This is a genomic window from Nisaea sp. (assembly GCF_039990255.1).
Lineage (GTDB): Bacteria > Pseudomonadota > Alphaproteobacteria > Thalassobaculales > Thalassobaculaceae > Nisaea.
In genome coordinates this window covers 1,703,502-1,751,768 of sequence record NZ_JBDXGG010000018.1, presented here as the reverse complement: position 1 = coordinate 1,751,768, position 48,267 = coordinate 1,703,502, and the positions used below count along the sequence as shown (strand labels likewise).

The following is a 48,267-nucleotide window of genomic DNA, read 5'->3' as shown; positions in this document are numbered from 1 at the left end:
CGGTATCTCCAACTTGCTTTCCGATATTCGCGGAAAGCTTACCGAGCTTTCCAACGAAGGTATTACGACTGCACAGCGGAATATTCTCCAGTCTGACTTTAACGAGTTGCTCTCGCAGGCTGGAAACTTCATCGCCAATGCTTCCTTCAATGGCACGAACCTGATCGAGTCCGGTGCGGGCAGCATTAATACGCTCTCGAATTTGGCCGGTGGCGTGTTGGGGCTGACGGCACAGAGTGCGGTTAACACGCAGGTGGGTAGTCTTGCGGGAGCTACTGTTGCTACTGCTACCAACGCACAGAGTGTGATCGCGAACCAGTATTCCAACCTCGAGTCCGTCGTGAACACTGCACTTGGCTCTCTCGGTGCCGAAGTGCGAGCCCTTAATCTGCAGACGCAGTTCCTTGAGGAAATTCGGGACGCAACCGATGAAGGTCTCGGCAACTTGGTCGATGCCGATCTGGCACGCGAGTCCGCCCGACTTACTTCTTTGCAGGTGCAGCAGCAGCTGTCCACACAGACTCTCGGGATTGCTAACCAGCGCCCGCAGTCTTTGCTTGGCCTGTTCCGTTAATAGGGTACCAAACTTACTTGGAAATCGGGGGAAGAAATTCCCCCGATTTTTTTTGTCCAAAATTCGTCGGTACCTAAATTATTTTACTGAGAGCGCTCGCAGGCCTTGTGCGACCTCGTCAGTGATGTGACGAAGCGCATTTTCCGAATTGCTGATTTAGTGTTATGTATGTGCAATCAAGTCGGTTGCGCAGGTTCTGAAGAATGCCTTTAAAAATCAATGTGAAGCCGGGTGAGAAATTTGTCGTTAACGGCGCTGTCATGGTTGCTGGGAAAAAAGGCGCGTCTCTGGTGCTCCAGAACGAGGCGACTATCCTTTTAGGCAAAGACATCATGCAGGAAGAGGATGCGACCTCGCCGGCTAAGCGTATCTACTTTACCATTTTGTTAATGTATCTGGATCACGATGATCCCGATCAATATCGTGGCATGTTCCTTGAGTTCGTTGAGAGCTTTCTTGAGGCGACGACGTTCAAAGAAGTGCGGATGACGCTTTTAAACCTGGTCCAGGATGTGAACGAAAAGCGGTTCTACAGAGCTTTGAAAACCTGTAAGGCGTTGATTAGTTATGAGGCTGAAATTTTCAAGATTGGCGCGCCAGAAGTGGTTGGGAGCAATTAATGTCCGGCATTGACGCCTACAAAAAAACCATCACTCAGACTGCGACGTCACGCGATACAGAGTACCGCCTACTGGCGCAGGTTACCTCTGAGCTAATCAAAGCCGTTGAGAACAAAAAGGGCGCGATGAATGACCCAGCCAAAATGGCCCAGGTTGCGTCGGCGCTGAATTGGAATAAACAAGTTTGGGATATCTTCGTAGAAGACTGCGGCACTGCGGGCAATCAGTTGCCCCGAGACCTGCGTGCAGCGATTGTGAGTCTGGGTATCTGGGTAACGAAGGAGACTGCAATTGCTCTTGAGGGCGAGGGAGATATCGATTCTCTGGTCGCTGTGAATAGGGACATTATGAAGGGCCTCAAGCCGTCTCAGTCGTCAGAAAACCAGACATCGCTGAAACCATCAGGTGCTGTAGGCTCAATTCTGGATCAAGCCTGAACACGCCAGATTTTTGTAGTGTTGCATCTGATACGCGGCCGGCTTGGAGCACGCAATGACTCCTGAGCAGCGCGCCGAATATCTTTCAAAGCTTCTTGAGCGTTCCATTGTTGCGCATCAAGCCGGTGATTTTTCCGAAGCGGAACCGGGATACCGCGAAGTACTCCGGCAATTCCCTAAACATCCTGTAACGCTTGATCTTTTTGGTACTTTGCTCTTTCAGACTGGGAGAGTTGAAGAGGCGCTAGATCCGCTTGAAGAAGCCGTATCACTCGACCCTTCGCGCGGTCCGGCATGGAACCATTTGGGCTCGGTCCGCGCCGCTTTGTATGATCAGACAGGGGCTCTTCAGGCATTCCAGTCGGCGGTAGAATCTGATCCAGACAACATAGACGCGTGGCTAAATCTCTCCCGCGTTGCGGAGGAAATTGGAGATCATTCTCTTTCAAAAAGTGCGGCCATGAATGCGACTGATCTTTTTCCTGATAGCGCCCCGGCGCAAGCGCGACTGGGCGCATTACTTATGAGTTCCGGTGCAAGAGATGAAGCACTGAAGCCACTTTCCCTTGCGGTTCTCTTGTCGCCTCTTGATGCCGAACCTTACCTACATGCTGCGATTGCGCTCTCATCAACCGGCGATGAGCAGGCAGCGGAATTTTCGGTTCGCAAATGCCTTCTCATTGCGCCGGAAAAGGTGGCTCCATACCCTCATCTCGTTGAGTTACAGAAAAGCAGAGAGCTTGGCAGCGGTATGATTGACGGGCGTGTATGGGCGTGCCGTGCGACTAGGGTCACCCCGGCTGATGCTCTGTTGTGGGCGCATTTGGGCGAGGAGTTACTACGTTACTTGGAAGTCGATGACTCAATCACTGCGAGCCAGCGTGCCCTTGTTCTTGACCCGGCCAACAATATGGCGGCTTTCAATTTACCCAAAGCACTGCTTAGCGCAGCCAAACATAAAGCATCCCGAGCGGCGGCTTATCGCGGGCTTGTTGTCTCGCCAAGTGAAGACGCATTTCACATCTTGATTGCGGAAGTTGAATTCGCGCTAGGGAATATCGAAACTGGCTGGAAGCACTTTGATATCAGGCGAACAGCGCGCTTTGGATCGGAAAGAATTGGTTTGCCACCATTCTGGGACGGTGACGGAAATCCAGGCCGTTTGCTTGTCGCTGCCGAGCAGGGGGTTGGTGACGAGTACATGTACCTTTCCGTGCTGCCTCAGCTGAGGGAGCGATGCTCGAAGGTAACCGTCGAATGTGACAAAAGGAATTTGCCGTTATTTAGGCGGACTTTCCCGGATATCGATTTTGTCGAGCGGCAAGTTATAGGTCGCGAAAATGCTGACCCGTATTTCGACTACAGACATCTTACCAGAGAACGTGTTTTTGATTGCGCAATCCTCGCTGGCTCTCTTCCCAGCCACTTTCTTAAAGACCTGTCAAAACCGGGACCTGATCGGATCTTTGATGTTGATCCAGTGGAGCGGCGGTACTGGAGGGATCGGTTCTTGGGAAAGGGAGAGGGGCCATGGGTTGGTCTCTGTTGGCGTAGCGGAGTCGCTGGCGGATTGCGTAACCAATTCTATTGCAGCGCGACGGACATGGTTCAGGCGCTTGGCACTGGAACGGCAAATTATGTAAGCCTGATCTACAATCTTCAGCCTGGAGAATTGGATGAAGCTCAGCAACTCTCTGACTCTGTCGTTTATGACCCAGAAGGTATAGACCAGAAGAATGAGCTGGACCGAGTGGCGGCGATGTTGTCTGCCCTGGATGCCGTTGTTTCAGTGGATACAGCCATCTCACCATTGTCGGCTTCTATAGGAACGCGAACCATCCGGCTAGGATGGAGCCATCTCCTATTAAGCGATGGTTATGATGCTCTTCTCGGCTCCTGCCATCCAATGACCAGCAGACTAGAACGCTTCGACATTGATGTGTCCTTGCCACGGGCGGCGAAGGTTTTGCCGAAAATTCTTAAACCGTCTACGGACGGCAATTAGTGTCCGTGTGCAGCTGCAAAAAATGCCGGTTTTCCACTGTTCTCTGCCGCTTGACATTTAGTCGATCTCTTTTTCTTGTGAAAAAATTATAAATATCAATTAGTTAGTCTTCCTTCTCTGTTTGGCCCGACAATTGCGATGTATGGGCCAAGACAGTGGTTCGTCGCTGTTCCTGCCCGGCAAAAAAGACCATGTCCAAGAAATGGACTGGATGCTGAAGGGCGGAGGCGACGCGAAGAGAGAAGGAACACTGGAAATGGTTAGCAACTCGATTCTGACAAACCCGGAGGCTCTGGTCGCGCTACGCAATCTCGAGCGCACCAATAACCTCTTGGCTCAGACACAGGACCGAGTCTCGACCGGTCTGAAGGTAACCGGGGCAGAGGATGACGCTTCGAACTTTGCTATTGCGCAGGGAATTCGGGGAGACTTGCGAGCCTTAAGCGCGATTCAGCAGGGATTGAACAACACCAAGGGTATTGCTCAGGTTGCGCTCGCTGGTACAACCTCGATTTCGGATCTTCTCGCGGATGTCCGGCAGAAGCTCACCGAGCTTTCGAACGAAGGTATTACGACGCAGCAGCGCAGTATTCTACAAGACGATTTTAACGAATTGCTTTCACAGGCACGTAACTTCGTCTCTAACGCCGTGTTCAACGGGATAAATGTCCTTAATACGGCGACTGCGGTGAATACGCTGTCAAACTTGAACAACGACACGATTACTCTGCGTGCTCGAGACCTGTTGACTGACATCAACTCGCTCGGCGGCGCTACGCTGGTGACAGCAACTAATGCGCAGAGCGTTTTGACGTTTCAGTATTCCAATCTGGAATCGACCATCAACATCGCGCTCGGGCAGCTCGGCGCAGATACGAGAGCGTTGAATTTCCAGACAGAATTCCTGACCGAAGTCAGCGATGCGACGGAAGAGGGGCTCGGAAACATCGTTGATGCCGATCTCGCCCGCGAGTCTGCTCAACTTACCGCTTTGCAGGTGCGTCAGCAGCTTGGCGTCCAGGTTCTCAGTGTGGCCAACAACGCGCCGCAGGTTCTCCTGGGTCTGTTCCAGTAAACAGTGGATCTTTAGTTTTTGGAGGATCGTAAAGTGCGTCAAGGTTATGCCGCATATTCGAACGTTCAAACCAAGACCGAGAGTCCTCAGCAGATCGAGTATCGCTTGCTTGGTCAGGTAACGAGTGCTTTGCGCAAGGCGCAGGAAGATACGGCCACGTTGCAGGACAAATTGAATGCCGCTTTGTGGAACGGGAAAGTCTGGGACGCATTCCTCTGTGACTTGTCCGAGCCGGGTAACACGCTGCCAGAGCAACTCAAGAAGAGCCTAATTCAGCTAGCCCGTTGGGTGGCACAGGAAATTGAACTTGTGATCCAGGGCAAGGCTGAATTGAAGGCGATGATCAACGTGAATCGTCAGATCATGGAAGGCCTTCAGGATCAGTTCCGGCTTGCTGAGGCCAGCTAACGGGCTGATCCCCGAAACGTTACTTCAAACGGCCGCCTTTTGACAGCATCCGGGTAAGATAAGGGATCGCTTCATTTATCAATGCAGACCAAGAGCCGTCGCCGGATTTTATGAGACTGCATTCTTCTGGAAACCATGGATCAGTCTTCGCACCCAAGAAAGTGGCACCCCGCTCGGAATGAAGTCCAATTGACGGCGTAGCCACCGCGCCGGCGATCATCAGCACTGATGTGTTCGGCGATATAACCAGATCAAGGGCGGCAATCATTGCAGCCACCCTGTCTAGTTCATTTCTCTGGTCGATCCCCGCAGGAATATATAGTTGCTTCGTGGAAGCTTTCTGAATGGCCGTTCTTTCAGAGGATGACATGTCATATTGAAGGCATACGGGCAGGAAATCAGCGCCTTTTAGAAACGGGACGATGTCTTGTAGCTCCGGGTAGTTGTGCCGGGCTCCGGCCCGGCGCATACCGCTGCGCCAGCTCAAGCCGACTGCGGGTTGTTTTCCGGTTGCGCGAAAATGATCTTTCCAGTGTCTGGTTTCAGTGACGTCTGGTGTTAGATACCCCGCTGTCCGTGGAAAGGCTTCGAGAGACGGGCGTACAAATGATTGCAAGTCGGCGAGCATAATGTACCGACCAATGCCATGTTCTTCGACAAGCGGCCGGTATTGGGCCGTTGGCGGATTGCTGTCTGAGCGCTGGACTTTCTCGACAACCGTCAGGCCCGGAAAGGAGCGCGCGAAGAGCGTTGCCAGGCGTTTGTCAGATTCCAGAATGACAGGGCCGCCGAAGCGTTTTTGTATGTCCGGGATGCAGGAGGCAAAGCGGATCTCGTCTCCGATACCCTGTTCGTGGCAGATCAATAAGCTTTGTCCGTCCCTGCATGGCCCACCGTTCCATTCTTCGGGTAACCCCTGGCGTATTATCAGAATTTCCGGCTTCAGATGGCGCCAGAAATTGCGGGCCTGCCCATGTTCGATTTCGCCGGCACTCAGTAAGGCGTCTGTCAGACCGTGCTGTAAGGCCGTATTCCCTGGCTCCAGCACGCACGCGCGCGTCGCGCTTTTGACACCGTCCGGCATTCGGCCGATGCTTTGCTCAAGCAGCCGCAGGTTGTTCAGCGCTTGCGGTGCCGCTGGAGTCATTAGCAAGGACTTGCGATAGGATATAATGGCCTGGCTTGCCTTGAAGGCATCGAAGAAAGCCCGGGCTTCCTGAAAATAATATTCTGGAGTTGGTGCTGAAGTCTTGGCGACAGCCTGCAAGGCTGACAAGGCTTCCTCTGGCAGCTCCAGATCATTGAGCACTGCCGCGTAAGACAGTTGCCAGCCTGCTTCTTCCGGAAGCAGGACCATTGCTTTCTCGAGCGATATACGTGCGTTGAAAGGATCGCCGCGTAGCCGTTCCGCCTCGGCTATATTCCGCCAGGCCTCTGGATGATTGGGTGCTATTACCAAAGCGTGCCGTAGCTGGGGCCATGCATCATCTGGTTCACCATCGGACAGGAAGATGCAAGAGAACCTGTTGATGCAGTTTGCATCTCCGGGAGCCAGCAAGAGTGAGCGGTGAAAGCTATCAATGGCTTCTGCGGACTTGCCTGCTTGAAAAAGAGCCAGCCCATAGAAATGCCAGAAGTGGCTCAAATCCTGCAATTGATGTGTGACGGCTTCATAAAGGGGTAATGCCTCTCCGATCCGGCCCGCAGTATGGACCGCGAGAGCGTTTCGAAAGGCCTGGACCGCAACAGCTCGAGAATATGTCGACATTCGCCGATGCTGCACTAACCGCAGTATATCGGAAAGTCTTTCTGTAAGCGTCCTAAAGCTCAAGCTGGCCCGGTTCTTGCTTCCATGCTTTCGAGGCACTTTGCCTATGAGACTTCGGAGGTGATAGCCACCATGTCAATTAACAGCGCTCTTATTGCGGCAACATCTGGCCTGTCCGCAGCTCAGGCCCGAATCGATGTAGTGTCCCAAAACGTGGCGAATGCCGCGAACGAGACGTATACGCGGAAATCGCAACAGCTCCAGACCCGGATCATCGGCGGTCAGGCGCAGGGTGTTGATCTTGGCGTAGTGGTGCGAACGGTAAATGAAGGCTTGCAGAAAGATATTCGCTCCCAGCAAGCAACCGTTTCCGAGCTGACGGTACTGGACAGTTATCTTGAGCGTTTGGTTGAATCTTTTGGGCGGCCCGGCGACGACGATTCAATATCCGCCAAGATTACTGATCTGAAGGAAAAGCTTCAGGCCCTGTCGATCGCTCCCGAGCTTGGAGCGAACCAGGCAGAAGTCTTGCGCGCTGCGGAAAGCGTGGCGGCAGAATTCCAGGAACTCACGCAGACGATCAGTAATCTGCGAAAAGAAGCAGACCGACAGATCGCGGACACCGTCGAGCTTGCAAATACGGCGCTGGACAATATCGAGACGCTAAATGACTCCATAGCGACACGAAGGACCCAGGGGCTTACGACCGCCGATCTTGAGGATAACCGTGATAAGTTCGTTGAAGAGCTGTCGCAATATATGAACATCAATGTAATTGAGCGCTCGAATGGCGAGCTGACCATTCTGACCGGCGATAGCCGATTGTTGCTCGATGACACAAAGTTCCCACTCACTTTCGTCGAAACGTCTCTTTTTACGTCGACTACGGCCGGTCAACCTTTGCGAATTGAAGATGGGCTTCCCGGCATTGCGACGAACCCGGATATTTCTTCTGAGGTGTCCGGTAAGGACGGAGAGTTAGCGGGTCTCCTCCGGATTCGCGATACGATCCTGGTCGAAGCCCAGGATCAGCTGGACACTCTGGCACACGAATTGGCGAACGATCTGGATACCTTTACAATCAACGGCACGGTTGCGGTGGTCAACTTGTTCGTAGATGGCGGTGGTGCGGTTCCGGCCGACGCACTCGGTAACGAGCAGGGCTTTGCGGAAGTCATACAAGTTAATCCTCTGGTGACTGCTACGCCGTCAATTCTCGTAACCGGCGGTGCCGGGAGCACATATGTTGCCATTGGTTCCGGTGATCACCGCGTCGCAAATGCCATGCTTGATGTGTTTCAGAATACCCAGACTTTCGTTGCCGGCTTCGGGCTGACTGCCGATAACAGTCTTGAAGGCTTTGCCGCCGAGCTGGTTGGCTTTCAGGCGAACCAACATGCGACTTTTGAAAGCCAGCTGACGTTCGAAACGAACTTCCGTGACACGCTGGTACAGACCTATCGGGACGAGAGCGGTGTCAACACGGATGAAGAGCTGGCCAAACTGATCGAGCTTGAGGCCGCTTTCGCTGCCTCCGCGCGCGTCTTGCAGACTGTCCAGCAGTCGCTTGACGAACTCGTTAACATTATACGTTAAAGAAGGAGTGAGACGATGCGTGTCGCCACCCTGACAATGTCACTACGGGCACAGAATACGGTTTTGAACCTTCAAAACCAATTTTCGCGTGCGCAGGAGCAGGTTTCAACCGGCAAGATATCGCAGATCTACAGCGGTCTGACAGGCGATGATGCACGTGTCTCGATCCAGCTTCGTGAGGAAATTCAGACCAAGGAATCCTACGTTACCACTATCGAACAGGTGCGAACGCGGACAAAGATCATGGAATCTGCGCTGACCGGGATTCAAGATCTTGCCGAGCAAATGAGGGTTGAGCTTATCAATCAGCAGGAAGGCAAGTTTGACGATACGGCTCCGGTGTTGAAGCAGTTTGCGGATTCCGCCATTGACCAGCTCGTAAGCCTTTTAAACACCCAATCCGAAGGGCGTTATTTGTTTAACGGAACAGATGTTTCGACTGCGCCTGTGGATGATGCCGCAACTCTGAAAACGGCGGCTTTTGGCGCAATTCCTGCGCTTGCTGTCGGCAACTCAGCGGTTGTAATAGGGGCGTCAGCAACTCATTTCGGGACAGATGCGACCTGGAACAATGTTGCCGGGCTTGTGCCAGGGCAGACAAAGCCGTTTGCATTCGACGCAGCAGAAGGTGTTCGCCTGGAGTTTGGCGAACTTGCCAACGATGACTCAACCTTCGAGGAACTTTTTGAGGTTCTCTCCATATTCGCTGACGTTGATTTCGCCGCTGGTCTTGATAACGATTATCGTGCTTTGGTTAATGATGGTTTGGCAAGGGTTGAGACGGCGGCCGATGAGATTGGCTTGATGATTGCGTCTCTTGGCACAACGCAGGCTCGAATGACTGATATAGAATCACAGCATAAGGATGATAACACATTGCTGTCGAATCAGCTTGATGGCGTTGAGAACGTTGACCCTTATGAAGCGGCGGCAGAATTCCAACTGCTTCAGGGGCAGCTCCAGGCCGCCTATCAGACGACGGCATCCCTCCGGCAGCTGTCACTCGCCAACTATATTTAGAGTAACGGGAAAATTTCGCTGAACTATCTATAATACATGGAGTTATCCTTGATGGCTGCATTTTCTTAAAATTGCATAATGATGCCTGGATGACTCGACATTCTTGTTGCAGGGTGATATATATATTTCAGGTTGCCGATAAAAGGCAGGTTACTTTACTCCAGAATGGAGATGGTCATGGTCGAAATCCTTTCCGGGGCGACCGCCGCACAAACAGTTGCGAAAACCGTCCCTTTGCCGTCGCTGCAGGCATCGATTCCTGATTCTGCCAGCCCCTCCACAAGCGCGTCTTCTGACTTTTACCTGAGTCCGGTCATAAGATTTGACCCAGAAGCTTTGGCTGTGATTTTCGAACTTCGTGATAGTAGTTCAGGCGAAGTGACGAAACAGTTTCCTCCAGAGCGCGTCGTTCGCGAACTTCAAAAAAGCGCTGGTCTTGTGCAGGAACCAGTCGAGACGTCGGAGCAAGCTCCAGGCGCCGTCGTGGAGGCGAATGCGAATGCTGCTGGAAGTAGCGAGTCTTCTCCGAATGCCGGAGCGGAACAGGAAGTTGACGTTCTGATCTGAGTTGGGTCGGCGGCTTCGTGTCGACGCTGCTATAAACTTGGGGTGAATATGATAAAGGGCGAGGGCCACCGGTCCGGCGCCCTTGTTTGTTTTCCGAGCCGCGATTTTATGGATAGATGCAGAGCATTTTAGGCAAGGGGTGTTTCCGAAAATTCCCCTACTGACCCAACTATGTTACGAATTACAAAATGGATTTGAGTATGTCGATGGAGGATTCCAGCGTGAGTGACGAAGACGCGATCAATGAACTGCTGAAGCGCGGTATCAGCCATCATGAAGCCGACGAAGTCGTTGAGGCGCGCAACATCTATGTTGAGATCCTGGAACGAGATCCGCAGAATCACAAGGCGCTGGATCTTGCAGGTTTGCTCTGCATGCAGTGCGACGAGCTTGATGCTGCGGCGGATTTTTTCACATCTGCCATAGAGCTTGATCCGGAATCCGGTCGTTACCTCTGCCATGCAGGTACTCTTGAACTGCATCGAGGAAATTTCGCGCGGGCGATTGAGCTGCTTAAGAAGGCGATTTCCAACGATCCCGAGATCAGTGAGTCATTCCTCTCTCTTGCTCTGGTCTATCGGTCTGAGAAAAAAATTGGCGATGCGATTTCTGTGATCGAAAATGGCCTTTCTCATGATCCGGACAACAGCCGGCTTTTGACTTGGCGCGGTATTCTTGAGGTTGATAGGGAAGATCTTCCAAGCGCTGCCGAATTTCTGCATCAGGCAATAAATGCCGACAATGAGAACATTGAGGCAATGGTGACGCTCGGTAATGTAATGATGGAGCTTGATGAACTGGATATAGCAGAGCGCTGCTACGTCTCAGTTAAAGAGCGTACTCCAGGCGATCTCGGGACGCGTTGCCGTTTGTCTGTCCTGCTTAAACGAATGGGTAAGCGTAACGAATCTGTGACCGAACTAGAGGCGGTGTTCTCCGAGGCACCTGCGGAAAGCGACAGCTTTAACGAGATGGCACTGTTGCTTGAGACCCTCGGGAACAACGACGATGCCATCGTTGCTGCTGAACGAGCGGTTGCGCTAGACGCGAGAAACGCGGCAAGTTTTGAATTGCTCGCGCGCCTTCATGGCAAGGCTGGAAACGAGGAAGCGGCAAAAGATGCTGAAGAAAGGGCTTCCGCCCTTTCCTGATTGATCGTGCGGTTTAGAGCCTTTTCATCGAGTGCGGTGCGTGCGCCTAACCATCAAAGACTTTTGCTGACGGCTGCTACCGGCTGTGCCAAGGGGGCATAGGCGGCATAACCCGTGCGTGTCTTCCCGAATGTCGGTGCATCGGAATCGATTCCGCGCTGTTTGCGCACTGATTCCATGATCAGCGACACCACCCGCTCTGCCGCATCGTGACTGGAGCGCAGCGCCAGCATGTTGTCCGCCAAAGTACAGCGGAAGCGCTGATAGAGTTCGCGCAACTCTGTCCGGTCGTCATCAGGGACACCATCCAGCACTTCCGGATGGGCACGCACTTCCGTCTGATGTTTGTCGAAGGAAAGGGACAGTTGACGCTTGCGTGCCTGAAGCTTGTCCAGCGTCTTGAATTCGCGCTTTTTCAGCAATGCGGTTTCTTCATTCAAGAGCTTCATCAACCCGATCATGCTCTCGCGGAATGCCTCTACGATGGAATAGTCAGGCATTTCAACGTACCTCCTGCAAAGAGATCAACTGGCGTTCAATGTTGTCGGCAAGTCCGATACCGCCTGTGCCCGCCATTTGTTTGCCGTACTCATCGACCAGCAGGTCGCGGTAGATATCTTCTGCCTGGCCGCCGCCAAACATCGGATTGCTTTCCATTCCCTTGAACATGTGGCCGAGCATCTGGCTGATGAAGATGCCCTCGAACTCTTCGGCCGCTGTTCGAATTTCCGTCTTGTCGCCCGAGGCGGTCTGCAGTTTTTGGACTGCGGCGTTTGTGCGAGCAGTTTGGGCATGAGCACTGGCGGCGGCGGAGTCAGCGAGGGATGTGGTCTGCATCTTTCTGCTCCCTTTAAAGGACTTGAATTTCGGCTTGCAGAGCGCCTGCGGCCTTGATCGCCTGCAGGATAGAGATCAGATCGCGCGGGCCGATGCCAAGAGCATTCAGCCCATCGACTAACTCCTGGAGGGTCACGCTCTGGGCGAGAATGGAAAGCTGCTTGTCTTCGTCCTGGTCGATCTCGATCTGGGTTCTCGGGACAGTAACGGTTTCGCCAGTCTGCGCGAATGGCTGAGGCTGAGACACCTGCGGTGTTTCCGTGATTCGGATCGTCAGGTTGCCTTGGGCGATCGCCACCGTGCTGATCCGCACGTTCTCGCCCATCACGATGATTCCCGTGGTCTCGTTGATCACGACCTTAGCGGCAATGTCCGGAGTCACGCGAAGCTGTTCCACGTCAGTGATGAGCGCAACGGCGTTGCCCCGATAGTTTTCAGGAACGATCATCCGGACGGAGGCGAGATCGTTCGCCTGGGAGATTGGTAAGCCGATAAAGGCGTTGATCGCCTGGGAGATCCGTCGTGCGGTTGTGAAGTCAGGGTTTTTAAGAGCGATGGTGACGGTTTCCATGGATGACATGGAAAACGCGATTTCCCGTTCGATAACTGCACCGTTGGCAATGCGTCCATTGGTCGGGACGCCCTGGATAACACTCTGTCCGTCTCCGGCGGCAGAAATTGCCCCGGTCGCGATTGGCCCCTGGGCCACGGCATAGACTTCTCCGTCCGCGCCAACCAGCGGTGTCACCAGCAAGGTCCCGCCCAACAGGTCCTCGGCATCTCCGATAGCGGAGATGGAAACGTCAATCCGGCTACCTTGTTTGGAGAAGGGGGGGAGTGTCGCTGTAACCATAACAGCGGCGACATTGTCGGTGTCGAGATCATCGTTGCGGGCATTGACCCCGAGACGTTCGAGCATGCCGACCAGGCTTTCGCGGGTGAAGATTGCGCTTCCGAGATCGTCGCCGGTGCCGTTCAGGCCTACCACGAGCCCGTAGCCGACCAGTATGTTCTCGCGGACGCCTTCGAAATCGACAATGTCCTTGATGCGTGTCTGGCCGTGCGCGGGCTGTGCCGGCGCGGCAATTGTCAGAGCCGCCGCGACCATAAAGCCAAGGATGGAGCTTGTGAAAAGCGATAAGCGGGTCTTCGTGTTGTCTTGCGGCCGCATCTCTATCGGTTCCTCGTGTTCTCTTGGAGCCGTCTCTCGGACTCAGTTGGTCGAGGTTATGCGAATACCGTGCCAGTTGTTCAGCAGATATAGCCCGAAACGCCTGTCACATGCTTTTTTGAGATTGGCTGAGATCGAATAGGCAGGAATTCACAAGGCTTTATTCGCTATGACGGCGTCTTGCCGATAGTGTATGACTCCGGAATAGATAGGATTTGCACTATGAAAATAGATCCATCACGCCGTGTCAGTACTCCCGCTGCCCGTAAAACCTCAAAGTCGGGCAGTGCCGGCGGGACACAATTTTCCGGTCTTCTGGACGGGGCTCAGGAAAGCGCGTCCGCGCAAGGTTCCGGCCCGGCAATGTCGGTTGACGGGTTGCTCGCCGTTCAGGAAACAAACCCGGATGGTCGTGGTCGGGGAAAGCAGGGCGCGGAGCGCGGGGAAGATCTGCTGGGTCGACTCGAACGGATTCGCGACGGACTTCTTATGGGAGCCATCCCTGAATCTGAATTACGTGCTCTTGCGACCAGTATCACGACAACGCGAGAACGGAGTTTTACCGACCCCCGGCTAGGCGAAATACTGGATGAAATTGAGCTCCGGGCTCGGGTGGAACTCGCAAAACTCGGCACTTTTTTGTGAGTTTCTGAGTTGGTTGAAAAATTCTTATTTAATTTCAACTGCTTGAGCGCGTGAAAAGTGATGCGCGTCATCTGCAAACAGAGGGTTGAAAACGAGTGGGCCCCGGACATATACTCCGGCCGCTCGAAAAGGGCAGAAAGCTTGCCTTTCATTGGCCTTTGTCTTGGAGGACCGGGATGAGCGTCACTTTGCCGCCGGACTACACGCCGTCGGAAGACGAAGAGTTTATGAGTTCAAAGCAGCAGGCGTATTTTCGCCAGAAGCTGCTTAAGTGGCGGGCAGAGCTTCTGCACGAAGCGAACGAGACGCTGAGCCACTTGACCCAGGAAAACCTGCAGAAACCGGATATGGCTGATCGTGCCTCGCTTGAGACAGATCACCAGATCGAACTGCGGACCCGTGATCGCGAACGCAAGTTGATCAGCAAGATCGACTCGGCGCTGCAGCGGATCGAGGACGGCAGCTACGGGTATTGTGAAGAGACGGACGAGCCGATCGGCTTGCGGCGTCTGGAAGCACGACCGATTGCGACTTTGAGCCTTGAGGCTCAGGAGCGGCATGAACGCCTTGAGCGAACACACCGCGACGACTAAGTACGAATTATCTATGAGACCAAAGAAAAGGCCACTCCTCCGGGAGTGGCCTTTCTTTCGTTCATTTGAAATTGTTGCCGCGAGCGCCGTATCTGTTCAAGGCTAAGCCGGGCGGTAAATCTTACCGCCCGGAGCCGCTGGATCAGAAGGGCATCAGGATTTCGAGAGCCTGGGCACCATAGCGCTGTTGCTGCAGGTCGGAGATCTGGCCGCGGCCTCCATAGGCAATGCGGGCTTCCGCCATCTCGTCATAGCTGACGGTATTTTCGGAAGTGATATCCGCTGCGCGGATCACGCCGCCGACCACGATCTCGCGGACTTCCATGTTGACCCGGACCTCCTGACGGCCGAACAGCACCATATTTCCGTTCGGGAGCTGCTGTGTCACCACGGCGGCAACACGCAGGTTAATAGTTTCGTTGCGGTCGATCCGGCCGCGACCGTCATTGGCGAGTGATGAATTTAGGTCCACGAGGCCTGCTCCGGTCGTCCCTTCGGCGAAGACATCGCCCAGAAGGCTCTGAGCCCCAAACAGCCCATTCACATTGAGGCCATCCGTATGTGTGCGATCGTGCCGGGTGCGGTTATCGATCGCGGCATCGTCTGCAATCTCAACAACGACGGTGATGATGTCGCCGACCTGACTTGCGCGCTGGTCTTCGAAGAAAGCGCGGGACCCTTCGACCCAAAGTGAGTTTGCCTGCCGGGTTGCTGTGACCGGTGCCGGCATCGGCATGGAGACTGGCCGGTAGTTGCTCGCCTGCGTCGGGTTCTGGATCGCCGAGAGTTCCGGTGTTTTGCCGATGTCGGCAAGGCGCTGGAAGAGGTTGCAGGCGCTGACGGACATCCCAATCAGGACAACAGCTGAGATGCGGGAGATCACAGCGGGGAATGATTTGTTTTTCATCGTTTCGGTTCCCTCAAAGGAGTGTCTAGTTCATCGCAAGACGCGGGCCCGCGACGGAGACGATCCCGGACTGGGTGATCGAGCCGACAACGGTTTTGCCGCTTGAGAGGTTCTTCACACGGATCGTGTCGTTGCGTGCGCCGCTCTCGAGGGCCTGACCGCGCAATGTCAAAGTCATGAAGGAGGTTCTAAAGATCATTGTCACCAGATCACCCTTGTGGATGAGCTCGATTGGCTTCACATCCGTTCGTCGGATCACGCGGCCGGCACTGATTGGGCGGCGGGCGCTCATGCCGACGAGCTGGTCGGCAGAAGTTACCGTGTTGTAGTTGCTGCGACGGGCTCGCATTTCCGTCCAGACGATGTCGCTGGCATGGATCGTCTCACCGGGAGCGGCATGACGGCTCAGCACCGGAACCTCGATAACCGGATAGACTTCGCCCTGGACCTGGGCCCGGATGACCTTACTGTTACTGATCGGCACAGAGATAGAAGCCGCGAAGCGCTGGTTCTGGCTGTTGTAGTCGATGTTATCGACTGAGATTTCCGGAGGCATGTCAGCCGGGATCATCAATGTCAGCCGACGGTTGGTCAGCTCAACATCGATGTTATCGGCAACATAGTCCTGCTGCAGCCGTTCTGCGATGGCTTCCCGAACCAGCTGCAGCGGAACCGCACGCCCTTCGCGCTGAACTGCGACACGGATGCGGTTGTGCGGAGGTGTCCAGTCCAGGCCGTGGATTGTTGACAATTTTCGAAGCGTGCTCAGGCGGACAACCATGTTTTCCCCAGGGGCCGGGGCGTCGCCGACGCGGGCGTCTTTTCCGGCCGGTAGGCCAATGAAAAGATCGCTCAGCATCAGCGATTCCCGGTCGAGCATGACGCGCTCGTTCGCAAAGAGCGGCACGCCCTTGGTCTCGTTCGCTGTCGCCGTCTTCGGGATGCCGAGGGCAATCCCGAAGAGCGCGGCGGCAGTGATGAGCTGCAGTGACTTCAGCATTTTGCGTGTCATGTCGTTTCTCCCTGGTTTCCGGGGGCAGGCCGCTTTAGCGAACCTGATTGACCGTGGCCATCATCTGATCCGAGGTCTCGATGACCTTCGAATTCAGCTCGTAGGCGCGCTGGGCTGTGATCAGGTCGGTGATCTCCTGTACCGGATCCACGTTCGAGGATTCGATGTAACCCTGGAAAAGACCACCGAAGCCGTCGGTTTCCGGAGTGGCCGTGCTCGGCGCGCCGGAAGCCTCCGTTTCCAGCAGCAGGTTGTTACCGGCATGTTCAAGGCCGGCATCGTTCTGGAAGGTTGCCAGCTGGATCTGGCCGACATTCGACTCCGCCGTCTGGCCGTCCAGCTTAACAAGAACCTGGCCGGACTGGTTGATGGTCACGCCGACCACGCCGGCTGGAACGGTGATGCCCGGCTGTACGGTGTAGCCGTCCGCAGTCACCAGAGAGCCGTCCTGGCTCACCTGGAAGGAGCCGTCGCGGGTATAGGCGGTTTCGCCATCCGGAAGCTGAACCTGGAAATATCCGTTTCCGCGGATCGCCAGGTCGAACTGGTTGTCCGTGAGGATCAGAGAACCCTGCTCGTTGACCCGGTAGGTAGCAGCCGTGCGAACACCGACGCCGAGTTGGATACCGGAGGGTACAATCGTACCCGCGTCCGAGGAGTTGGAGCCAACCCGCCGCAGATCTTGGTACAGCAGATCCTGGAACTGAGCCCGATGCCGTTTGAACGCTGTGGTGTTCATATTGGCGATGTTATTGGAGATAACCTCAACGTTGGTCTGCTGAGCCAGCATGCCGGTGGAGGCGATGTTGAGAGATTGCATGGTTTTCTTCCTTCTTCCGGCAAATTAGGAGGCTGTGGCGGTGCCGAGTTTACGGACCGAGTTGCGAAGCCTTTCGGCTTCCTTATCCAGCATGTTCTTCACGCCTTCGTAACTGCGTTGAATGTCGATCATTCTTGTCAGCTCGGAGATGGCGGAAACGTTTGATGTCTCAAGGTGGCCTTGGAGCATCTTGGAGCGCTCGGCCGGCCGAGGTGCTTCGGTCGTTTCGAAAGTGCTGCCGCCGCGCTTCTGCATGCGCGGTAGGTCGTCGAATTCGACAACCTTGAGAACTCCGAGCACTTCTGGGCCAGCGCTGATTGTGCCGTCCGGCGAGATCTCGATCTTGCGACCGTCCTGCGGGATGAAAATCGGGTTGTCGCCCGTATCCATGACCAGCTCACCATTGCCGGTGACCAGTTGGTTGTCCGGATCGAGCTTGAAGTTGCCGTTTCTTGTGTACATCTGCTCGCGGCCGTTATCGACCGTGAAGAAGCCCGGGCCTTCGATGGCGACATCGAAGGTGTTCTGCGTCGGTTGAAGCGTTCCGGGCTGATGGATGACTATGGTTCCGTGATCGATCACGAAGTCCAGCTTCTCGTCCATCTTGGTGTCGGTTTCATAAGGCGAATAGAGAGCGATTTCCCGCTTGAAGGCGGTTGTGCTTGAGTTCGCGATGTTGTTGGCGACCAAAGACAGCTCGCGCCGAAGGGCGGATTGCCGGGAGAGCCCTATATAGATCGCATTTTCCATGACGATAATTCCCAACCAGTGTCCAAATCGCCGCGTTCTACGGCCGTTGCTGAGAAGTAAGCAGGTTTCATGCCAGTTATAAAAGTTAGTAATATCAATGCTATGGATGTTTGCGGGACGACTCTGGAGGGCTCTGCTCGGCAAGTCACGCCGGGATGGAAGCTTTTGCCGGGCGGCTTTTCCGGGCTTTGCTTGAACGAGGCTCTCGTCTCGCACGCGTGCGTCTTTAGAGACTGGGTTCGTTCATTTAGCGAAGTTTATGATAAATATGGAGAATTGGCGCATTATGTGCTTTACTCTTTAGCTATGTCTGAGGTTCCCGATGTTCGGGGCTGCGCGTGTCGTCTAATGAGCGTGTCGGTTGGCTTAGGCTGGTTACGTTTTGCTATGTTCAGCCATCTGTTGGCTGTTTTAACAGGCTTGGAACAGGACGGAACGCATGGCCGATGAAGGCGAAGTCGTTGAGGGCAGCGGTGAAGCGGGTGAGGACGAAAGCAGTCGAAAGCTAAGCCCGAAAAAAATCATCCTGTTCGTTCTGCTTCCTTTGTTGCTCCTTGTCGGCGCGGGCGCGGGCGCTGCGATCATGCTTGGTATGCTCGGCGGTGAGGAGCCTCCTCCCGAAGTTGAGGCCGGAGCGGAACCTGAGGCGGTGGTGGAAGAAAAAACCTCTGCCCAGGCGATTTTCTTCGAAGTGCCGGATCTCATCGTTAATCTGAATACGAGCAGCCGGAAAACGGCGTTCCTTAAGATCAAAATCGCGCTGGAAGTCAGCGATCCAGCCGATGTGGACGTTGTTAATCAGAACTTGCCGCGTATCGTGGACAATTTTCAGGTATATTTACGTGAACTCCGCGTGGACGACCTGCAAGGGTCAGCTGGGATGTATCGTCTGCGCGAGGAATTGCTCCGGCGTGTGAACCTGGCGGTTCGCCCGGCGCGGGTGAAGGATGTGCTGTTTAAGGAAATGCTGGTTCAGTGAGGAATTCGCATGGCCGATGATGATCTCGCCGCCGAATGGGAGGCGATGGGTGAAGACGACGAGGACGATGATGTTGGTGGCGGCAGTGGAACTGGCGCCCGCGTCCTAAACCAGGACGAAATCGATTCTCTGCTTGGATTTGACGAAGGTGCCGGTGGTGATGGCGATACCTCGGGTATTCAGGCCATCGTCAATTCGGCTCTCGTCTCATACGAACGTCTTCCGATGCTTGAGGTCGTGTTCGACCGCCTCGTCCGGATGATGTCGACAAGCCTTCGTAACTTTACGTCCGACAACGTCGAGGTCTCACTCGACAACATCACCTCCATCCGCTTTGGCGATTATCTGAACTCGATCCCGCTACCGGCGATGTTGAGCGTGTTCAAGGCGGAGGAATGGGACAATTACGGGCTGCTCGTCGTCGATTCGGCGTTGATCTATTCCATCGTCGATGTTCTTCTCGGCGGTCGCCGGGGGACGGCGGCCATGCGTATTGAAGGCCGTCCTTACACCACGATCGAACGAAACCTGGTTGAGCGCATGGTCACGGTCGTATTGAGCGATCTATCCGCTGCGTTCGATCCGTTGAGCCCGGTAACATTCCGGTTTGATCGTCTTGAAACGAATCCTCGATTCGCTACCATTGCCCGTCCAGCGAACGCAGCCGTGCTGGCGCGGCTTCGTATCGATATGGAGGATCGCGGCGGGCGTCTTGAGCTGATGCTTCCCTACGCCACCCTGGAGCCGGTCCGTGAGCTTTTGCTGCAGATGTTCATGGGTGAGAAATTCGGTCGTGATTCGATTTGGGAAACCCACTTGGCGAACGAGCTGTGGGCAACGGATATCGAGCTTGAAGCGGTGCTAGACCAAGTCGTTCTGTCTTTGAACGATGTCTTGAACTGGAAGCCAGGCACTAAGCTTTTGCTTAATGCCAGCCCGAAATCCACGATCGACATGCGATGCGGTGAAGTCCCTCTGTTCGTTGGGAGCATGGGACAGCGCAACAACAACATCGCGGTGAAGATCAAGCAGAAGCTGCGAAAGATGTAGGCGGCCGCATGTCAGAAACGATCCTGCCCCTGATCCTGGATGGCCTTCTGGTCGTGCTGTTACTGGCCACCATCGTCTACGCGATGATCCTGAACCGTAAACTCAATCGTCTGCGCGGCAATCACGATGAGATGGAAGTCTTTGTCGACAAGCTGAACGTAGCCTGCGCGAGGGCGGAATCTGCAACGGCAGGTCTGCGCAATGCCGGAGAGAACGGCAAGACTGTGTTCAAGGAATCCGCTTCCAAGGCTGAAGCGTTACGCGATGAGCTTGCTTTTCTGGTCGAGCGTGCCGATATCGTAGCCGGACGCCTCGCTACTGCAAGCGAAGGCACCAAAGTTGTTCCATCGGAAGCTCAGGCGCAGGGTTCTGCGGCAAAACCCGAGGCGGCAAGAAAACCGGCATCGAAGCGCCCAGCACCGGCAGCCCGACGCGGTCAGGATGCCGGACGAGCGAAGGAGTCGGCAAGGACTGGGCGGGCTGCGCCAGCCGATGATTCGGCATCTCCCCGTTCGGAAGCTGAGGAAGAGCTACTGAAAGCACTGAGGAACGCACGCTGATGGCATATGACAGGCAGGGACGGAAAGCTGCGGTAAAGCCGGAAGAGGGCGCGCAGACGGCGACGCCGAATGCCGCGCGGATCCAGGGTGGTAAGGCCGTTAAGGGTAAGGCGCCGGCGCGGCGTCCGGCTGGGACGAAGTCGCATGCTGAGGGTGACCGCGCGGCGGACCATCGTCAAGCTGGTATCCTGCGCAAACAGGCCCGGCGCTCAGGCGCGTTTATCCGTGTTCTCCCTGTTGTGGTTGTCGTTTCCCTTTTCCTTATGGGGGTCAAGGTCGTCGGCATCTGGGACGTTTTAGAGAACGGTAAGTCGCCGGTCAGCGTTGCAGCATTCGCCGAGGCAGACAGCCCGGCTCCAACGTCAGGAAATGCGCTTGGTGCCGCTGAGCCCCAACAAATTGCGCAGGCTACGGAACCTGCGAAAAGCGATGACGGAGACAAACCGCTCGACCCTGTTCTCTTCACGCGTTCCGAAATTGAACTGTTGCAGGATCTATCGAAACGGCGAAAAGAACTGGATGCTCGGGAGCAAACCGTCATCCAGAAAGAAGGCTTGTTGACTGCAGCTGAAGACCGAATCGATAAGAAAATTGTTGAGCTGCAGAAGGTCCGGACGGAAATCGAAGGGCTGATCAAGACGTATGACGAGCAAGAAGAAAAAGAGATCAAAAGCCTCGTTCAGATTTACGAGAAAATGAAGCCAAAGGATGCGGCGCGAATCTTCGACGAGCTGGACATGAGCATCCTCCTTCGGGTTTTTGATCGGATGAAGGCATCCAAATCTGCGTCCGTGCTCGCTAACATGCGGCCGCAGAAAGCGAAGGAAGTGACTTCGCGAATCGCTGAGCGCAGGACCATCCCAAAGACCAACTGATTCTATCCAGCGTATTGTGCTCTCACAAACGCATAACTAGACTTTGCTTGCCGGGAGCCTGCTATTCGCAGTATTCCATCGGTATATCAGGCATTAACGACCTTTTAATAGGATCGCTGTTAGTATCTGAGCGTTGGTTAATCGAAAGCCGGAGAGGATCCGGCTCTGTATGAAAATGGAGAGGTGCCGATGGCTGTCGACAAGGGCATGAGGGTTCTCATTGTCGATGATTACAAGACAATGTTGCGTATTATTCGGAACCTTCTTAAGCAGCTTGGTTTCAACAATGTGGACGAAGCGAGTGATGGCAGTGCTGCCTTGCAGATGCTGCGTCGCGGCGACGAATACGGTCTTGTGATTTCCGACTGGAATATGGAGCCGATGACGGGTCTCCAGCTGCTCAAGGAAGTACGGGCAGATTCTAAATTGAAAAGCACTCCGTTCATCATGGTTACTGCCGAGAGCAAGACCGAGAACGTTGTGGCTGCAAAGCAGGCTGGCGTGAATAACTATATCGTAAAGCCGTTCAATGCAGAGACGTTGAAGACGAAAATGACCGCGGTTATCGGAGCTTTCTGATAGCCGTCACTCTCTGGAGCCGGTTACAGCGCGGGGTAGGTGTCTATGACTGAAAACGGAATCCGCGAGGATCTGTTGCCGGAAGCAGCGCGGGAACTTGATGCAATGGCCTCGGTTGCCGAGGAGGCAGCCGAGCGAATTCTGACAGCCGTCGAAAAGATCGACGAGCTGCGGGACGGTATGTCCGAATCGGTTTCTGAGGCCGTTGGAGACGCAATAATCGAGATTTTCGAGGCTTGCGGTTTCCAGGATTTGACCGGCCAGAGAGTTGGCCGGATCCATAAGACTCTCGATGGTGTTGCGGATCGGGTAGAGGCTGTAATGTCCCATACGGGGCACGGTGACGGCGATGCTTCATCCGAAGCGAAAAGAAATCGTGACAAACACCCGAAAAATGTAGGAAAATCAGGCAGTGAACCGTTCTCAGAAGAGGGTTTGTTGAACGGTCCGCAGCTGCCTTCCGATGCAAAGAGCCAGGAAGAAATTGATGCGCTGATGGACCAACTCAACAAGTAGTCTATGGCCCAAGGCGAAGACAAGGCGCGTGGTGCAAGCCAGTTCGGCAGCTTGCCGCTGTTTTTGAGCCTGTTTTTGCTCCTCCTCGCGTTCTTTATTTTTCTCAACTCAATTTCAACCCGTCAAACGGGCAAGAGCGAAGATGTGCTCGATAGTGTGCGTTCGAGCTTTGCATCCGTACTGCGAGGAGGCACCGGAGAGGGTGTCTTCGATGGGGAGCCCGGCAAAGCAGACGACAAGGGGCTGCGGGACGAGTTACTTGAAGCGTTCGATCCGCTTCTGAGCGAGGCTGATATCCTTCGGGATCGGCCGGGGAATCCTTTTTACATCGATTTCCAAATCGAGCGCCTGTTCGAGGGGGACCGGATCGACCCCATCCTTGATTTTCGAGATTTTTCAAAGCGTGTCTCCGCCATTTTGGCGTCGAGGACGGCGCGTGACGGTGCTGAACTCCGCTTCTGGTTCAATGTTCCAGCGCCTGGAAGCGAAATGCTTTTAGCTCGGCAGAGAGCGGCCAGACTAGCCGAAATCATGATCGCATCGGGAACACCGCGCGCGAACGTTTCCATCGGATTTCGAGAGTTGCCACGCCCGGATATGGTCCGTTTTGCCGTCCATATCGGTGCTGAAGGGCGCGAGGCCCGATGAAATATAGAACGTCACGGCGCGGCGGCAGCGAAACCAGACAGGGCGGTACCTGGATGGTGACCTTTGTCGATTTGGTATCGCTTTTGCTCGCGTTTTTCGTGTTGCTATTTTCCATGACCTCGCCGGATGCGCCACAATGGGAGGCCTTCACAGCGTCGCTTCGGTCCACGTTCTCGGCTGACTCTGAAAAACGATCGCGCGAGGCGCTGATGCCGGAAAGCGTTGAGACCGAGGACCCGGGGACGGGGGTCAATCTCGGCTATCTGCGACGGCTGCTTGAAGTGGCTATGTCTCGCGATGCGGTCCTTCAAAACGCGACTATCATTGAGAAGAACGGTCGGCTGATCCTGTCTATGGCAAGCGACGTGTTTTTCCAGCCAGGGGCGGCAGCCATGCAGCCCTCGGGCGAGGAAGCGCTTTTCGATCTTGCTGTCGCCTTGTCCCGGATCGACAACCGGATTGATATTGTGGGGCATACGGATCCCCGACCGTTCACATCTCCGTCGGGATCATTCCGTTCGAATTGGGACCTGTCGCTTGCACGGGCCCTCTCTGTTGCCGACACACTTCAGCGCTTCGGTTATCGTAAGCCGATCGAAGTCAGGGGTGCTGCTGACGGTAAATTTGGAGAAATAGACTCATCATTGCCGCTCGAGGACCGATATCGCAGGGCGCGGCGGGTAGATCTCGTGATTTATCACGAGAGGGACCGGCGATGACCATGCAGCAACGTATATGTGAGAAACGCACATGCGATGAGAAACGGCCCATCACTGGGGCCGGATCAGAGGGGCGTTTTGGCGCGATTCGGTTCGCCATGATCCGAACTGTCGCCGCACTATGCCTGGTGCTGATGACATTGGCTTCGGCTGGCGGGCAGACCGTTGGCCTTTCAAGTGGTAGCGCGAATGGTGTCGATAGCCTGCGATTCGACTGGCCGGCGCGGGTGGGCTATCAGGCGCAAAAATTCGGGGACACTCTTGCCATAGTTTTCAATCGCCCAGTCGCAGCCGATTTCGGACCGGTCGCCAGCGGTGTCGGCAATTTTGTTTCAGGAGTCAGCCTCGATAGCGACAATCGCACAGTGCTGATTGATCTTACTGGAAACCCGCGGTTCCGTTCAAGTCGGGTCGGCACATCGGTTGTCCTGGAGTTTTTCGATCGCAATGCACCAGCACCGGCTGCCGCCGTGGCGCCTGCTCCGGCCGCGAGAGCCGCAGCGGCTCCTGTTCCGCCGGTTCAGGCGCCCTCTCAAGCAACAGCAGTGCAGAGTGCTCCGCCAGCGGCTAGTCCGAGGCCACCGAATGTTCCAGAATTGTCTGTACGGACAGGCACGCACGAGAATTTTTATCGTTTTGTTTTCGACTGGACGAAGCAAACGCCCTACAGCGTTTCGGAGCAACCGGACCGCGCGATCATTCGGTTCGAAAACCCGGCCTGGATCAATGATGAAGAGGTTCGGCGCTTCATTCCGGAGCGCCTAAAGAATTTCAGTTCGGCTCCCGGCGGCAATTCGATCGCCGTAACGATCCCATTGCAGGCACGTGAGGGCGTCCGGCATTTCACCAGTGGAACACGGGTTGTTCTGGATGTGGTGGAGGGTGGCGAGCCCAGCAGAACGGGACTGTCCACAGCTGCAACCGCAGAACCTTCGGTGCCAGCGCCTCGAGCGGCACCGGTAGCGCCGGTAACGGCAGCAGTGCCGGAAAACCGGGCGACAGATTCAGCCAAACAAGTCGCTGCCCAGTTCGGATTGCAACCGCAAGCGGGTGGAGTGCCTGGCGTTGCGGTGCCTTCGGCGTCCGTCCCCCCAGCATCTGAAAATGCGACACAGGACGAAGCGGCGGGAAACCCGGTGCCCGCTCTTGTCTCCGGCGCCCAAACTGGGAAAGTGCAGGGTGCCGCTGATGATCCGGCTTCCGGCGAGCCACCAGCATTGGCAGCACAACCGCAAGCGACGGCGGAGGGCGATGGACCTGCAATCGAGCCAGAAGCTTTCGGAACCGCGACGCGGCTTCAGGATATCGATTTGAAGACACTGATGCAGAATGGCGAATCTCTCGTCTCCAGCCTCAGCGCCGGGAATCAGGGGGGGATCGAAGGTCCGGTCATTCCGGTTACGGCCTCTCAGGATAACAACATTGTCTCGGTTCGTTTTGAATGGACTCAGCCCGTCTCCGCAGCCGTTTTCGCCCGCGCGGGTTATGTGTGGGTCGTTTTCGGAGCGCCCGCACAGTTTGATCTCAAGGGCGTTAACAACGTCGATTATCAGTTGTTCGGTGAGAAAATACAGGTTCCCGTTAGTGGAGGATCCGCCGTTCGGTTTCCCACCGTCGAAGGTGTTAACCCAAGAGTTTGGCGTGACAATGCCGTATGGATTGTTGATTTCCGGCCTCAGAACAGCAGGCCGGATGTCCCGGTCCGGGTTGAGACACAGTTGGTCAGTGCGCAGGGCCCCCGTGTTTTTATTCCGCTCGAAGATCACGGTTCGACTGTTACTATCAGAGACCCGGAGATCGGCGATCAGCTCTTTGTCGTTCCAGTTGCCTCCCTCAGCCGCGGCGTCGATGGCCTTCGGCAATTCACTGAGTTCAATCTTCTGAATTCGGCCCAAGGCGTGGTTGTTCAGCCTTTGGCTGACGATGTAACCATCCGGTCTCTGCCGGACGGTGTTGCAATAACGAAGCTTGGTGGGATGACGATTTCGCGCAACGTGCAGCAATCGACGGACGATCAGGTTGCGCAGCGTATAGATGGATTGCCACCGGGGCTCGCACCGGGCCGGATTTTCGATTTCAGCAATTGGCGAAAGGGTGGCACGGATCAGTTCCTGCAGGAAAAGCAGGCGATCCAGAGGCGAATTTCGGAAGCGACGAGTATCGCGCGTAGCGGCCCCCGCCTGGAACTGGCTCATTTTTACTTTGCGCACGGGCTTTCCGCGGAAGCCATGGGGCTGCTTCGGACGATTGAGGCAGAGGATGAAGATCTCTCCCGGAGGCCAGATGTGAAAGCGCTGCGCGGCGCAGCTCATTTCATGCTTGGGCGCTACAAGGAGGCCGAGGAAGATCTGATGGACCGCAATCTTAGCGGTCTATCGGAGGCTGAACTATGGCGCGGTGCGACTAAAGCGTCACAGGGACGATGGCCGGAAGCGGTTGAGCATTTTGCGCGTGCCGGTGAAATACCCGGTGGGTATCCGAGAAACGTTGCGACACAGATGGCGCTGCTTGCGGCTGAGGCGGCGATCCGCGCCGGTGACTACCGCGGCGCTGGCGCTTTCATCGATGTTGTCGCGGAGGGTAAACCGACACCCGGCGAACAATCTCGTTTGAATTACCTGCGAGGGCGGATCCTTTATGCATCGGGTGACATCGACACGGCATTGGATTACTGGCGTCGCCTGTCTCAAGGGCTGGATCGCTGGTCGCGGGTACGTTCTGAGCGCGCGCTGATCGAGCATGGTTTGAGGGCAGGAGAGATCAGCCGTGTGGATGCTATCGCCGGGCTCGAGAGCTTGCGTTACACGTGGCGTGGGGACCAGGTTGAATTCGATCTGCTGCGCGAATTGGGCAAGCTTTATCTGGAGGAAAACGAATATGTCGACGGGCTGAATGCGCTGCGTGAAGCGGTGACTTTTTTCCCGGAGAATCTCTACGCAGAGCAGGTCGCCGAAGATATGACTGATTCCTTCAGTCAGATTTTCACGGGGGGTGATTCTGACAAGATGACGCCGATCCAGGCGCTGTCGCTTTACGATCAGTTCCGCGAGCTCACTCCTGTCGGTGCTCGCGGGGACGAGATCATCCAGAGGCTCGCTGATCGCTTGGTTCAGGTCGATCTGCTTGATCGCGCATCCATCCTGCTGGAACGGCAGGTGAAGTTTCGTCTGCAGGGTGGGGATAAGGCACGTGTGGGCGCCAGACTCGCTCTGATCCGGCTGTTGGATCGCAGGCCGGAGGAAGCACTTTCCGCGCTTGATGAGAGTGTCGCTCCAGGTATGGGGGCGGACTTGGCGCTCGAGCGCAAGCGTCTCCGTGCTCGTGCTGAGTTCGACTTAGGGGATGCGGACGGAGCACTTAGGCTGCTTGCCCGCGATCAGAGCCGGGATGCCGATCTGCTGCGGGCCGATATTTTCTGGCGTACTCAGCGCTGGGCTCAGGCCGCCGAGGTCTTCCAGCGTTTGGTCGGACGGTCGGGTCAGGACGGGCGGCGGATCGATGACCGCGCAGCAACGTTGATCCTGAACTGGGCCGTATCACTGTCGCTTAGCAACAATCTTGAGCAACTGAGCCGGGTCCGGCAGATTTTTACCCAGCAAATGGATAACACGCCGTTCCGCGAGGCTTTCCGGTTAATCACCAACAAGACCGAGGGAGACCTCGATGATTTCCGGACTCTAGCTGACCGGTTCGGAGAGATTGGCCGGTTCCAGGCTTTCCTTACGTCCTATAGGGACCGCCTCAAGGACAAGCCACTGAGTGCGACAAACTAGATACTGTTCGAATTCGATGTTCTCTATGTGTCCTGTGTCGGACTAAGAGGTGCCGAAGCTTCGCACCAGGCTTCCGGCGATCAGGTACCAACCATCGACCAGAACAAAGAAGATCAACTTGAAGGGCAGAGAGACGATAACCGGCGGCACCATCATCATGCCCATGGACATTAGGATCGACGCCACGACCATATCGATGATCACGAACGGCAGGTAGATCAGGAAGCCGATCTCGAAAGCACGCCGGAGTTCACTGATCATGAATGCTGGTACCAGCACTTTCAGGGGCGCGTTGGCACCGACTTCGGCCGGACCGACCTGGCCAATATCCTCAAAGAGCTGCAGGTCCTTGTCCCGGACCTGCCCAAGCATGAAAATACGGAATGGCTCGGCGGCACGCTCGAAGGCTTCGAACTCGTCTATGCGCTCCTCGATTAGCGGAGAGATACCGTCTTCCCACGCCTTTTCTAATGTCGGGGCCATGATGAAGCCGGTCAGGAACAGCGCGAGGCTGATCATCACGATATTGGGTGGCGATTGCTGAGTGCCGAGGGCGGTACGCAGCAAGGAGAAGACAATCACCAAGCGGGTGAAGGATGTGACGGTCACCAGAAGGCCCGGCGCGAGGGAGAGAACCGTGACCGCTCCGACGAGTTGAATCAGGCGTGCCGTTGTTGAACCGCCGGGCTCGCCGATATCCAAGGTCAGAGTCTGGGCTAAGACATCCGGAGCTGCAACGAGGCCGGTCACGGCGATACAGACGGCAGCCGTTGCGAGATAGCACCAGTGCGGCAATCGGCGGGTGAAATGGGCCTGTCTCATGCCGAATCTCCCGTTTCAGCCGTCTTATCGACCGTTCCAGCAGCTTTCAAGGCCGACTGAAAGCTGTTTGTGCCCACAGCGGATTCGATAACCAGATCGTTATTAGGGCCGAGCAGTAGAAGATGTTCGCGTTCATCGCACCGGACAAGCATCACTCGGCGTCGCGGATCGAGAGATATTTGACCGCTGACGGAGAGACGTCCGGCGGTATTGGCGCGCACAATACCAAGCCGCCCCGCATAGCGACGGGCAACCCAATAGACGACGCCGATCAAGCCGATCGTAAAGGCGAAGCCGAGGAAAAACCGAACGTAAACATCGAAACCCATGGTGAAAGCATTTCACAAGGTGTCGCGGATGGGAACCGGCAAGCCGATGTCCATGATGCTAAATCAAGGAGATCTGCAAAGAGAAGCCGGGCAGGGCCGGAAATCAAGGCGACTCTCTGGTGTGTGGTCAGCTCTTGCGGCGCCCGCTGCTGCCATAGGCAGCAGCAGCCTTCCTGTGCAAGGTCGCGGAATCGGAGGCAGGCGGCTGCTCAGCCGCCTTTTTCGCTACTGCCTCAGAAAGCAATTCAAGCAGCCCAATGACGTGTTTCATTTCCGGAGCGAGAGCGTGTGCTTCTTTAGGCGGCAGATCCGGGATGGCTGTACAAACCAATGCGACGTCCGCCTCAATGCCGGTTAGCGCGCCCGAGACGGTCGATGACGGCTCCTGAAGTGCGGCTTCCAGGCGTGTACGGATCGAGGCCAGACGTTTCTCCGGATTTTCAGAATTTGTGGTTGTCATTTCTGCTCCTCGACGCGGACCCGTTCGTTGGCGCGGTATACATAGGTAAGGATCTCTGCCACTGCGGCGAAAGCTTCAACCGGAATTTCGCAATCCACTTCGACGGCAGCGAGGATCTGGGCCAAGTCCGGATCTTTCCGCACTTTCACGTCGTTTTCAAAAGCAAGGCGCAGAATTTTTTCCGCAACTTCACCATAGCCTTTGGCGATCACCCGCGGTGCATCTTCCGTTCCGGAATGGTGGTCGAGGGCGATTGCAATCTGGCGGTCTTTTGCCGCGTTTGCCTCGCGCCGCGCCTTGGCGGCGCGCCTTTCCATTGCACTGGGCTGCCCCTCCCCGCCTGGGAGGGATTCTGCGTCGGATACCGAAATTCCTGTTAGGTCTCTTGGGCGCTCTGTCATCGTGACAAGTATATGCGCGCGCGCATGGAACCTAAACAAGCCAATCTTGGCACGATGTTTGCTTTTAACGTTGCGAGAGCCAAGAGGGTTCTCTGAGATGAATGAAAAGTGCGCGAGCGAGAGTCGATATGTCGATCACCAATCTGACACTGATGAACATGGCACAGCACAAGCTGAACTGGCTTTCCGAACGCCAGTCGGTGCTGGCGCAGAATATTGCGAATGCCGACTCTCCCAGTTACCGGTCGCAGGACCTTAAGCCGATCAACTTCAAGCAGGAGGTTGAGCAGGGGATCAAGCTTCCCGTCGCAATGACGGAAGGCAATCACATAACCGGAACCACGCCGCGCAACGATTTCCGCATCGATAAAGCGAGCTACAAGGAAGTTTACGAAGCGAGCCCGAACGGAAACAGCGTTGTCCTCGAAGAGCAGATGATCGCCGTACAGGACACCAAGCTGCAGTACGACCTAGCGCTGAACCTCTACAGCAAGCAGGTCGGCATGTTCCGCACCGCACTCGGTGCCGGCGCCCGGTAAGCAGGCTTAGAAAGGAGAGGGTCAAGTCATGGATCTTAATTCCGCAATCAAGATTTCCGCATCCGGCATGCGGACCCAGGGCACGCGGCTCAGGGTCATTTCTGAAAATGTTGCCAACGCGGACTCGCTCGGTTCGGTGAAGGGATTAGACCCTTATCGCCGTAAGACCATTGTCTTTGAGAGCTATGTCAACCGGGACGAGGACGCTGAAATGGTCCGCGTTGCGAAAGTCGGGCGGGACGATTCGGAGTTCCAGCTGGCCTACGAACCATTCCATCCGCTGGCTGATGAGGATGGATATGTACGCCGTCCGAATGTGAACAGCCTGATCGAAATGATGGACATGCGGGAAGCGCAGCGCAGTTACGAGGCCAATCTCTCGTCAATCGAGATGGCGCGCAGCATGCTGCAGCGGACGGTCGATCTGTTGCGCGGCTAAATGTCTGGCTGGGCTGGAAAGAACGCCTGATTCCGAGTAATATCGGGCTGAATAGAAATGGAGATATCCATGGTAGGCAATATCGGAAATGCGCTTGGAGCGGCCGGAATCGGTAAGGTTCCCGGAGCTGACGGAGCAAAATCCGCCGAAATGGTCGGGACCGATTTCTCCAGCTTCGTGAAACAAGCGGCGCAGGATGCGGTCGGTGTCATGGAAACGGGTGAGCAGATGTCCATGAAGGGTATCGCCGGCGAGGCGGATCTGACCGATGTGGTGCAGGCGGTGAACAGCGCGGATATCACGCTGCGGACAATCGTGACTTTGCGTGATCGTATGGTTCAGGCCTATCAGGAAGTCATTCGCATGCCAGTTTGATGGCGCTTGCGGCTCCTTTTAGAGTCATAATCGGTTGGTCATGAATTGCCCGGCAGAAATTGCCGGGCTACACATGTTTGCCGGGATGAGATCATGAATGAAGCTGATGCCATCGAGATCGGTCGCGAGGCTGTGATCACAATGCTGACAATGTCGACGCCGATCATGCTGCTCGGCCTTGCCATTGGTTTGATTATCTCGCTTTTCCAAGCCTTGACCCAGTTGCAGGAAATGACATTGGTTTTCGTGCCGAAAATCATCATCGTGTTCGGCGGACTGATTTTCTTCCTGCCATTCATGTTGAACACGATCAGCGCTTTCATGGAGTCCATCGCCGACAAAATCATATCGCTCGGCTAGGGCTGGCACAGATTTATGCCTCTTGAGGATTTCCTCCCTACTCAAGTCTATATCATCCTGCTGGTTTTAGGCCGGTTGGGCGCGACAATGATGCTCATACCGGGGATCGGTGAGACCTTTGTTCCCGTCCGCTATAGGCTGACCCTGGCGATTGGGCTCAGCCTTGTCGTCGCGCCCGTGGTCGGAGACAAGATCCCGTTCGCGCCGAGCGCACCGGAGTTGGTGCGCCTTCTTTTTCTTGAAATGGTCGTTGGGCTCTATTTTGGGATTGTCGCGCGGATCCTGCTGTTGACGTTGGATACTGCGGGACAGATCATTGCCATGAATACGGGCCTTTCGAACGCGCAAATCTTCAATCCAGCCATCGCCACTCAGGGTTCTCTGCCTGGCTTCTTTCTGCTCAACATTGCGACGCTGCTTCTGCTGATCACGGACCTGCATCATTTGCTGATTCGCGCGATGATCGACAGCTATTCTCTGTTTCCTCCCGGAGAACCGCTTCCCATCGCGGATTTTGCCGACGCGATTTCAACGATTATCTCAAATAGCTTCCAGCTTGCTGTCCAGCTTTCCTCCCCATTCATTGTTCTCGGGCTGCTTTTTTATCTGGTGATGGGTGTCATGGCGCGGCTTATGCCGCAATTGCAGATCTTTTTTGTCGCGCTGCCGATCCAGGTAGTGATGGGGCTGGTGGTTCTTTCTTTGGTTCTCAGTGGGGCTATGCTGGTCTTTTTGGAGTATTATAGCGCGAATATCGGGAGTTATGTGATCCCGACCTAAAGTGTGTGGCGCTGCGGCAACGGAGTTGCGGCAGCCAGGGCGATCGGAGCCGGTGGCATGGCCGACCAGGACGATGCAGATAAGTCAGAAGAACCCTCTGCGCGAAAACTCTCCCAGGCACGGGAGAAGGGCAATACCCTCAGCTCCAAAGAGGTGAATAATTTCGCCGTCCTTTTGGGGGCGACATTGATCGTGGGGCTGATCGGGCCCTATTTGCTGACGGATATGAGCCACGCGCTCTTGTTCTTTATCGAGCGTCCCGATCGGGTCGATATGAGTGCTGTCGGCCCGGTCCTTTACGATACACTGTTGAATGTGGGGATAGCTGTTGCACCTGCATTGGGGCTTCTAGTTGTTCTGGCCGCGGGAGGAATTCTCGCACAGATCGGCTGGCTGATTGCTCCGGCAGCGATCGAACCGAAGCTTGAGAAAATATCACCTATAGCCGGCGCAAAGCGTTTGTTCAGTCTGAAGTCGGTAATGGAGTTGCTCAAAGGCATCGTCAAGATGATCCTGGTCGGCTTCGTTGCCTATCTTATCGTCGCTCCGGAATTCTCGCGCGTTGAGCTGATGGTTCAGATGGACATCACGGAGCTGCTCAATGAAACCCATTGGGTGGCGATCAAGCTGTTCGTCGGTGTGCTAGCGATAATGGGTGTGCTGGCGACCGCAGATTACCTCTATCAGCGTTATGAGTTCATGAAGCAGCAGCGCATGTCCAAGCAGGAAGTGAAGGACGAGCACAAGCAGACCGAAGGCGATCCGCATGTGAAGGCCCGGCTGCGCCAGCTCCGGGCCGAACGGGCTCGTACGCGCATGATTGCCGAGGTACCCAACGCCACGGTGGTGGTCACGAACCCTACCCACTTTGCGGTAGCGCTGAAATATGAAATGGACGAAATGGCGGCGCCTAAGGTCGTTGCCAAGGGGGTAGATGCAGTTGCCTTGAAAATCAGGGAGGTCGCGACGGAGAGCGACGTTCCAATCGTCGAAAACCGGCCGTTGGCGCGTGCACTGTTTGATAATGCGGAGATAGACGAGGAAATCCCTGAAGAATATTTCAAGGCCGTGGCCGAGGTCATCAGCTATGTCTTCAAGATGAACAAATCGAACGTGCCAGCGAATATCTCTCTATAAATTGGAAAAAGACGGGACGGTGGTCGCTTACAGGCGTCCCGCCCAAATGTCCCGCAACCTGGGGAGACCGTATGGACCCGATGATTGTGCCCGCTGCGAGTGGCTTTTTGTTGGCCGCCGCTATTGGTGTCGCTGCGGCAGTCAAGCTCAGGCGTACACGTGACGTCGTGAGGGGGCTCGAGGCGGAGCGTGAACACTTGCAGGGGGACGTTGCAGCCCTGACATCGGAGCTCTCCGAGCGTAGCAAAGCGGAAAAAGCGGAAGCTATGCCAATGCTCCCGGTTTGCAGGTTTTCCGAAGAAGGTCGTTTTCTGTCGGCAAATCAGACGTTCCTCAAGCTGTTTGCAGCGGGTGACGAGGACAATATTGCTTCAAACAAGTTTGTCCTTCGCCTGCGCCTGATGGTTAGCAAGCATATGGAGCAGGCTTTGTCGGCAAGCCCGGGAGCGCTTATCACGGCAGGAACGGTTCCGGCGGCCGAGGGGATGTCAGCCTGGGAGGTGCAGCTTGCCTTCGACAGGGATGCCGAAGATGGCAGAAGCATTCTAGCGTTGTTGTTGCCGGAGACGGATAGTTGGACCGCTCCGGCGCTCGATTACGCTCCGGCGGGGATTATCTTTTTAGGACCCGACCTTAAAACCATTCACGCAAACGCGGCCTACAGCGCGTTGGTCGAAGGTACCGGGCCTGGAGCGGCGGATCGCGGCACACTCTTCGTCGATCTTATCGATGAGGAAGACCGTGAGTCTGCGATCCGTTTCCTGGAGGGGGCATCCGCCGACGGCGAGAACATCGAGGTTCAGCTCGTCGATCGTGAAGGTGGCGACGGCATCGAGGTCGCTGTTTTTTGCCGTTCACTAAAGAGCGGCGAAGGCCCGGATGGTGCGAATCTTGTCGTATACCTGATCGATATCGGTCGCCGCCGTCAGTTGGAAGCGCAGGTCGCCCAGTCGCAGAAGATGCAGGCCGTGGGCCAGCTTGCGGGCGGTGTCGCGCATGATTTCAACAATTTGCTCACGGCAATGAATGGGTATTGCGATCTCTTGCTTGCCCGTCACCGGCCGGGAGATCAATCCTTCTCGGACGTCATGCAGGTAAAACAGAACGCCAACCGGGCGGCTAACCTGGTACGGCAGTTGCTCGCGTTCTCCAGGCAGCAGACGATGATCGCGCGGGTGCTCGATGTCACCGAGACCGTCGCTGACCTGTCGCACTTGTTGCGTCGTCTAATCGGCGAGAACATCGTTTTGAAGATTACCCACGGCCGTGAGCTCGCGCCGATCCGCGTCGATCAGGGGCAACTCGAGCAGGTGGTGATCAATCTGGTTGTGAATGCGCGTGATGCCTGTCCCGGTGGCGGCATGATCACAATGAAGACCCATGATTTTATTACTCAGACGCCGGTCAGGCGCGGCGACGACATGATGCCTGCCGGGCGCTATGTGCAACTCGATGTCGTCGATACCGGAACCGGCATTGAAGAGAAGATCATTAGCCGGATTTTCGAGCCGTTCTTCTCGACCAAGGAAGTCGGGCAGGGAACCGGTCTGGGTCTCTCGACCGTGTACGGCATTGTGAAGCAGATCAACGGCTTCATTTCTGTCGAAAGCATCGTTGGAGAGGGAACGACGTTCTCCGTTTTCCTGCCAGCCTATGAGGGTAAGGAGGAGCTAAGTCGCCATAGCGACGGCCAGATGGAAAGCACCGAATCCCGCAAGGATCTAACCGGGGTGGAAACCATCATGCTGGTCGAGGACGAGGACCCGGTCCGTCTGTTCGGTGCCCGCGCGTTGCGCAATAAAGGTTACAAGGTGATCGAGGCGCGAAACGGCGAGGCAGCCCTGCAATTGCTGTCGGACAAGAGCGAGGAAATCGATCTGCTGATCACAGATGTGGTGATGCCGGGAATGGATGGCCCGACTTTGGTGCGCAAGGTGCGCGAGGATCGACCGGACCTGAGAGTTATCTGTATTTCAGGCTATTCCGAGGATGCTTTGCGTCAGCGTATCGAGGAAGACACCAATATTCATTTTCTGCCGAAGCCCTTCAGCCTGAAACAGCTCGCCGGCACTGTGAAGGATGTGCTCCATCCGCTATGAGAGTTTCCGGGTGATTCGGTCAGTCAAGTGGAACGAGATAAGAACAAAATCGAACTTTCATTGATCAAACGCAAAATGTCGTGTGCGGTGTGAAAATGAATCCTACATTTCGAATGTGAACAAAAGGAGAAAATGTTCTTGTAAATGAGAACAAAAATGGTACATGCTGTGATCCGAATTTCAGTTCAGTCCCGCGCATAAGGCTAATCGGACATGCGGGCCTGCGCTGATTGCCATCGCAGGCGTCCTTGTGGGATATGGAGGATCTGGTATGTCGGAACTAGCACTCAAAGTCATCGAACGGGACCCCATGGATAAGACAAAGGCATTGGACGCTGCCCTCGGCCAGATCGAGAAGGCATTTGGCAAGGGCTCGATTATGAAGCTCGGCCAGAACGAGCAGGTGGCTGAGGCCGAAGCGGTTTCGACCGGCTCTATAGGGCTCGATATCGGGCTGGGGATCGGTGGGCTGCCGCGCGGCCGTATTGTCGAGATTTACGGTCCGGAAAGTTCCGGTAAGACCACCTTGGCGTTACATGCCATTGCCGAGGCTCAGAAGAACGGGGGAACCTGCGCTTTTGTTGATGCGGAACATGCGCTTGATCCGATCTATGCCAGGAAGCTTGGTGTTGATCTTGATGAGCTGCTGATCTCCCAGCCTGATGCGGGCGAGCAGGCGTTGGAAATCACTGATACGCTGGTACGCTCCGGCGCGATCGATGTGCTAGTGGTCGACTCTGTCGCGGCCTTGGTGCCGCGGGCAGAGCTTGAGGGCGAGATGGGCGACAGCCATGTCGGTCTGCAGGCCCGGCTGATGAGTCAAGCTCTGCGCAAGTTGACGTCCTCGATATCGAAGTCCCGTTGCCTGGTTATTTTCATCAACCAGATCCGCCTGAAAATCGGCGTGATGTTCGGCAATCCGGAAACCACGTCCGGCGGTAACGCCCTGAAATTCTATGCGTCCGTACGTCTGGACATTCGACGGATCGGCGCCATCAAGGACCGGGACGAGGTGATCGGAAACCAGACCCGGGTCAAGGTGGTGAAGAACAAGATGGCCCCACCTTTCAGAGTGATTGAGTTTGACATCATGTATGGCGAAGGCATTTCCAAAAACGGCGAAATCCTCGATCTCGGTGTCAATGCCGGGATCGTTGAGAAGTCGGGTGCCTGGTTCTCATACAGTGGTCAGCGTATCGGCCAGGGGCGGGAGAATGCCAAGCGGTTTCTGACGGAAAACAAGGAAATCGCTAACGATATCGAACGGCAGATCCGACAGAACGCAGGACTCGTCGCAGACGCGATGATGCAGGGCCCGGGTGATTCAGCATCCGAAGCGGACGCTTGAACTTGGGCGCCTGATCCGGCGCGAGCGGAAGTCCGGCTTTCGGGTTGGAATTCTTATCGCCATGTAACAACAGATAACCCCGGCCCGATCTTGGTGCCGGGGTTTTCTTTTGCAAAAGCATATACCTCGCAACTGTGGTCGCTTCGTCGAGGTGCTGCTGATGTGGAAAATGGCGGTTTCGCTACGGTCCTGCGCTGGACAGAAGAAGGCTTCTTCAGTAAAAGCGGAGCCCGCCTGCCGCGATGTTGCGACGGGCTGAGAGGCATGGTTAGTCCGGCGGCAATACATGCGTCGCCGGTCCGGAGGGACGATATGCAGACCGCGAACGAGATCCGACGTACATTCCTAGATTATTTCGTCGAGAACGGTCACGCCGAAGTCGCCTCTAGCCCCTTGGTGCCGCGGAACGACCCGACCCTGCTGTTCACCAATGCCGGCATGGTCCAGTTCAAGAACGTCTTCACCGGGCAGGAGCATCGTGACTACAACCGGGCTGCCACTTCCCAGAAATGCGTGCGGGCCGGCGGCAAGCACAACGATCTTGAGAATGTCGGCTATACGGCCCGGCACCACACTTTCTTCGAGATGCTGGGGAACTTTTCCTTCGGCGATTATTTCAAGGAACAGGCCATTGAGCATGCCTGGACTCTGATCACCAAGCGCTACGGCCTGCCGGCCGACAAGCTGCTGGTGACGGTTTATCACGAGGACGAGGAGGCGGCGGCGCTTTGGCGCAAGATTGCGGGCCTTTCCGATGACCGGATCATCCGTATCGCCACCTCGGATAATTTCTGGGCGATGGGCGATACTGGTCCGTGCGGCCCGTGCTCCGAAATCTTTTTCGATCATGGCCCCGACATTCCGGGTGGCCCTCCTGGCAGCCCGGACGAGGATGGTGACCGGTTCATCGAGATCTGGAACCTGGTCTTCATGCAATACGAGCAGATCGCGCCGGGTAATCGGGTGAACCTGCCGCGCCCGTCGATCGATACAGGTATGGGGCTTGAGCGCATCGCCGCTGTGTTGCAGGGCCAGCATGATAATTACGACATCGACCTGATGCGCGCCTTGATCGAGGCGTCGGCACATGAGGCGAATGTCGACCCGGACGGGCCATTCAAGATTTCCCACCGGGTGGTCGCTGATCACTTGCGTGCTTCCAGCTTCCTGATCGCGGACGGTGTGCTGCCGTCCAATGAGGGCCGTGGCTACGTTCTCAGGCGGATCATGCGCCGGGCCATGCGCCATGCTCATATCATGGGCTGCAAAGACCCGCTGGTCTGGAAACTGGTGCCGGCATTGGTCAAGCAGATGGGGGACGCTTTCCCGGAGCTCGGCCGCGCGGAAAGCCTGATCAAGGAGACCTTGAAGCTGGAAGAAACCCGCTTCAAGGAAACCCTCGGCCGCGGTCTGAAGCATCTGGAGGATGAAACCTCCAAGCTCGGCGATGGTGAAACGCTCGCGGGCGATGTGGCTTTCAAGCTTTACGACACCTACGGTTTTCCGCTCGATCTTACCCAGGACATCCTGCGCGGACAGGGCCGTCTCGTGGATACGGACGGATTTGAGACCGCGATGGACCGCCAGCGGGCGGCGGCCAGGGCAGCTTGGTCGGGCTCTGGTGATGCGGCGACCGATACGGTCTGGTTCGAGCTGCGTGAGCAGTGCGGTGCAACAGAATTCCTTGGTTACGACACGGAACATGCCGAAGGCCAGATCGAGGCGCTGGTGCTGGACGGCAAACCGGTGAAGCGTATCGAAGGCCCAGCCGAATTTTCCATGATCATCAACCAGACCCCGTTCTACGGGGAATCCGGCGGTCAAGTCGGAGATTCGGGATCCGCACGCACTCTCGGTGGCACGAAGATTGGTGTTTCAGACACACAGAAGAAAGTCGGCGATCTCTGGGTTCACTTCGCGAAGATGGCGGAAGGTGTCGTAGAGGTCGGCGACGCGGTCGAGCTAACCGTTGATCGGACCCGCCGGGGGCATACGCGGGCCAACCACTCCGCCACCCACCTTCTGCACGAGGCATTGCGGCGGCATCTCGGGAAACACGTGACCCAGAAGGGCTCGCTTGTCGCTCCGGGACGGCTAAGGTTCGATTTTGCCCACCCGAAAGCCATGTCCCACATGGAGTTGAAAGCGGTTGAGACTGAAGTGAACGAACGTATTCGTGGCAATAGCGGCGTTACCACGACGCTGATGGACCCAGAAAACGCCATTAAGGCGGGAGCCATGGCGCTTTTCGGCGAGAAATACGGGGACGAGGTGCGCGTTGTCAGCATGGGCGGGGCGACGGATGATCCCGGCAAGCAGCATTATTCGACCGAGCTTTGCGGCGGCATCCATGTGAACCGGACCGGCGATATCGGTGTTCTGCATATCATTTCTGAAGGGGCGGTCGCATCAGGAGTGCGCCGGATCGAGGCTGTGACGGGCGCCGGCGCGCTGGAATATCTCGATGGCCGAGAAGGCCTGCTGACGGCCGCAGCGACGGTGGCGAAGGTTTCCGTCGACCAGTTGCCTGACCGGATCGGTACCCTGATCGAGGATCGTCGCAAGCTGGAGCGCGAAGTACAGGACCTGCGTCGGAAGCTTGCAGAGGGCGGCGCAGCAGGCGAAGCGCAGAGCAAGGATGTGGCGGGTGTCACGTTCGCCGGCCGTGCCCTTGAGGGCGTGCCCGCGCGCGAGCTGAAGGGCGTTGCGGACGGCCTGAAGCAGCAGATCGGCACCGGCGTCGTGGCCGTTGTGTCCTCCGATGAGGGCAAGGCATCTCTGGTGGTCGGTGTTACGGCGGATCTGACGGACAAGGTCAGCGCGGTGGACTTGGTGCGCGTAGGCTCCGAAGCCCTTGGCGGAAAAGGCGGTGGCGGCCGTCCGGACATGGCCCAGGCCGGCGGCCCAGACGCGGATGCTGGCCCGGCAGCGATTGCCGCCATCGAAGCCGCCATGGCTGAAAAACTCGCCTGACCGGTGGTAGCTTTGCCATCGACAGGCCGCGACTGATCGCCGTACCTTAATAAGGAGGCGCCCGCCGAGGGCGCCTTTTCCTTGCCGCCCAGAACCGATCTGCGGGGTGGTATTCAAGCGCCCAAGGGAGTTTTCATGACCGAGACGTCACGCTTTTCCGGAACGGACGGCTATATCGCGACGGAGGACCTCAAGGTCGCCGTGAACGCGGCGATCACCCTGCAGCGTCCGCTCCTGATCAAGGGGGAGCCCGGTACTGGTAAGACAGTCCTTGCCCACGAGGTGGCCCGCGCTCTCGGCATGCCGCTGATCGAGTGGCACATCAAGTCCACCACCAAGGCGCAGCAAGGACTCTATGAGTATGATGCGGTCTCCCGCCTGCGTGACAGCCAGCTCGGTGACGAGAAGGTGCACGATATTTCAAACTACATCGTACGCGGAAAACTCTGGGATGCCTTCGAGGCGGAAAAGCCGTCGATCCTGCTGATCGACGAGATCGACAAGGCCGATATCGAATTTCCGAACGACCTGCTGCTCGAACTCGACCGCATGGAATTCTTTGTCTACGAGACGCAGCAGGTGGTGAAAGCCAAACAGCGGCCGATCGTGATCATCACCTCGAACAATGAGAAAGAGTTGCCGGACGCCTTCCTGCGTCGCTGCTTCTTCCACTATATCCGATTCCCTGAGCCCGAGGTGATGGCGGAAATCGTCGAGGTGCATTTCCCGAAGCTGAAGCAGAACATGCTGCGCGAAGCTCTGACCTCCTTCTACGAAGTGCGCGAGGTGCCGGGATTGAAGAAGAAGCCCTCGACATCCGAGCTGCTGGACTGGATCAAGCTTCTGGTGGTCGAGGACATCCCGCCGGAGACGCTGAGGTCCAAGGACAAGAAGGACATTATTCCGCCGCTTTATGGCGCTCTGCTGAAGAACGAGCAGGATGTGCATATGTTTGAACGGCTGGCTTTCATGGCCCGCCGGGAGGGACGAGGGTAATGAAGGGCCCTGGTTTGATGCTATCCGCCGCCCTGGCCATCGCGGCTTTTTCAGCGCCGGCTGGCGCGGCCGACGAAACCTTGAAACAAGCCCTTGAGGACTATGGAAGCGCTGCCGGAACGATTGCAGCGTCTGTGCCGTTCTGCGGTGGCCCGGAAAAGGAACTCTCCTACTTTATCGCGCAAGTGAAACAGCTCGCCGAGAAAGCAGGCGCCGGTCCGGTCGAGTGGGCTTCAATCGCCATAGCAATGCAAAAATCCAGCGCGGCGGCGGAGATCGGGAACCATCACTGCACCGAGGACGGAGGCCGGTCTCTCGCGACCGATCTTTTGGAAAAACAAAAAGCCCTGCAGGCCGCGCTTAACTAGCCGCTGCTCTGTTCTGCCGTAACTACTTGCTTGGGGGCTTTGGCTTTCGACTCGTTTCGGTCGCCATTGTTCGTATGGTGCTCCGCCGTACGGTTCAGAAGGTTCGGAACAAGTCGTTCGCTGAAACCGGCAAGCACGCTTAGGAAGGCCAGCTTGTCGGCGGCGTCGCCCCCAGCCTCGCTGTTTGGCGTTGTTCCGATAAGATTGTGGGCGAAGCCGGCTTTCAGCGTGATATGCAGGATCACCGCACCCAGAACACCGACCAGCATACGCTGGATGGCATAGGTGATGTTGATCGCCCGTGTCGCGGTTGGGTCAATTGATAGGCTGCGCAACCCTATGGCTGTCGAGAGCAAGGCTCCTAGGCTGCCCATGACGGCGGCGACTGATATATTGAATATATTGAGCCTCAGGATCGTCTCTGTTCTGGGGAGGGGCATTTGTTCTGTGAAGATCGAGAGAGAGACGCTAATCGCAAGCGTCACCAGAACGCAGATCGTGAAGTAAAGCACTCGTAGGTGATTGCTTAGCCGCTTCGAGATACGTTTGCTCAGGTCTGAAAGGGTTTCGCGGCCGTTGTGCGGCTGGCCACTCAGGGCTTGCGCAATGCCTCTGGCTGTTTCCTGTGCATAATAAGTATTCCGCACGTCTTCCGGGAAACCGAGGCGGCGAATAATCGATGAGAATGCCTGGATCCAGCCTGCTTTCAATAAGTTAATCTGCTGGTTCAGATCGGCGAGGTCCGGGCCCAGAGACAAGTAATTTTCGCGCTGTGCTTTTGCGAGTGTCGGATCGTCGGAGAATTGCGGGCTGATACCGTCATCGGTCTTGTAGATCTTGAAGTCATGCTCCGACCAGAGAATGTCGGTCACCACTTTGCCGCACTTGTCTGAAGCACCGACCTTCGGTTCGCTCAGTGGTAAATCGTCTCCTTGCCGAGTTTCAGGCTCCGCCATGGTGTTGGTGATGTCATCTGTTGTCATGAAATTGCAGCCGCAAAGGTTAAGGCGAATAATATGTTGCTCATTCTGGCAAAAAGAAAAAAACATGTAAAGGTTGTGTTTTGTTCTGTACTGAAGTTTTTATGGTTGTGCATAAATGAAGCTTAGGCAGGAGTGGGAATCGGCGATGCGGATCCGCTCATGAGCAACGCTGCTGCTGCTTGGCTATTCTGGACTGGAAAGCGGATGCCGTGCGAATTGCTTGGTTTTGGTGGAAGGTGAGAGATTGCAGTCGGCTGGCTCGTTCGAGCCGGCCCAGCCCAGCCCAGCCAAAAGGTAGGCGCCCTGTTGGACGCCTACCCGTTTGTTTACAAAGTGGATGGCATTGTCATCGTGAGTATTATTTCTCCCGACGCTTCGTGCAGATATTGACCGGTTTGTTTGAAGCCTGTCCGGTCATAGAAGCGACGGCCGATCGTGTTTCTTTCGAAAATGTCGACACGTAAAGGCCCTTTCAGCTTCCACGCATGATCGACCATCCGATGGCCGTATCCTTGCCCGTGGTAGGCGGGGTCAAGAAACAGTCCGCCAATCTCGCTGCCGATCAGCGCAATAAAGCCGATCGGTACGGTGGTGTGCTCAATTACCCACGTCTCTGCATTTGGCAGATAGAGGGTGCGCATGTTGATGGCTTCCTGCGTGAGGAAGTCATCACCCAGAAACGGATGGGCAAGCTTGCTTGCCGACATCCAGATGGAAATGAGGGTTTCGGTATCGCTTGATTGATATTGTCTGATCATTGGTCTGGATAATGTCCATATCCATGCCGACGGCAGTGTGCCGGGGCATATCGATTGATATTTTTTGATGAAGACAAGCCAACAGGCGCCGCGCCGAACCGGCGCAAGCGTGATCTGTTACTGGCTTGGATGGGTGGCCACATGGCCGCCCGCATTCATCGGGACATAAAATCTCAAGTTCCGTGACGCGTTCTTATCTGTGTACTGGTCAGGGCGCAAAGGGAACATTGATCGAAACGCTCGCTATTTTGATTGCTGCCATCGCTGGTGCGACTTAATATTCATCTATACGTCTATATCAATTATTACGTCGTTTCTATTCCAGCCCTTGCAGACAGGAAAGCTCGCAATGTCGACAACCGTTTTCATCGCCGTGATTGGGGCCGCTGTCCTGCATGCCGCTTGGAACGCCTTGGTCAAGAACGGGGCTGACAAGCTGATGGCCATGACGGCGGTTGTGCTCGGGCACCTGCCTTTCGCCCTGGCGGCCCTGCCGTTCGTCCCGCTGCCAGACGCCGAAGCGCTGCCGTACCTTCTTGCCGGGATTGGCCTGCATGTCGGCTACCAGTTGTTCCTTCTCGGCTCCTACACCTTTGGCGATTTGACGCAGGTCTATCCGATCGCGCGTGGAGTGGCTCCATTGATCGTGACGGCGGTTTCAATCGCCGTGCTCGGAGTGGAAATGAGCAACATGGAGCTTTCCGCCATCTCCCTGATCGGCGCGGGCATCATCAGCCTGACGTTGGTCAGGCGGGCCGACGGGCAGCGAAACGGAAAGGCGGCCGCGCTCGCCGTGGCAACGGGATGCTTCATCGCGTCCTATTCCCTCGTGGACGGGCTGGGTGCGCGCTTGGCCGGCACCTCCCTCGGTTTCTATGCCTGGCAAGCCATCGGCAACGGTATCGTGATGTCGATATACGTGGCCATTCGCTCGACCGGCACCTTCGGTCTCATCTGGAGCGGCGGGAAGAAGCTGTTCTTTGTTGGTGGTGGTGCGTCCTTCGTCGCCTATGCGACGGTTACCTGGGCCTTCACGCAGGCGCCTATTGCACTGGTGACGGCACTCCGTGAGACCAGCATCGTCTTCGCGCTGCTGATTGGCGTCTTTTTCCTGAAGGAGCGACTGGACCTGATGAAAGTGGCCTCGACCATGACGACACTGGTTGGTGCGATCCTGTTGCGCTTTGCGAAGCATTGAGGATGCGTATTTTGGCCTTCTCCGACTTGCATCGAAGTGTGAGCTCGACGCGAAAGGTGATTGAGGCGAGCGGCGAGGCAGATGTCCTGGTCGCTGCTGGTGATTTCGCAATCCGGGGGGAAGGCGAATCAGACACGGTCTCCCTTTTGAAACAGTGCGGAAAATCGGTCGTTTTGGTGCACGGTAATCATGATCGGCCCGCGGAAATGGCGGCGCTCTGTGCCGAATGGGAAGACGGCTATTATCTTCATGGCCGTGCCGTGACCCTGGGCGGGATCACATTCACGGGGCTTGGCGGCGAGATTCCGCAGCGGAACGAGGCCGAATGGAATGCCAGCGAGAGCGAGGAACGCGCCGCCGCACTGCTGGAACAGGCAGGACCAGCAACGGTGCTTGTTACCCACGCGCCGCCGTTCGGTTCGGCGGATCTGCAGAAAGACGGCTCCCACCATGGCAGTTCCGCCATCGCGGAATTTATCCGGGATCGGCAACCTGAACTCTGCCTTTGCGGCCATATTCATCATTCCTGGGGCGAGACCGATCAGATCGGGAGAACTTGGGTGCAGAATCTTGGACCGACCGTGAACTGGTTCGATATCAAATGACGGACCGGCTGTATTAAGCATGCTTGACCGGCTACTCCGGTCCTGTGACAAGTCCCCATGTTTTCGAATTTCTTCTATGAACTGAAACGCGCCGAAGTACCGGTCTCCGTGAAGGAGTACCTGATGCTGCTGGAGGCCGTGCAGGCCGGGCTCGCGAGTTATGCGGTCACGGACTTCTACTATCTCTCGCGCGCGACGCTGGTGAAGGATGAGCGGCATCTGGACCGGTTCGACCAGGTGTTTGGCCATGTCTTCAAGGGGCTGGAGTATCTCACCGACCTGTTCGGCGACGATATTCCGGAGGAATGGCTGCGCAAGATGGCGGAGCTGAACCTGACCGAGGAGGAGAAGGCCGAGATCGAGGCCATGGGCGGTTGGGAAAAGCTCATGGAAACCCTCAAGCAGCGCATGGAAGAGCAGGAAAAGCGCCATCAGGGAGGCAACAAGTGGATCGGTACCGCCGGTCGCAGCCCGTTCGGCGCCTATGGCTATAACCCGGAAGGCGTGCGCATCGGGCAGGATGGCAATCGCCATAACAGGGCAGTGAAGGTCTGGGATAAGCGGGAGTTCCGCAATCTCGACGATTCCGTTGAGATCGGCACCCGGAACATTAAGATGGCGCTCCGCAAGCTGCGCCGCTTTGCCCGTTCCGGCACGCCGACCGAACTGGATATGAGCGATACTATCCGCTCAACCGCGCGCAATGGCGGGTACCTCGACCTGAAGATGGTGCCGGAACGGCACAATAACGTGAACGTGCTGCTGTTCCTTGATGTCGGCGGCTCAATGGATCCCTTCATCAAGGTGACGGAAGAGCTGTTCTCCGCCGCCCGGTCAGAGTTCAAGCATCTGGAATATTTCTACTTTCACAACTGCCCTTACGAGAAGGTGTGGAAGGACAACTGGCGCCGGCATACCGAGGCGACCTCGACCTGGGACGTGCTGCATACCTACGGGCCGGAATACAAAGCGATCTTCGTCGGCGATGCTTCCATGAGCCCTTACGAGATCGCCATGCCCGGCGGCAGCGTGGAGCATATGAACCAGGAGGCGGGCGCCGCCTGGATGCAGCGTTTGACAGGGCATTTCCGACGCACGGCCTGGCTCAACCCGACGCCCGAGAAATATTGGCACTATACCCAGTCGATCAGCATGATCCGTGACCTGATGGAGGACCGCATGTTCCCGCTCACCCTGGACGGTCTCGACCGGGCAACGAAGGATCTGATGGCGTGAAGATCGACCCGTTCGACCATCGTTTGACCCCGGCCCGCGAGGATATCGCCGCGGACTTTCTCGAAGCCGATATCGATGCACCGAAATATGTGGCGGGCGAGGCGTGCCGGGTGCTGTCCGGCACTTTGTCTGTGCGCGAGGCGCCGGATGCGAAGGCGCGGCAATCGACGGAACTGCTCTTCAACGAGCGTTTCATCGCCTATGAGCGCAAGGATGGCTGGGCCTGGGGGCAGAACCAGAGTGACGGCTATGTTGGCTATGTCCGCGAGGACGGTCTCGGACCGGATAATGAGGCGACCTACAGTCACGAAGTGCAGGCCCTGCGGAGCTATGTGTTCCCGGAGCCGGACCTGAAGTCTATCCCGCTCGATATGCTGCATCTCTCCACCCGTGTCCGGGTCTTGGAGACAGAAGGGAGTTATTCCCGCGTCGATTTCGGTGAGACGGGCGGCTGGATCTATACGCCCCATCTCTGCGACCTGACAGAGATTGAGCCGGATTATCTCTCGACCGCCGAGCTTTTCATGGGCGCTCCCTATGGCTGGGGTGGTCGATCAAGCTTCGGGCTGGATTGCTCCGCGCTGGTGCAGCTTGCATTGGCCCGGGCCGGGATCACAGCGCCGAGGGACAGCGATATGCAAGAAGCGACGGTCGGCATGCTCGTCGAGGGCGGGCTCGACGCGGCGCAGCCGGGCGATCTGCTGTTTACGGCAGGCCATGTCATGTTCCTGGCCGAACCGGGCATGCTGCTGCATGCCAATGGTTATCATATGGCGGTTGCCTATGAGGGGCTGGCGGACTTCATGCATCGGACCCGGGACATGGATATCCCAATCCGGACCATCCGTCGCCTTCCGGAAATTCAGGGTAACGACTGAGCGCCCGAAAAGTTCGCCTCCATCGGTGGCAGAGCACACCCTCCTAAGAAATTGAGATTGCCGCTTTGCAGCGCCTGTTGCGCTGCCTGCAAGGTCGAAAACGAAACGGCGGCCTTATCCGGACGGGCTACGATTCTGTGTTCCCGCGCACGTTTCAAACGGCCTGTCAGGTCTGTCGGGGTGTAAATAATAAATCGATACGTGTAGTGTCTCTTTCGCTATCGGCATGCTGTCTTGGGCCGAACTCCAGCGGATTGGCATCGGAAAAAAGGAGGGGAGAATGAGTTCGGGGCGTAGGGGCGCTATTTGCGGCTGTTGTTTCCGCGGGAGGCATTGTTCTTCCGATAGATCGACGTTTCTCCCAACATGTCACCATGGCCGTGCGCGGTAATCGCGTGCTCGGGACCGGATCGAACGATGATATGATGGCGCTCGCGGGCAGCGGCGCCGAAGTCGTGGAGCTGGAATTTCTTTTGAGCGATTGGTGAGATGGTCGTGTCTGGCTTGAAAAGATTACTGCTTGGTTTGGGGTTCGTTTTGCTCGGCTTCGGGGTGAATGCTGCCGAGGAAGAAAAATCCGGCGCTGAAAATCCTCTTCTGACCCGGCCGGCATTGCTCGACGGCCCGGAAACGTCCCGACAGAGCCTTCGGGAGGATGGTGTCGACATCAAGGCCTCGTGGACCCAGTTCGGTCAGGGCCTTGTCAGGGGATTTGGTGATCACAGCTTCGAGTTGGGTGGAAAAGGCGATCTCGTTGTCGATCTCGACGGAGAGAAGCTCGGTCTATGGACTGGACTTTACCTGAACATCCATCAGGAGATTGTGGCCGGCGACGATGCGCTGGCTCAGGGCGATGGCGTCATCATCCCGATTAATACGGCTATGGCCTTTCCACGTGTCGGTGACAAAGAGGCCGACACCTCGATCCTGCTCACTCAGCGTTTCAGCAACGGTACCACCCTCAGCATGGGCAAATTCAACATGCTGGATGCTGCCGCTAGAACGCCGCTGATCGGTGGCGGTGGTCTCGACACTTTCATGAACACGGCGTTTGCGGCGCCAATCAGCGGGGTTACACCGCCCTATCTGCTTGGTGCGTCGCTTGGGGTCAAATTCGATCCTGTATCCTTGGGCGTGCTGGTCTACGATCCGCGTAACGCGCAGAACTCAGACGTGATCACGGAACCCTTCTCCGAAGGGGTGACGCTCTCGGTCTCCTCGACCCTGTCGACCAGTCTTTACGGTCTGCCCGGTTTCTACTCGGTTCGGGGTGTCATAAGCAGCGAAGAGAGTGTCGATCTCAAGGATATCCCGCAACTGATCCTTCCGCCGGGCATCTCTGAGCCGGTTGGCACTGCCAAAAATCCTTGGTATGTGAGTTTCAATGCCCAGCAGTTTCTTTGGCAAAACCCCGACGACACCTCCAAAGGCTGGGGATTGTTCGGGCATGTCGGATTCTCGGATGAAAACCCGACGCCCGTCGGCACCAGTTATTTTTTCGGTCTTTCTGGAAACGCGATGTTTGAAG

Annotated in this window: 51 protein-coding genes (1 of these 51 cut by a window edge); 37 read left to right on the top strand and 14 right to left on the bottom strand. The window is 56.2% G+C overall.

From position 1 onward, the window contains the following. From ABJ076_RS18670 to flaF (ABJ076_RS18645), 6 genes are all read left to right on the top strand, one after another. Window positions 1–574, top strand: a 574-nt coding sequence (locus ABJ076_RS18670; RefSeq protein WP_348191671.1) for a flagellin, incomplete at its 5' end; no start/stop codon positions are given. 203 nt (window positions 575–777) lie between these two features. Continuing rightward, complete coding sequence (locus tag ABJ076_RS18665; RefSeq protein ID WP_348185215.1) at window positions 778–1,194, top strand: flagellar biosynthesis repressor FlbT; 417 nt, start codon at window positions 778–780, stop codon at window positions 1,192–1,194. Beyond that, complete coding sequence (flaF, locus tag ABJ076_RS18660; RefSeq protein WP_348185213.1) at window positions 1,194–1,631, top strand: flagellar biosynthesis regulator FlaF; 438 nt, start codon at window positions 1,194–1,196, stop codon at window positions 1,629–1,631. The genes ABJ076_RS18665 and flaF (ABJ076_RS18660) overlap by 1 nt, the downstream gene beginning before the upstream one ends. A gap of 55 nt (window positions 1,632–1,686) precedes the next feature. Continuing rightward, window positions 1,687–3,636, top strand: a complete 1,950-nt coding sequence (locus tag ABJ076_RS18655) for a tetratricopeptide repeat protein (RefSeq protein ID WP_348185211.1) — start codon at window positions 1,687–1,689, stop codon at window positions 3,634–3,636. Window positions 3,637–3,778: 142 nt separating this feature from the next. Continuing rightward, entirely contained in the window at window positions 3,779–4,711 is a 933-nt protein-coding gene (locus ABJ076_RS18650; RefSeq protein WP_348185209.1) for a flagellin, read from the top strand. Window positions 4,712–4,744: 33 nt separating this feature from the next. Then, window positions 4,745–5,119, top strand: a complete 375-nt coding sequence (gene flaF / locus ABJ076_RS18645) for a flagellar biosynthesis regulator FlaF (RefSeq protein ID WP_348185207.1) — start codon at window positions 4,745–4,747, stop codon at window positions 5,117–5,119. A gap of 19 nt (window positions 5,120–5,138) precedes the next feature. On the opposite strand, the gene ABJ076_RS18640 is transcribed toward flaF (ABJ076_RS18645), so the two are convergent. Further along, window positions 5,139–6,773, bottom strand: a complete 1,635-nt coding sequence (locus ABJ076_RS18640) for a hypothetical protein (protein WP_348208705.1) — start codon at window positions 6,771–6,773, stop codon at window positions 5,139–5,141. Between the two features lie 246 nt (window positions 6,774–7,019). On the opposite strand from ABJ076_RS18640, the gene flgK reads away from it, so the two are divergent. From flgK to ABJ076_RS18620, 4 genes are all read left to right on the top strand, one after another. Continuing rightward, the gene (flgK, locus tag ABJ076_RS18635) at window positions 7,020–8,483 is read left to right on the top strand and encodes a flagellar hook-associated protein FlgK (RefSeq protein WP_348191679.1); all 1,464 of its coding nucleotides are present in this window, start codon (window positions 7,020–7,022) and stop codon (window positions 8,481–8,483) included. Window positions 8,484–8,498: 15 nt separating this feature from the next. Beyond that, entirely contained in the window at window positions 8,499–9,503 is a 1,005-nt protein-coding gene (locus ABJ076_RS18630; protein ID WP_348191682.1) for a flagellin, read from the top strand. Between the two features lie 177 nt (window positions 9,504–9,680). Continuing rightward, window positions 9,681–10,070: a hypothetical protein gene (locus ABJ076_RS18625; protein ID WP_348191685.1), complete on the top strand. Its 390-nt coding sequence runs from the start codon at window positions 9,681–9,683 to the stop codon at window positions 10,068–10,070. Window positions 10,071–10,291: 221 nt separating this feature from the next. Continuing rightward, window positions 10,292–11,221 carry a tetratricopeptide repeat protein gene (locus ABJ076_RS18620; RefSeq protein ID WP_348191687.1) on the top strand — a complete coding sequence of 310 codons (930 nt, stop codon included), beginning with the start codon at window positions 10,292–10,294 and terminating at the stop codon, window positions 11,219–11,221. Between the two features lie 53 nt (window positions 11,222–11,274). Here the strand turns inward: ABJ076_RS18620 and ABJ076_RS18615 are convergent, their stop codons facing one another. From ABJ076_RS18615 to ABJ076_RS18605, 3 genes are read right to left on the bottom strand one after another with little or no spacing between them, the layout of a single operon-like run. Further along, entirely contained in the window at window positions 11,275–11,721 is a 447-nt protein-coding gene (locus ABJ076_RS18615) for a hypothetical protein (protein WP_348191690.1), read from the bottom strand. Window position 11,722: 1 nt separating this feature from the next. Then, complete coding sequence (locus ABJ076_RS18610) at window positions 11,723–12,058, bottom strand: rod-binding protein (protein ID WP_348191693.1); 336 nt, start codon at window positions 12,056–12,058, stop codon at window positions 11,723–11,725. Between the two features lie 13 nt (window positions 12,059–12,071). Further along, complete coding sequence (locus tag ABJ076_RS18605; protein WP_348191813.1) at window positions 12,072–13,166, bottom strand: flagellar basal body P-ring protein FlgI; 1,095 nt, start codon at window positions 13,164–13,166, stop codon at window positions 12,072–12,074. A 285-nt stretch (window positions 13,167–13,451) separates the two neighbouring features. Here ABJ076_RS18605 and ABJ076_RS18600 point away from each other — a divergent pair, with 285 nt between their 5' ends. Further along, a complete protein-coding gene (locus tag ABJ076_RS18600; RefSeq protein WP_348191695.1) occupies window positions 13,452–13,874 on the top strand; it encodes a flagellar assembly protein FliX in 423 nt (140 codons plus the stop codon). Between the two features lie 176 nt (window positions 13,875–14,050). Then, window positions 14,051–14,467: an RNA polymerase-binding protein DksA gene (gene dksA / locus ABJ076_RS18595; protein ID WP_348191698.1), complete on the top strand. Its 417-nt coding sequence runs from the start codon at window positions 14,051–14,053 to the stop codon at window positions 14,465–14,467. 142 nt (window positions 14,468–14,609) lie between these two features. Here the strand turns inward: dksA and flgH are convergent, their stop codons facing one another. The 4 genes from flgH to flgF are packed head-to-tail and all read right to left on the bottom strand — an operon-like array spanning window position 14,610 to window position 17,956. Then, on the bottom strand, window positions 14,610–15,374 hold the full coding sequence (flgH, locus tag ABJ076_RS18590) for a flagellar basal body L-ring protein FlgH (protein WP_348191702.1): 765 nt from the start codon (window positions 15,372–15,374) through the stop codon (window positions 14,610–14,612). Window positions 15,375–15,399: 25 nt separating this feature from the next. Continuing rightward, complete coding sequence (gene flgA, locus ABJ076_RS18585) at window positions 15,400–16,386, bottom strand: flagellar basal body P-ring formation chaperone FlgA (protein WP_348191704.1); 987 nt, start codon at window positions 16,384–16,386, stop codon at window positions 15,400–15,402. A gap of 34 nt (window positions 16,387–16,420) precedes the next feature. Continuing rightward, window positions 16,421–17,206 (bottom strand): flagellar basal-body rod protein FlgG, encoded by a 786-nt coding sequence (flgG, locus tag ABJ076_RS18580; RefSeq protein ID WP_348191707.1) that lies wholly within the window; start codon window positions 17,204–17,206, stop codon window positions 16,421–16,423. A 24-nt stretch (window positions 17,207–17,230) separates the two neighbouring features. Beyond that, window positions 17,231–17,956 (bottom strand): flagellar basal-body rod protein FlgF, encoded by a 726-nt coding sequence (flgF, locus tag ABJ076_RS18575; RefSeq protein ID WP_348191710.1) that lies wholly within the window; start codon window positions 17,954–17,956, stop codon window positions 17,231–17,233. Between the two features lie 439 nt (window positions 17,957–18,395). Here flgF and ABJ076_RS18570 point away from each other — a divergent pair, with 439 nt between their 5' ends. The 9 genes from ABJ076_RS18570 to ABJ076_RS18530 all read left to right on the top strand — a co-directional run bounded on the left by ABJ076_RS18570 (window position 18,396) and on the right by ABJ076_RS18530 (window position 27,655). Next, entirely contained in the window at window positions 18,396–18,935 is a 540-nt protein-coding gene (locus tag ABJ076_RS18570) for a flagellar basal body-associated FliL family protein (protein WP_348191713.1), read from the top strand. A 9-nt stretch (window positions 18,936–18,944) separates the two neighbouring features. After that, the gene (fliM, locus tag ABJ076_RS18565; protein WP_348191716.1) at window positions 18,945–19,985 is read left to right on the top strand and encodes a flagellar motor switch protein FliM; all 1,041 of its coding nucleotides are present in this window, start codon (window positions 18,945–18,947) and stop codon (window positions 19,983–19,985) included. An 8-nt stretch (window positions 19,986–19,993) separates the two neighbouring features. Further along, window positions 19,994–20,545: a DUF6468 domain-containing protein gene (locus ABJ076_RS18560; RefSeq protein ID WP_348191718.1), complete on the top strand. Its 552-nt coding sequence runs from the start codon at window positions 19,994–19,996 to the stop codon at window positions 20,543–20,545. Next, on the top strand, window positions 20,545–21,420 hold the full coding sequence (locus ABJ076_RS18555; protein ID WP_348191721.1) for a hypothetical protein: 876 nt from the start codon (window positions 20,545–20,547) through the stop codon (window positions 21,418–21,420). Before ABJ076_RS18560 ends, ABJ076_RS18555 begins: the two co-directional genes overlap by 1 nt. 189 nt (window positions 21,421–21,609) lie before the next feature. Beyond that, window positions 21,610–21,999 carry a response regulator gene (locus ABJ076_RS18550; protein WP_028464636.1) on the top strand — a complete coding sequence of 130 codons (390 nt, stop codon included), beginning with the start codon at window positions 21,610–21,612 and terminating at the stop codon, window positions 21,997–21,999. Window positions 22,000–22,044: 45 nt separating this feature from the next. Continuing rightward, the gene (locus ABJ076_RS18545) at window positions 22,045–22,515 is read left to right on the top strand and encodes a protein phosphatase CheZ (protein WP_348191724.1); all 471 of its coding nucleotides are present in this window, start codon (window positions 22,045–22,047) and stop codon (window positions 22,513–22,515) included. A gap of 3 nt (window positions 22,516–22,518) precedes the next feature. Beyond that, complete coding sequence (locus tag ABJ076_RS18540) at window positions 22,519–23,163, top strand: hypothetical protein (RefSeq protein WP_348191727.1); 645 nt, start codon at window positions 22,519–22,521, stop codon at window positions 23,161–23,163. Continuing rightward, complete coding sequence (locus ABJ076_RS18535; protein ID WP_348191729.1) at window positions 23,160–23,882, top strand: flagellar motor protein MotB; 723 nt, start codon at window positions 23,160–23,162, stop codon at window positions 23,880–23,882. The genes ABJ076_RS18540 and ABJ076_RS18535 overlap by 4 nt, the downstream gene beginning before the upstream one ends. A 98-nt stretch (window positions 23,883–23,980) precedes the next feature. Continuing rightward, complete coding sequence (locus ABJ076_RS18530; RefSeq protein WP_348191732.1) at window positions 23,981–27,655, top strand: tetratricopeptide repeat protein; 3,675 nt, start codon at window positions 23,981–23,983, stop codon at window positions 27,653–27,655. A gap of 42 nt (window positions 27,656–27,697) precedes the next feature. On the opposite strand, the gene fliP is transcribed toward ABJ076_RS18530, so the two are convergent. The 4 genes from fliP to ABJ076_RS18510 form a co-directional block, all read right to left on the bottom strand. Then, window positions 27,698–28,477 carry a flagellar type III secretion system pore protein FliP gene (fliP, locus tag ABJ076_RS18525; protein ID WP_348191735.1) on the bottom strand — a complete coding sequence of 260 codons (780 nt, stop codon included), beginning with the start codon at window positions 28,475–28,477 and terminating at the stop codon, window positions 27,698–27,700. Next, on the bottom strand, window positions 28,474–28,806 hold the full coding sequence (locus tag ABJ076_RS18520) for a flagellar biosynthetic protein FliO (RefSeq protein ID WP_348191738.1): 333 nt from the start codon (window positions 28,804–28,806) through the stop codon (window positions 28,474–28,476). Before ABJ076_RS18520 ends, fliP begins: the two co-directional genes overlap by 4 nt. 127 nt (window positions 28,807–28,933) lie before the next feature. Next, window positions 28,934–29,266, bottom strand: coding sequence for a hypothetical protein (locus tag ABJ076_RS18515; RefSeq protein WP_348191741.1), 333 nt, complete (start codon window positions 29,264–29,266; stop codon window positions 28,934–28,936). Then, entirely contained in the window at window positions 29,263–29,583 is a 321-nt protein-coding gene (locus ABJ076_RS18510; RefSeq protein WP_348191744.1) for an EscU/YscU/HrcU family type III secretion system export apparatus switch protein, read from the bottom strand. Before ABJ076_RS18510 ends, ABJ076_RS18515 begins: the two co-directional genes overlap by 4 nt. Before the next feature lie 212 nt (window positions 29,584–29,795). On the opposite strand from ABJ076_RS18510, the gene flgB reads away from it, so the two are divergent. The 11 genes from flgB to ABJ076_RS18455 all read left to right on the top strand — a co-directional run bounded on the left by flgB (window position 29,796) and on the right by ABJ076_RS18455 (window position 41,081). Next, window positions 29,796–30,206, top strand: a complete 411-nt coding sequence (gene flgB / locus ABJ076_RS18505) for a flagellar basal body rod protein FlgB (RefSeq protein ID WP_348191747.1) — start codon at window positions 29,796–29,798, stop codon at window positions 30,204–30,206. 28 nt (window positions 30,207–30,234) lie between these two features. Continuing rightward, on the top strand, window positions 30,235–30,645 hold the full coding sequence (flgC, locus tag ABJ076_RS18500; protein WP_348191750.1) for a flagellar basal body rod protein FlgC: 411 nt from the start codon (window positions 30,235–30,237) through the stop codon (window positions 30,643–30,645). A 69-nt stretch (window positions 30,646–30,714) separates the two neighbouring features. Continuing rightward, window positions 30,715–31,020 (top strand): flagellar hook-basal body complex protein FliE, encoded by a 306-nt coding sequence (locus tag ABJ076_RS18495; RefSeq protein WP_348191753.1) that lies wholly within the window; start codon window positions 30,715–30,717, stop codon window positions 31,018–31,020. Between the two features lie 93 nt (window positions 31,021–31,113). After that, the gene (gene fliQ / locus ABJ076_RS18490; protein ID WP_348191756.1) at window positions 31,114–31,380 is read left to right on the top strand and encodes a flagellar biosynthesis protein FliQ; all 267 of its coding nucleotides are present in this window, start codon (window positions 31,114–31,116) and stop codon (window positions 31,378–31,380) included. A 15-nt stretch (window positions 31,381–31,395) separates the two neighbouring features. Then, a complete protein-coding gene (gene fliR, locus ABJ076_RS18485) occupies window positions 31,396–32,160 on the top strand; it encodes a flagellar biosynthetic protein FliR (protein ID WP_348191758.1) in 765 nt (254 codons plus the stop codon). Window positions 32,161–32,217: 57 nt separating this feature from the next. Then, a complete protein-coding gene (flhB, locus tag ABJ076_RS18480) occupies window positions 32,218–33,297 on the top strand; it encodes a flagellar biosynthesis protein FlhB (protein ID WP_348191760.1) in 1,080 nt (359 codons plus the stop codon). 71 nt (window positions 33,298–33,368) lie between these two features. Beyond that, complete coding sequence (locus ABJ076_RS18475) at window positions 33,369–35,396, top strand: ATP-binding protein (protein WP_348191763.1); 2,028 nt, start codon at window positions 33,369–33,371, stop codon at window positions 35,394–35,396. A 271-nt stretch (window positions 35,397–35,667) separates the two neighbouring features. Continuing rightward, complete coding sequence (gene recA / locus ABJ076_RS18470; protein ID WP_348191766.1) at window positions 35,668–36,744, top strand: recombinase RecA; 1,077 nt, start codon at window positions 35,668–35,670, stop codon at window positions 36,742–36,744. 312 nt (window positions 36,745–37,056) lie between these two features. Next, window positions 37,057–39,717 carry an alanine--tRNA ligase gene (gene alaS / locus ABJ076_RS18465; protein ID WP_348191769.1) on the top strand — a complete coding sequence of 887 codons (2,661 nt, stop codon included), beginning with the start codon at window positions 37,057–37,059 and terminating at the stop codon, window positions 39,715–39,717. A gap of 135 nt (window positions 39,718–39,852) precedes the next feature. Beyond that, window positions 39,853–40,713, top strand: a complete 861-nt coding sequence (locus ABJ076_RS18460; RefSeq protein ID WP_028464653.1) for a MoxR family ATPase — start codon at window positions 39,853–39,855, stop codon at window positions 40,711–40,713. After that, window positions 40,713–41,081: a hypothetical protein gene (locus ABJ076_RS18455; RefSeq protein ID WP_348191772.1), complete on the top strand. Its 369-nt coding sequence runs from the start codon at window positions 40,713–40,715 to the stop codon at window positions 41,079–41,081. The genes ABJ076_RS18460 and ABJ076_RS18455 overlap by 1 nt, the downstream gene beginning before the upstream one ends. Here ABJ076_RS18455 and ABJ076_RS18450 read toward each other — a convergent pair. Both ABJ076_RS18450 and ABJ076_RS18445 read right to left on the bottom strand, forming a co-directional pair. Then, window positions 41,078–42,064: a hypothetical protein gene (locus ABJ076_RS18450; protein ID WP_348191775.1), complete on the bottom strand. Its 987-nt coding sequence runs from the start codon at window positions 42,062–42,064 to the stop codon at window positions 41,078–41,080. The genes ABJ076_RS18455 and ABJ076_RS18450 overlap by 4 nt on opposite strands. Window positions 42,065–42,390: 326 nt before the next feature. After that, entirely contained in the window at window positions 42,391–42,822 is a 432-nt protein-coding gene (locus tag ABJ076_RS18445; RefSeq protein ID WP_348191778.1) for a GNAT family N-acetyltransferase, read from the bottom strand. Window positions 42,823–43,171: 349 nt separating this feature from the next. Here ABJ076_RS18445 and ABJ076_RS18440 point away from each other — a divergent pair, with 349 nt between their 5' ends. The 5 genes from ABJ076_RS18440 to ABJ076_RS18420 all read left to right on the top strand — a co-directional run. Then, window positions 43,172–44,020, top strand: a complete 849-nt coding sequence (locus ABJ076_RS18440) for a DMT family transporter (protein ID WP_348191781.1) — start codon at window positions 43,172–43,174, stop codon at window positions 44,018–44,020. Window positions 44,021–44,022: 2 nt separating this feature from the next. After that, window positions 44,023–44,625, top strand: a complete 603-nt coding sequence (locus ABJ076_RS18435; RefSeq protein ID WP_348191783.1) for a metallophosphoesterase — start codon at window positions 44,023–44,025, stop codon at window positions 44,623–44,625. Between the two features lie 57 nt (window positions 44,626–44,682). Continuing rightward, window positions 44,683–45,861: a VWA domain-containing protein gene (locus tag ABJ076_RS18430; RefSeq protein WP_348191786.1), complete on the top strand. Its 1,179-nt coding sequence runs from the start codon at window positions 44,683–44,685 to the stop codon at window positions 45,859–45,861. Continuing rightward, complete coding sequence (locus tag ABJ076_RS18425) at window positions 45,858–46,739, top strand: NlpC/P60 family protein (RefSeq protein ID WP_348191789.1); 882 nt, start codon at window positions 45,858–45,860, stop codon at window positions 46,737–46,739. Before ABJ076_RS18430 ends, ABJ076_RS18425 begins: the two co-directional genes overlap by 4 nt. Window positions 46,740–47,234: 495 nt before the next feature. Further along, on the top strand, window positions 47,235–48,267 hold the 5' portion of the coding sequence (locus ABJ076_RS18420; RefSeq protein ID WP_348191791.1) for a carbohydrate porin. Its footprint extends 245 nt past the window's final position; 1,033 of the gene's 1,278 nt are visible here — the first part of the coding sequence; the start codon lies at window positions 47,235–47,237; its stop codon lies beyond the right edge, outside the window.

What these genes read in the sequence shown, in the direction of transcription:
- ABJ076_RS18655 (WP_348185211.1), top strand. Translation starts at nt 1,687, where the DNA reads ATGACTCCTGAGCAGCGCGCCGAATATCTTTCAAAGCTTCTTGAGCGT.
- flaF (WP_348185213.1), top strand. Translation starts at nt 1,194, where the DNA reads ATGTCCGGCATTGACGCCTACAAAAAAACCATCACTCAGACTGCGACG.
- ABJ076_RS18515 (WP_348191741.1), bottom strand. Translation starts at nt 29,266, where the DNA reads ATGACAACCACAAATTCTGAAAATCCGGAGAAACGTCTGGCCTCGATC.
- ABJ076_RS18450 (WP_348191775.1), bottom strand. Translation starts at nt 42,064, where the DNA reads ATGACAACAGATGACATCACCAACACCATGGCGGAGCCTGAAACTCGG.
- ABJ076_RS18665 (WP_348185215.1), top strand. Translation starts at nt 778, where the DNA reads ATGCCTTTAAAAATCAATGTGAAGCCGGGTGAGAAATTTGTCGTTAAC.
- ABJ076_RS18460 (WP_028464653.1), top strand. Translation starts at nt 39,853, where the DNA reads ATGACCGAGACGTCACGCTTTTCCGGAACGGACGGCTATATCGCGACG.
- ABJ076_RS18625 (WP_348191685.1), top strand. Translation starts at nt 9,681, where the DNA reads ATGGTCGAAATCCTTTCCGGGGCGACCGCCGCACAAACAGTTGCGAAA.
- fliR (WP_348191758.1), top strand. Translation starts at nt 31,396, where the DNA reads ATGCCTCTTGAGGATTTCCTCCCTACTCAAGTCTATATCATCCTGCTG.
- ABJ076_RS18545 (WP_348191724.1), top strand. Translation starts at nt 22,045, where the DNA reads ATGACTGAAAACGGAATCCGCGAGGATCTGTTGCCGGAAGCAGCGCGG.
- ABJ076_RS18630 (WP_348191682.1), top strand. Translation starts at nt 8,499, where the DNA reads ATGCGTGTCGCCACCCTGACAATGTCACTACGGGCACAGAATACGGTT.
- ABJ076_RS18475 (WP_348191763.1), top strand. Translation starts at nt 33,369, where the DNA reads ATGGACCCGATGATTGTGCCCGCTGCGAGTGGCTTTTTGTTGGCCGCC.
- flgF (WP_348191710.1), bottom strand. Translation starts at nt 17,956, where the DNA reads ATGGAAAATGCGATCTATATAGGGCTCTCCCGGCAATCCGCCCTTCGG.
- flgG (WP_348191707.1), bottom strand. Translation starts at nt 17,206, where the DNA reads ATGCAATCTCTCAACATCGCCTCCACCGGCATGCTGGCTCAGCAGACC.
- ABJ076_RS18455 (WP_348191772.1), top strand. Translation starts at nt 40,713, where the DNA reads ATGAAGGGCCCTGGTTTGATGCTATCCGCCGCCCTGGCCATCGCGGCT.
- flgA (WP_348191704.1), bottom strand. Translation starts at nt 16,386, where the DNA reads ATGACACGCAAAATGCTGAAGTCACTGCAGCTCATCACTGCCGCCGCG.
- flgC (WP_348191750.1), top strand. Translation starts at nt 30,235, where the DNA reads ATGGATCTTAATTCCGCAATCAAGATTTCCGCATCCGGCATGCGGACC.
- ABJ076_RS18440 (WP_348191781.1), top strand. Translation starts at nt 43,172, where the DNA reads ATGTCGACAACCGTTTTCATCGCCGTGATTGGGGCCGCTGTCCTGCAT.
- ABJ076_RS18555 (WP_348191721.1), top strand. Translation starts at nt 20,545, where the DNA reads ATGGCATATGACAGGCAGGGACGGAAAGCTGCGGTAAAGCCGGAAGAG.
- ABJ076_RS18610 (WP_348191693.1), bottom strand. Translation starts at nt 12,058, where the DNA reads ATGCAGACCACATCCCTCGCTGACTCCGCCGCCGCCAGTGCTCATGCC.
- ABJ076_RS18435 (WP_348191783.1), top strand. Translation starts at nt 44,023, where the DNA reads ATGCGTATTTTGGCCTTCTCCGACTTGCATCGAAGTGTGAGCTCGACG.
- flhB (WP_348191760.1), top strand. Translation starts at nt 32,218, where the DNA reads ATGGCCGACCAGGACGATGCAGATAAGTCAGAAGAACCCTCTGCGCGA.
- fliP (WP_348191735.1), bottom strand. Translation starts at nt 28,477, where the DNA reads ATGAGACAGGCCCATTTCACCCGCCGATTGCCGCACTGGTGCTATCTC.
- flgB (WP_348191747.1), top strand. Translation starts at nt 29,796, where the DNA reads ATGTCGATCACCAATCTGACACTGATGAACATGGCACAGCACAAGCTG.
- recA (WP_348191766.1), top strand. Translation starts at nt 35,668, where the DNA reads ATGTCGGAACTAGCACTCAAAGTCATCGAACGGGACCCCATGGATAAG.
- ABJ076_RS18570 (WP_348191713.1), top strand. Translation starts at nt 18,396, where the DNA reads ATGGCCGATGAAGGCGAAGTCGTTGAGGGCAGCGGTGAAGCGGGTGAG.
- alaS (WP_348191769.1), top strand. Translation starts at nt 37,057, where the DNA reads ATGCAGACCGCGAACGAGATCCGACGTACATTCCTAGATTATTTCGTC.
- ABJ076_RS18510 (WP_348191744.1), bottom strand. Translation starts at nt 29,583, where the DNA reads ATGGAAAGGCGCGCCGCCAAGGCGCGGCGCGAGGCAAACGCGGCAAAA.
- dksA (WP_348191698.1), top strand. Translation starts at nt 14,051, where the DNA reads ATGAGCGTCACTTTGCCGCCGGACTACACGCCGTCGGAAGACGAAGAG.
- ABJ076_RS18530 (WP_348191732.1), top strand. Translation starts at nt 23,981, where the DNA reads ATGATCCGAACTGTCGCCGCACTATGCCTGGTGCTGATGACATTGGCT.
- ABJ076_RS18535 (WP_348191729.1), top strand. Translation starts at nt 23,160, where the DNA reads ATGAAATATAGAACGTCACGGCGCGGCGGCAGCGAAACCAGACAGGGC.
- fliM (WP_348191716.1), top strand. Translation starts at nt 18,945, where the DNA reads ATGGCCGATGATGATCTCGCCGCCGAATGGGAGGCGATGGGTGAAGAC.
- ABJ076_RS18650 (WP_348185209.1), top strand. Translation starts at nt 3,779, where the DNA reads ATGGGCCAAGACAGTGGTTCGTCGCTGTTCCTGCCCGGCAAAAAAGAC.
- ABJ076_RS18520 (WP_348191738.1), bottom strand. Translation starts at nt 28,806, where the DNA reads ATGGGTTTCGATGTTTACGTTCGGTTTTTCCTCGGCTTCGCCTTTACG.
- flgK (WP_348191679.1), top strand. Translation starts at nt 7,020, where the DNA reads ATGTCAATTAACAGCGCTCTTATTGCGGCAACATCTGGCCTGTCCGCA.
- ABJ076_RS18445 (WP_348191778.1), bottom strand. Translation starts at nt 42,822, where the DNA reads ATGATCAGACAATATCAATCAAGCGATACCGAAACCCTCATTTCCATC.
- ABJ076_RS18560 (WP_348191718.1), top strand. Translation starts at nt 19,994, where the DNA reads ATGTCAGAAACGATCCTGCCCCTGATCCTGGATGGCCTTCTGGTCGTG.
- ABJ076_RS18495 (WP_348191753.1), top strand. Translation starts at nt 30,715, where the DNA reads ATGGTAGGCAATATCGGAAATGCGCTTGGAGCGGCCGGAATCGGTAAG.
- ABJ076_RS18540 (WP_348191727.1), top strand. Translation starts at nt 22,519, where the DNA reads ATGGCCCAAGGCGAAGACAAGGCGCGTGGTGCAAGCCAGTTCGGCAGC.
- ABJ076_RS18605 (WP_348191813.1), bottom strand. Translation starts at nt 13,166, where the DNA reads ATGGTCGCGGCGGCTCTGACAATTGCCGCGCCGGCACAGCCCGCGCAC.
- ABJ076_RS18430 (WP_348191786.1), top strand. Translation starts at nt 44,683, where the DNA reads ATGTTTTCGAATTTCTTCTATGAACTGAAACGCGCCGAAGTACCGGTC.
- ABJ076_RS18600 (WP_348191695.1), top strand. Translation starts at nt 13,452, where the DNA reads ATGAAAATAGATCCATCACGCCGTGTCAGTACTCCCGCTGCCCGTAAA.
- ABJ076_RS18550 (WP_028464636.1), top strand. Translation starts at nt 21,610, where the DNA reads ATGGCTGTCGACAAGGGCATGAGGGTTCTCATTGTCGATGATTACAAG.
- ABJ076_RS18615 (WP_348191690.1), bottom strand. Translation starts at nt 11,721, where the DNA reads ATGCCTGACTATTCCATCGTAGAGGCATTCCGCGAGAGCATGATCGGG.
- fliQ (WP_348191756.1), top strand. Translation starts at nt 31,114, where the DNA reads ATGAATGAAGCTGATGCCATCGAGATCGGTCGCGAGGCTGTGATCACA.
- flgH (WP_348191702.1), bottom strand. Translation starts at nt 15,374, where the DNA reads ATGAAAAACAAATCATTCCCCGCTGTGATCTCCCGCATCTCAGCTGTT.